The sequence below is a fragment of the Paenibacillus sp. lzh-N1 genome, assembly GCF_002872435.1.
Lineage (GTDB): Bacteria > Bacillota > Bacilli > Paenibacillales > Paenibacillaceae > Paenibacillus > Paenibacillus polymyxa_C.
Window position 1 is genome coordinate 1,538,186 of sequence record NZ_CP025696.1, and the last position, 57,671, is coordinate 1,595,856.

General features: G+C 45.6%; 58 protein-coding genes, 1 tRNA gene and 1 riboswitch (2 of these 60 running past the window's edge). Of the genes, 21 read left to right on the forward strand and 38 right to left on the reverse strand.

The genetic code is table 11. The annotated features are described in order from the left end of the window. The 7 genes from C0638_RS07020 to rpoE form a co-directional block, all read right to left on the reverse strand. Positions 1 to 113, reverse strand: partial view of a radical SAM family protein gene (locus C0638_RS07020; RefSeq protein ID WP_058712404.1) — the 5' portion only. Its footprint begins 1,159 nt before the window's first position; the window shows 113 of its 1,272 coding nt (coding positions 1-113); its start codon is at positions 111 to 113; its stop codon lies beyond the left edge, outside the window. A 94-nt stretch (positions 114 to 207) separates the two neighbouring features. Beyond that, positions 208 to 1,545 carry a transcription termination factor Rho gene (gene rho / locus C0638_RS07025; RefSeq protein WP_013368779.1) on the reverse strand — a complete coding sequence of 446 codons (1,338 nt, stop codon included), beginning with the start codon at positions 1,543 to 1,545 and terminating at the stop codon, positions 208 to 210. A 263-nt stretch (positions 1,546 to 1,808) separates the two neighbouring features. Next, on the reverse strand, positions 1,809 to 3,062 hold the full coding sequence (locus tag C0638_RS07030) for a UDP-N-acetylglucosamine 1-carboxyvinyltransferase (RefSeq protein WP_058712405.1): 1,254 nt from the start codon (positions 3,060 to 3,062) through the stop codon (positions 1,809 to 1,811). A 227-nt stretch (positions 3,063 to 3,289) separates the two neighbouring features. Then, a complete protein-coding gene (fba, locus tag C0638_RS07035; RefSeq protein WP_013368776.1) occupies positions 3,290 to 4,144 on the reverse strand; it encodes a class II fructose-1,6-bisphosphate aldolase in 855 nt (284 codons plus the stop codon). A gap of 248 nt (positions 4,145 to 4,392) precedes the next feature. Continuing rightward, the gene (locus C0638_RS07040; RefSeq protein ID WP_014599366.1) at positions 4,393 to 4,761 is read right to left on the reverse strand and encodes a response regulator; all 369 of its coding nucleotides are present in this window, start codon (positions 4,759 to 4,761) and stop codon (positions 4,393 to 4,395) included. Between the two features lie 213 nt (positions 4,762 to 4,974). After that, the gene (locus tag C0638_RS07045; RefSeq protein WP_013368772.1) at positions 4,975 to 6,576 is read right to left on the reverse strand and encodes a CTP synthase; all 1,602 of its coding nucleotides are present in this window, start codon (positions 6,574 to 6,576) and stop codon (positions 4,975 to 4,977) included. A 401-nt stretch (positions 6,577 to 6,977) separates the two neighbouring features. Beyond that, the gene (gene rpoE, locus C0638_RS07050) at positions 6,978 to 7,529 is read right to left on the reverse strand and encodes a DNA-directed RNA polymerase subunit delta (RefSeq protein ID WP_013368770.1); all 552 of its coding nucleotides are present in this window, start codon (positions 7,527 to 7,529) and stop codon (positions 6,978 to 6,980) included. Between the two features lie 405 nt (positions 7,530 to 7,934). Here rpoE and C0638_RS07055 point away from each other — a divergent pair, with 405 nt between their 5' ends. Further along, positions 7,935 to 9,095 (forward strand): S8 family peptidase, encoded by a 1,161-nt coding sequence (locus C0638_RS07055; RefSeq protein WP_058711740.1) that lies wholly within the window; start codon positions 7,935 to 7,937, stop codon positions 9,093 to 9,095. 17 nt (positions 9,096 to 9,112) lie between these two features. Here C0638_RS07055 and C0638_RS07060 read toward each other — a convergent pair whose 3' ends face one another. The 4 genes from C0638_RS07060 to C0638_RS07075 are packed head-to-tail and all read right to left on the reverse strand — an operon-like array spanning position 9,113 to position 14,261. Beyond that, entirely contained in the window at positions 9,113 to 10,498 is a 1,386-nt protein-coding gene (locus tag C0638_RS07060) for an MBL fold metallo-hydrolase (RefSeq protein WP_058711741.1), read from the reverse strand. After that, entirely contained in the window at positions 10,495 to 12,165 is a 1,671-nt protein-coding gene (locus tag C0638_RS07065) for an ABC transporter permease (protein ID WP_058711742.1), read from the reverse strand. Before C0638_RS07065 ends, C0638_RS07060 begins: the two co-directional genes overlap by 4 nt. Positions 12,166 to 12,169: 4 nt before the next feature. Then, positions 12,170 to 13,243 carry an ABC transporter substrate-binding protein gene (locus tag C0638_RS07070; RefSeq protein ID WP_058711743.1) on the reverse strand — a complete coding sequence of 358 codons (1,074 nt, stop codon included), beginning with the start codon at positions 13,241 to 13,243 and terminating at the stop codon, positions 12,170 to 12,172. Positions 13,244 to 13,262: 19 nt separating this feature from the next. Next, positions 13,263 to 14,261 (reverse strand): ABC transporter ATP-binding protein, encoded by a 999-nt coding sequence (locus C0638_RS07075; protein WP_058711744.1) that lies wholly within the window; start codon positions 14,259 to 14,261, stop codon positions 13,263 to 13,265. Between the two features lie 201 nt (positions 14,262 to 14,462). Between C0638_RS07075 and C0638_RS07080 the strand changes: the two genes are divergently transcribed. Together C0638_RS07080 and C0638_RS07085 are read left to right on the forward strand one after the other, a co-directional pair. Then, positions 14,463 to 15,341 carry a LysR family transcriptional regulator gene (locus tag C0638_RS07080; protein WP_058711745.1) on the forward strand — a complete coding sequence of 293 codons (879 nt, stop codon included), beginning with the start codon at positions 14,463 to 14,465 and terminating at the stop codon, positions 15,339 to 15,341. Between the two features lie 141 nt (positions 15,342 to 15,482). Further along, entirely contained in the window at positions 15,483 to 16,343 is an 861-nt protein-coding gene (locus C0638_RS07085) for a hypothetical protein (protein WP_058711746.1), read from the forward strand. 149 nt (positions 16,344 to 16,492) lie between these two features. Here C0638_RS07085 and argS read toward each other — a convergent pair whose 3' ends face one another. The 3 genes from argS to C0638_RS07100 all read right to left on the reverse strand — a co-directional run bounded on the left by argS (position 16,493) and on the right by C0638_RS07100 (position 19,594). After that, positions 16,493 to 18,172 (reverse strand): arginine--tRNA ligase, encoded by a 1,680-nt coding sequence (argS, locus tag C0638_RS07090; RefSeq protein ID WP_058711747.1) that lies wholly within the window; start codon positions 18,170 to 18,172, stop codon positions 16,493 to 16,495. Beyond that, the gene (locus C0638_RS07095; protein ID WP_013368761.1) at positions 18,169 to 18,609 is read right to left on the reverse strand and encodes a YwiB family protein; all 441 of its coding nucleotides are present in this window, start codon (positions 18,607 to 18,609) and stop codon (positions 18,169 to 18,171) included. Before C0638_RS07095 ends, argS begins: the two co-directional genes overlap by 4 nt. Before the next feature lie 94 nt (positions 18,610 to 18,703). Beyond that, positions 18,704 to 19,594 (reverse strand): LysR family transcriptional regulator, encoded by an 891-nt coding sequence (locus C0638_RS07100; RefSeq protein WP_058711748.1) that lies wholly within the window; start codon positions 19,592 to 19,594, stop codon positions 18,704 to 18,706. A gap of 150 nt (positions 19,595 to 19,744) precedes the next feature. Between C0638_RS07100 and C0638_RS07105 the strand changes: the two genes are divergently transcribed. The 4 genes from C0638_RS07105 (at position 19,745) to C0638_RS07120 (ending at position 24,352) form a co-directional block, all read left to right on the forward strand. Beyond that, positions 19,745 to 21,496 (forward strand): ABC transporter ATP-binding protein, encoded by a 1,752-nt coding sequence (locus C0638_RS07105; RefSeq protein WP_058711749.1) that lies wholly within the window; start codon positions 19,745 to 19,747, stop codon positions 21,494 to 21,496. Continuing rightward, a complete protein-coding gene (locus tag C0638_RS07110; protein ID WP_058711750.1) occupies positions 21,493 to 23,232 on the forward strand; it encodes an ABC transporter ATP-binding protein in 1,740 nt (579 codons plus the stop codon). The genes C0638_RS07105 and C0638_RS07110 overlap by 4 nt, the downstream gene beginning before the upstream one ends. Positions 23,233 to 23,443: 211 nt before the next feature. Then, a complete protein-coding gene (locus C0638_RS07115) occupies positions 23,444 to 23,758 on the forward strand; it encodes a MazG nucleotide pyrophosphohydrolase domain-containing protein (protein ID WP_058711751.1) in 315 nt (104 codons plus the stop codon). 12 nt (positions 23,759 to 23,770) lie between these two features. Further along, entirely contained in the window at positions 23,771 to 24,352 is a 582-nt protein-coding gene (locus C0638_RS07120; RefSeq protein WP_049825436.1) for an LOG family protein, read from the forward strand. Positions 24,353 to 24,553: 201 nt separating this feature from the next. Here the strand turns inward: C0638_RS07120 and C0638_RS07125 are convergent, their stop codons facing one another. Both C0638_RS07125 and speE read right to left on the reverse strand, forming a co-directional pair. Continuing rightward, positions 24,554 to 25,840 carry an MFS transporter gene (locus tag C0638_RS07125; protein WP_058711752.1) on the reverse strand — a complete coding sequence of 429 codons (1,287 nt, stop codon included), beginning with the start codon at positions 25,838 to 25,840 and terminating at the stop codon, positions 24,554 to 24,556. A 264-nt stretch (positions 25,841 to 26,104) separates the two neighbouring features. Then, positions 26,105 to 26,932 (reverse strand): polyamine aminopropyltransferase, encoded by an 828-nt coding sequence (gene speE, locus C0638_RS07130; protein ID WP_017427232.1) that lies wholly within the window; start codon positions 26,930 to 26,932, stop codon positions 26,105 to 26,107. Positions 26,933 to 27,214: 282 nt separating this feature from the next. Here speE and C0638_RS07135 point away from each other — a divergent pair, with 282 nt between their 5' ends. Beyond that, on the forward strand, positions 27,215 to 29,272 hold the full coding sequence (locus tag C0638_RS07135; protein WP_058711753.1) for a transglycosylase domain-containing protein: 2,058 nt from the start codon (positions 27,215 to 27,217) through the stop codon (positions 29,270 to 29,272). 147 nt (positions 29,273 to 29,419) lie between these two features. Here C0638_RS07135 and C0638_RS25310 read toward each other — a convergent pair whose 3' ends face one another. Further along, the gene (locus C0638_RS25310) at positions 29,420 to 29,884 is read right to left on the reverse strand and encodes a hypothetical protein (RefSeq protein WP_040102424.1); all 465 of its coding nucleotides are present in this window, start codon (positions 29,882 to 29,884) and stop codon (positions 29,420 to 29,422) included. A 135-nt stretch (positions 29,885 to 30,019) separates the two neighbouring features. After that, positions 30,020 to 31,069, reverse strand: coding sequence for a hypothetical protein (locus C0638_RS07150; protein ID WP_040102425.1), 1,050 nt, complete (start codon positions 31,067 to 31,069; stop codon positions 30,020 to 30,022). A gap of 124 nt (positions 31,070 to 31,193) precedes the next feature. Between C0638_RS07150 and C0638_RS07155 the strand changes: the two genes are divergently transcribed. Both C0638_RS07155 and C0638_RS07160 read left to right on the forward strand, forming a co-directional pair. After that, the gene (locus C0638_RS07155; protein WP_013368750.1) at positions 31,194 to 31,586 is read left to right on the forward strand and encodes a VOC family protein; all 393 of its coding nucleotides are present in this window, start codon (positions 31,194 to 31,196) and stop codon (positions 31,584 to 31,586) included. A gap of 86 nt (positions 31,587 to 31,672) precedes the next feature. After that, positions 31,673 to 32,485: a pentapeptide repeat-containing protein gene (locus tag C0638_RS07160; protein WP_058711754.1), complete on the forward strand. Its 813-nt coding sequence runs from the start codon at positions 31,673 to 31,675 to the stop codon at positions 32,483 to 32,485. Positions 32,486 to 32,588: 103 nt separating this feature from the next. On the opposite strand, the gene C0638_RS07165 is transcribed toward C0638_RS07160, so the two are convergent. From C0638_RS07165 to C0638_RS07175, 3 genes are all read right to left on the reverse strand, one after another. After that, positions 32,589 to 32,987 carry a hypothetical protein gene (locus C0638_RS07165; RefSeq protein WP_228392879.1) on the reverse strand — a complete coding sequence of 133 codons (399 nt, stop codon included), beginning with the start codon at positions 32,985 to 32,987 and terminating at the stop codon, positions 32,589 to 32,591. Between the two features lie 246 nt (positions 32,988 to 33,233). Further along, positions 33,234 to 33,587 carry a YunG family protein gene (locus C0638_RS07170; RefSeq protein ID WP_013368747.1) on the reverse strand — a complete coding sequence of 118 codons (354 nt, stop codon included), beginning with the start codon at positions 33,585 to 33,587 and terminating at the stop codon, positions 33,234 to 33,236. A gap of 48 nt (positions 33,588 to 33,635) precedes the next feature. Then, complete coding sequence (locus tag C0638_RS07175) at positions 33,636 to 34,190, reverse strand: histidine phosphatase family protein (protein WP_058711756.1); 555 nt, start codon at positions 34,188 to 34,190, stop codon at positions 33,636 to 33,638. A 141-nt stretch (positions 34,191 to 34,331) separates the two neighbouring features. On the opposite strand from C0638_RS07175, the gene C0638_RS07180 reads away from it, so the two are divergent. Next, positions 34,332 to 35,081, forward strand: a complete 750-nt coding sequence (locus C0638_RS07180) for an MBL fold metallo-hydrolase (RefSeq protein WP_058711757.1) — start codon at positions 34,332 to 34,334, stop codon at positions 35,079 to 35,081. 99 nt (positions 35,082 to 35,180) lie between these two features. On the opposite strand, the gene C0638_RS07185 is transcribed toward C0638_RS07180, so the two are convergent. Then, entirely contained in the window at positions 35,181 to 35,687 is a 507-nt protein-coding gene (locus tag C0638_RS07185) for a PTS sugar transporter subunit IIA (protein WP_013368744.1), read from the reverse strand. A gap of 342 nt (positions 35,688 to 36,029) precedes the next feature. Here C0638_RS07185 and C0638_RS25595 point away from each other — a divergent pair, with 342 nt between their 5' ends. After that, the gene (locus tag C0638_RS25595) at positions 36,030 to 36,080 is read left to right on the forward strand and encodes a putative holin-like toxin (RefSeq protein WP_233902323.1); all 51 of its coding nucleotides are present in this window, start codon (positions 36,030 to 36,032) and stop codon (positions 36,078 to 36,080) included. A 189-nt stretch (positions 36,081 to 36,269) separates the two neighbouring features. Here the strand turns inward: C0638_RS25595 and C0638_RS07190 are convergent, their stop codons facing one another. Next, positions 36,270 to 36,482, reverse strand: a complete 213-nt coding sequence (locus C0638_RS07190; protein WP_058711758.1) for a helix-turn-helix domain-containing protein — start codon at positions 36,480 to 36,482, stop codon at positions 36,270 to 36,272. Between the two features lie 147 nt (positions 36,483 to 36,629). Here C0638_RS07190 and C0638_RS07195 point away from each other — a divergent pair, with 147 nt between their 5' ends. Next, positions 36,630 to 36,917, forward strand: a complete 288-nt coding sequence (locus C0638_RS07195) for a hypothetical protein (RefSeq protein ID WP_058711759.1) — start codon at positions 36,630 to 36,632, stop codon at positions 36,915 to 36,917. A gap of 215 nt (positions 36,918 to 37,132) precedes the next feature. Here the strand turns inward: C0638_RS07195 and C0638_RS07200 are convergent, their stop codons facing one another. Together C0638_RS07200 and C0638_RS07205 are read right to left on the reverse strand one after the other, a co-directional pair. Then, positions 37,133 to 38,488, reverse strand: a complete 1,356-nt coding sequence (locus C0638_RS07200) for an ApeA N-terminal domain 1-containing protein (protein WP_102163407.1) — start codon at positions 38,486 to 38,488, stop codon at positions 37,133 to 37,135. 121 nt (positions 38,489 to 38,609) lie between these two features. Beyond that, entirely contained in the window at positions 38,610 to 39,116 is a 507-nt protein-coding gene (locus tag C0638_RS07205; RefSeq protein ID WP_025677186.1) for a YwhD family protein, read from the reverse strand. A gap of 124 nt (positions 39,117 to 39,240) precedes the next feature. Between C0638_RS07205 and C0638_RS07210 the strand changes: the two genes are divergently transcribed. From C0638_RS07210 to C0638_RS07225, 4 genes are all read left to right on the forward strand, one after another. After that, a complete protein-coding gene (locus C0638_RS07210; RefSeq protein WP_058711800.1) occupies positions 39,241 to 41,253 on the forward strand; it encodes a M1 family metallopeptidase in 2,013 nt (670 codons plus the stop codon). Between the two features lie 11 nt (positions 41,254 to 41,264). Next, positions 41,265 to 42,092, forward strand: coding sequence for a hypothetical protein (locus tag C0638_RS07215; RefSeq protein WP_058711799.1), 828 nt, complete (start codon positions 41,265 to 41,267; stop codon positions 42,090 to 42,092). Between the two features lie 276 nt (positions 42,093 to 42,368). Beyond that, positions 42,369 to 42,506, forward strand: a riboswitch (cyclic di-AMP (ydaO/yuaA leader). Between the two features lie 5 nt (positions 42,507 to 42,511). Further along, entirely contained in the window at positions 42,512 to 43,012 is a 501-nt protein-coding gene (locus tag C0638_RS07220; RefSeq protein WP_013368740.1) for a C40 family peptidase, read from the forward strand. Between the two features lie 303 nt (positions 43,013 to 43,315). After that, a complete protein-coding gene (locus tag C0638_RS07225) occupies positions 43,316 to 43,822 on the forward strand; it encodes a GNAT family N-acetyltransferase (RefSeq protein ID WP_025677180.1) in 507 nt (168 codons plus the stop codon). 78 nt (positions 43,823 to 43,900) lie between these two features. Here C0638_RS07225 and C0638_RS07230 read toward each other — a convergent pair whose 3' ends face one another. Further along, positions 43,901 to 44,200 carry a 4a-hydroxytetrahydrobiopterin dehydratase gene (locus C0638_RS07230; RefSeq protein ID WP_007428083.1) on the reverse strand — a complete coding sequence of 100 codons (300 nt, stop codon included), beginning with the start codon at positions 44,198 to 44,200 and terminating at the stop codon, positions 43,901 to 43,903. Between the two features lie 117 nt (positions 44,201 to 44,317). After that, entirely contained in the window at positions 44,318 to 44,611 is a 294-nt protein-coding gene (locus tag C0638_RS07235) for a hypothetical protein (RefSeq protein ID WP_014599355.1), read from the reverse strand. A gap of 187 nt (positions 44,612 to 44,798) precedes the next feature. Here C0638_RS07235 and motA point away from each other — a divergent pair, with 187 nt between their 5' ends. Together motA and motB are read left to right on the forward strand one after the other, a co-directional pair. Beyond that, positions 44,799 to 45,593: a flagellar motor stator protein MotA gene (gene motA, locus C0638_RS07240; protein WP_013368736.1), complete on the forward strand. Its 795-nt coding sequence runs from the start codon at positions 44,799 to 44,801 to the stop codon at positions 45,591 to 45,593. Continuing rightward, on the forward strand, positions 45,586 to 46,413 hold the full coding sequence (gene motB, locus C0638_RS07245) for a flagellar motor protein MotB (RefSeq protein WP_013368735.1): 828 nt from the start codon (positions 45,586 to 45,588) through the stop codon (positions 46,411 to 46,413). Before motA ends, motB begins: the two co-directional genes overlap by 8 nt. Before the next feature lie 136 nt (positions 46,414 to 46,549). Here the strand turns inward: motB and rluF are convergent, their stop codons facing one another. Further along, entirely contained in the window at positions 46,550 to 47,251 is a 702-nt protein-coding gene (gene rluF, locus C0638_RS07250; RefSeq protein WP_014599354.1) for a 23S rRNA pseudouridine(2604) synthase RluF, read from the reverse strand. 50 nt (positions 47,252 to 47,301) lie between these two features. After that, positions 47,302 to 49,578 (reverse strand): PAS domain S-box protein, encoded by a 2,277-nt coding sequence (locus tag C0638_RS07255; protein ID WP_025677178.1) that lies wholly within the window; start codon positions 49,576 to 49,578, stop codon positions 47,302 to 47,304. A gap of 328 nt (positions 49,579 to 49,906) precedes the next feature. Between C0638_RS07255 and tadA the strand changes: the two genes are divergently transcribed. Further along, complete coding sequence (tadA, locus tag C0638_RS07260; RefSeq protein WP_058712454.1) at positions 49,907 to 50,404, forward strand: tRNA adenosine(34) deaminase TadA; 498 nt, start codon at positions 49,907 to 49,909, stop codon at positions 50,402 to 50,404. Between the two features lie 60 nt (positions 50,405 to 50,464). Then, complete coding sequence (locus tag C0638_RS07265; RefSeq protein ID WP_025677175.1) at positions 50,465 to 51,022, forward strand: GNAT family N-acetyltransferase; 558 nt, start codon at positions 50,465 to 50,467, stop codon at positions 51,020 to 51,022. 124 nt (positions 51,023 to 51,146) lie between these two features. Here the strand turns inward: C0638_RS07265 and C0638_RS07270 are convergent, their stop codons facing one another. The 9 genes from C0638_RS07270 to C0638_RS07305 all read right to left on the reverse strand — a co-directional run. Next, complete coding sequence (locus C0638_RS07270; RefSeq protein ID WP_058712453.1) at positions 51,147 to 52,223, reverse strand: hypothetical protein; 1,077 nt, start codon at positions 52,221 to 52,223, stop codon at positions 51,147 to 51,149. 195 nt (positions 52,224 to 52,418) lie between these two features. After that, on the reverse strand, positions 52,419 to 52,574 hold the full coding sequence (locus C0638_RS07275; RefSeq protein WP_058712452.1) for a small acid-soluble spore protein P: 156 nt from the start codon (positions 52,572 to 52,574) through the stop codon (positions 52,419 to 52,421). A 72-nt stretch (positions 52,575 to 52,646) separates the two neighbouring features. Further along, positions 52,647 to 52,817, reverse strand: a complete 171-nt coding sequence (locus C0638_RS25315) for a hypothetical protein (protein ID WP_013368727.1) — start codon at positions 52,815 to 52,817, stop codon at positions 52,647 to 52,649. Between the two features lie 27 nt (positions 52,818 to 52,844). Then, positions 52,845 to 53,186 carry a hypothetical protein gene (locus C0638_RS07280; protein ID WP_013368726.1) on the reverse strand — a complete coding sequence of 114 codons (342 nt, stop codon included), beginning with the start codon at positions 53,184 to 53,186 and terminating at the stop codon, positions 52,845 to 52,847. Between the two features lie 145 nt (positions 53,187 to 53,331). Beyond that, positions 53,332 to 53,420 (reverse strand) — tRNA-Ser (locus C0638_RS07285). A 93-nt stretch (positions 53,421 to 53,513) separates the two neighbouring features. Next, entirely contained in the window at positions 53,514 to 54,794 is a 1,281-nt protein-coding gene (gene serS, locus C0638_RS07290; protein ID WP_058712451.1) for a serine--tRNA ligase, read from the reverse strand. Positions 54,795 to 54,830: 36 nt separating this feature from the next. Beyond that, positions 54,831 to 55,397 carry a pyridoxal 5'-phosphate synthase glutaminase subunit PdxT gene (gene pdxT, locus C0638_RS07295; protein WP_013368724.1) on the reverse strand — a complete coding sequence of 189 codons (567 nt, stop codon included), beginning with the start codon at positions 55,395 to 55,397 and terminating at the stop codon, positions 54,831 to 54,833. Between the two features lie 16 nt (positions 55,398 to 55,413). Continuing rightward, positions 55,414 to 56,295, reverse strand: a complete 882-nt coding sequence (pdxS, locus tag C0638_RS07300; protein ID WP_013368723.1) for a pyridoxal 5'-phosphate synthase lyase subunit PdxS — start codon at positions 56,293 to 56,295, stop codon at positions 55,414 to 55,416. A gap of 131 nt (positions 56,296 to 56,426) precedes the next feature. Next, positions 56,427 to 57,671, reverse strand: partial view of a D-alanyl-D-alanine carboxypeptidase family protein gene (locus tag C0638_RS07305; protein WP_040102436.1) — the 3' portion only. It continues 144 nt past the right edge of the window; the window shows 1,245 of its 1,389 coding nt (coding positions 145-1,389); its start codon lies off the right edge, out of view — the gene reads right to left on this strand; it ends in the stop codon at positions 56,427 to 56,429.

A 57,671-nucleotide genomic window follows, 5' to 3' on the forward strand; every position in this document is an offset into this window, starting at 1 on the left:
GGAATAAGCTCATCCTCCATGATTTCAACAATCATGTCTGCACTACGGGCAAGCCCATACAAAGAAGCATGATCATATACATTGCCTTTTTCGTCGGCATACACCAAATACATTATGGAGCTCCTTTCGTTCCATTAAGCGCACCATTAACCAAAAGAATGGTAATGGCTGTCTACTTACAGAACAGATAAAATACATGAATTGGGTTTAATTGGTTGTGGCGGGAACCGACGCTGTGGTAGAACGCGTAGTTCTTCGTTGTTGACCACCAGAGCTACCTTGCGAACCGCTGGAAGAAGGTGCTGTCAAATCAAACGAAGCTAAAAACTCAGCGTTAGTTTTGCTGTTACGCAGCTTTTTGAGGAAGCCTTCCACAAAGTCATGGCTTTCCGTCATATTTTTACGAATAGCCCAGATCGTATCTAATTCTTCTTTTTTCAACAGTACTTCCTCACGACGTGTACCGGAACGACGAATATCAATCGCAGGAAAGATACGACGTTCTGCCAGTTTGCGGTCCAAATGCAGCTCCATGTTACCTGTGCCTTTGAACTCTTCATAAATGATATCGTCCATACGAGATCCTGTATCAATCAGCGCTGTGGCAAGAATCGTCAAGCTACCGCCTTCCTCCACATTCCGAGCTGCACCAAAAAAGCGTTTTGGACGGTGAAATGCTGCCGGATCAATACCCCCACTCAAAGTACGACCAGAAGGAGGGATAACGAGATTGTACGCACGAGCCAACCGTGTAATACTATCCAACAGGATGACAACATCCTTTTTATGTTCTACGAGACGCAGTGCACGCTCCAACACCAGTTCTGCCACTTTGATGTGATTTTCAGGAAGTTCATCAAATGTAGAGGCCACAACTTCACCTTTGACAGAACGCTGCATGTCCGTCACTTCTTCAGGGCGTTCATCAATCAACAAGACAAATAGCTCAATCTCGGGATTGTTGGTAGAAATGCTATTGGCAATTTCTTTGAGGAGAAGCGTCTTCCCAGCTTTGGGAGGTGCCACAATAAGTCCGCGCTGTCCAAGTCCGACAGGGGCCAGTACATCCATAATTCTCGTAGACAAATGGTTGGGGGAAGTTTCAAGGACTAATTTGGTTTGCGGATACAGTGGAGTCAGTGCAGGAAAATGTAGCCGCTCAGCAGCTTGCTCAGGACTTCTTCCATTGACGGCGTTAACTTGAAGCAATCCAAAATACCGTTCATTTTCTTTTGGCGTTCGGCACTTACCGGAAACAAGATCGCCTGTTCTCAAGTCAAACTTGCGGATTTGTGAAGCAGAGATGTAAATATCTTCGGTACTCGGGAGATAATTGATCGGCCTCAGAAAGCCGTAACCTTCAGGAAGTATTTCCAGAACACCCTGCATAAACATTAATCCACTCTTCTCAGCTTGTGCGCGCAGGATGGCGAAAATTAATTCTTTCTTCTTGAGCGTTCCGTAGTACGGGATCTGGTATTGCTTGGCCAGCTTGTACAGGTCGGTCAGCTTCATTTCTTCCAGATCGGAAATTTGCAGATCCATATAATAACCACCTATTCAATTATTAAGTCCATTCATACATTTAAATGATAGACAATGATATCATAAACACCATCAACATAATTTTAACCAAAACAAATAAAGTTATGCAGCCAACTGCCTGAATTATACCGAATTATTCCGGTTTTTTGATAAAAGATTGTTAGGTATGAACCAAATCTTATATCAAGCAGCGGCTGCATAGGTGTTACCCGTTTTATCGCTTTGGTTACGACGAGTTCATACAAAGGACAGACATGGTTTAATTACTCAGTCTGCCGCCATACATCTGCGCCCAGAAGGCGCAGGTTGGAGACGAGGTGATCATAACCACGGTCAATATACTCGACACCTGCCACCTCGGTTACCCCTTCGCTTACTGTAAGTCCAGCAATGACAAGGGCCGCTCCAGCGCGCAGATCTGCAGCCTTCACTTTAGCCGCATTCAGTTGACCACCCTCAATAATGGCAGACCGACCCTCTACGCGAATTTTAGCCCCCATTCGCACCAGTTCAGGGACGTGCTTAAAACGATTGCTGTACACAAAATCGCTCAACACACTGACACCCTGAGCCTGGGTTAGCAAGCTGGTCATGGGAGATTGTAAATCCGTGGGGAAGCCGGGGTATACCAAGGCTTTAACGTCGACATGCCCATAGGAAGGTGCACCCAGTACGCGAATACTTTCATCATATTCCTCGATGCCGATGCCCATTTCCTGCATTTTGGCAGTGAGAGCCTCCATATGTTTGGGGATTACATTGTCAATCAATACATTTCCACGAGTTGCCGCAGCAGCAATCATATATGTGCCTGCTTGTATACGGTCAGGTATGATGGAATGACGGCAGCCATGCAGCTCCGACACACCTTCAATACGAATCGTCTCCGTTCCAGCGCCTTTAATAATCGCCCCCATGGAGTTTAACAGAGTTGCTACATCTATAATCTCAGGCTCTTTAGCCGCATTTTCGATAGTTGTGGCGCCTTTGGCACGTGCGGCCGCCAGCATAATATTAATGGTTGCTCCTACACTGCTGACATCCAAATAAATCTTGGTGCCGCGCAGTTCTTTGGCGTGCAAATGAATAGCGCCGTGCTCGTTCGTAACCGTGGCACCCAGCGCCTCAAAACCTTTGATATGCTGATCAATGGGCCGGGGTTCAAAATTACATCCTCCTGGCAAACCGATGATCGCTTCCTTGAATCTGCCCAGCATGGCCCCCATCATATAATAAGAGGCTCGTAATTTCTTAACAGGTCCATTCGGCATAGGAATGGATTTAATGGAGGAAGAGTCTATCTTCATCTGGCTACCTTCCCAGGCAACCTTTGCGCCAAGCTCCTCCAATATCTCGGAATACACCGCCACATCACTGAGCAGCGGCAAATTATCCAAAATGACTTCCGACTCTGCCAGAATGGCTGCGGGAATCAAGGCGATGGCACTGTTTTTGGCACCGCTGATGGAAACTATACCCTGAAGCGGCCGTCCACCGGTGATCATCAATTTTTCCATAAGCTTGAGGGTCCCCCTACGTGTTTTGCAGTCGGTCAAACAATGAACTGAAACCATAAACTTTCAACTTTTTAAGTGGTTAAAATGGAAAGACACCGGCTAAGCGGTGTGCTTTCCATACCAAACTATTCAACTGTACAGATTTAAATGTTTTGTGCAGCATAAATACAGCTACAATGAAAAAAATGCATTCAGTCTATGCAGTCGCATGACTAGTTGGAACATTATTACGCTTTGTTGTTGGAACCGAACTCACGGATTTTACCGATAACGGTTTGTTTGATCGCTTCACGACCTGGTTGGATGAATGTACGTGGATCGTAAGCATCTGGTTTTGCAGCAAGCACTTCACGAACCACTTTCGCAAATGCGATTTGGTTTTCAGTGTTTACGTTGATTTTGGAAGTACCCAGGGAAATGGATTTTTGGATGTCATGTGTAGGGATACCTGTTCCGCCATGAAGAACGAGTGGCAGTTTCACAGCATTACGAATTTCTTCCATTTCTTTAAAGCCCAGGTTTGGCTCACCTTTGTATGGTCCATGAACAGAACCCAGTGCAGGAGCCAGTGTGTCGATGCCTGTTTCTTTAACGATACGTACACAATCGTCCAGCTTAGCGTACATTACGTCACCTACAACATCATCTTCTTGACCGCCAACCATTCCAACTTCAGCTTCAACGGAAACGCCTTTGGAATGTGCATATTCAACAACTTTCTTCGTTGTTTCAATATTTTTCTCGATTGGGCTGTGGGAATCGTCAATCATAACGGATGTGAAACCAGCGTCGATCGCTTCTTTACATTTGTCAAAGCTAGAACCGTGGTCCAAGTGAATTGCAACTGGAACCGTAATTTTCATGTCATGAATAAGACCTTCTACCATTTTAACAACAGTGTAGAATCCGCCCATGTGACGTGCTGCGCCTTCAGAAACACCCAAGATTACTGGGGATTTTTCTTCTTCAGCAGCGCCCAAGATAGCTTGAGTCCACTCTAGGTTATTAATATTGAATTGACCTACTGCATACTTTCCTTCGAGTGCTTTGTTCAACATGTCTTTCATAGATACCAATGGCATGGTTACAGTCCTCCTAAAGGTGTTTGGGTTTGTCTATATTTTTAGCCGACATCACATACGGGCTTATTATACCACAACCCATGTTAAATACTAAACAAGCTTTTGCATATCAACACATACAAAAATCACGCCCAGGACGCCGTTTTTCCATAGAATTGTATAAGGAGAGGATTTACTTTCAGTATTTCCCATAATCACAAACAAAAAACCCTGTTTTGTTAACAGAGTTCTCAACCAAAATGACTTACCTAGTCACCTCTGAGTTGTTTGTTCACGGCGATCCGCATTTCATCAATATCAAAGGGCTTGGTAAAATGCATAAGTGCACCTAGCTCCGTCGCCTCTTTAATCATGTCCAGTTCTCCATACGCTGTCATCATAATAACCTTGATATCGGGATTCATGCTTTTTAGGTGCTTCAGAATTTCGAGTCCGTCCATACCTGGAATTTTCATATCGAGCAGAACCAGATCAGGTGGTTCCTTCTCAACAATCTCAAGAGCAATTTTCCCGTTCGCTGCCTGAAAGGTCTCATAACCCTCACTTCCGAACACTTCCATCAGTAAAATCCGTATTCCATTTTGGTCATCGACGATTAATACTTTTTTCTTTTCCAATGTTTTAACCTCCTAAGATCTTAAAACGAGGATCATGCAGCTATTGCCATAACAGCGTCCGATGACGTACAATATCCGTCCCATACCTAAAACTATATTCGCTCCTGCAAAAAGAAAATCCTTCTCATATACATAATTGTGGAATATTCTTTCATAATCAGGAAGCATGGGATAAAAAAAGACCTCCCAAAGGAGGTCTTTCAAGCTGAAGCATTAACCTTGAAGTTGCAATGCCGCCTTTACAAATTCACGGAACAAAGGCTGTGGACGATTCGGACGGGAAGTAAATTCTGGATGGAATTGTACCGCCAGGAACCATGGATGCTCAGGAAGCTCCACAATTTCCACCAAACGTCCATCCGGTGAAGTACCAGAAATACGAAGGCCTGCTTTTTCAATAACTTCACGATATTCGTTATTGAATTCGTACCGATGACGATGTCTCTCGTATACCAGCTCGTCGTTGTAGCAAGCCGATGCCAGGGAACCTTCCACCAGTTTACATGGATACAAGCCAAGACGCATGGTACCGCCCAAATCTTCGATGTCTTTTTGGTCAGGAAGCAAGTCAATGACAGGATAATCGGTAGCCGGGTTAATTTCCGAGCTGTTGGCTCCTTCGAGACCGGCCAGGGAACGAGCAACCTCTATAACAGATACCTGCATACCCAGGCAAATACCGAAAAACGGAATTTTTTGCTCCCGTGCATAACGAATGGTGCTGATTTTACCTTCAATTCCGCGATCGCCGAAGCCACCCGGTACGAGAATACCGCCAATGCCGCCCAGCATGTCAGCTACGTTCTCGTCCGTTACTTCTTCAGCGTTCACCCAACGGATTTTCACGTCCGCATTTGCATCAAATCCAGCGTGGGAAAGTGACTCAACAACACTTAAGTACGCATCATGTAACGCAACATATTTACCAACAATAGCAATTTCAACCGTTTTGTCCAACTTGCTGATTCGATCAACTAACCCTTCCCATTCGGTCATATCTGGTGCAGGTGTTGTCAGCTTCAGGTGGTTAACTACGATTTCGTCCAAACCTTCTTCACGCAGGTTCAACGGAACCTCGTAGAGAGTCGAAGCATCGCGGCATTCTACCACTGCATTCGCATCAATATCGCAGAACAATGCAATTTTAGCCTTCATGTCGGAGGACAATTCATGCTCTGTACGGCAAACAATAACATTCGGTTGAATGCCGATACTGCGCAGTTCTTTTACACTGTGCTGAGTTGGTTTGGTTTTAACCTCACCAGCAGCTTTAATATAAGGAATGAGCGTTACGTGAATGTACATCACATTCTCGCGCCCAACTTCACTTTTGAGCTGACGAATGGCTTCCAAAAATGGCAAGCTTTCAATATCGCCTACAGTACCGCCGATTTCCGTAATAATGACATCCGAACCCGCTTCACGGCCTGCACGGTACACGCGCTCCTTGATTTCGTTCGTAATATGAGGGATAACCTGTACTGTACCACCCAAATATTCTCCGCGACGCTCTTTGCTGATCACGCTGGAATATACCTTGCCTGTTGTGACATTGCTGTTCTTGGACAGATTAATATCAATAAAGCGCTCATAGTGTCCCAAGTCAAGATCCGTTTCCGCACCATCATCCGTTACAAACACTTCACCGTGCTGGTAAGGGCTCATAGTACCCGGATCGACATTCAGGTAAGGATCAAATTTTTGAATCGTTACCTTCAGTCCCCTGTTCTTCAAAAGCCTCCCCAGTGAAGCTGCCGTAATCCCTTTGCCCAAGGAAGACACAACCCCGCCTGTCACAAAAATATACTTCGTCACTGTTCAAAACCCTCCTAGATAAGATGCAAAAATTCAGGCGACATTATGATGTTATCGTAACCCGTTTGCACGGATTATCATCCATGAAGAAGGCAGCGGTTATATTTTCCAATCCGCCGCCCTTAGCCCTCTTTCATGAGTGAAAACACCCCTATAAAAAACAAAAAAGCACTCCCGTAGTACGGGGCACTTTTATACAAAAAGCAAACATATAAGTGAATCAATCATAAGCCCAAGCAATAGTTTACCCCGTGTCCAATCCGCTGTCAAGGAAGTTATCTGTGTTAATTTGTCCATTGAACCAGATTGGAATAAATCTATCTGAAAGCTATAAATCAGCAGGGGTTTCAAGAAAACGGTCATGAAAAAGGGGAGAGCGTATCTCCCCTTTCAACCTGTTCCTAACGAAGTGAATCGTCGTCGTCTTCGATCGACTCATCATCATTTTCATCATCTGTATCTTCCTCATCACTGAGGTCTTCATCGTCAATAACTACGTCATCGTCACTATCATCGTCATCTTCTCCGTCGAACAGCTCGTCTTCGCCATCCTCGTCTTCGCTATCTGCATCGAAGTCGTCATCGGAGTTGTATGTTTCTTCTTCCTCATGATAGTCATCTTCATCGTCATCGTCTTCATCGTTAATAATACGAGGACGCTTGGCGCCTGTCAGGGCATCTTCGGATTTATCTACCGGATACCAACGTTTCAAGCCCCACAAATTCGTACCGACACAGGCAAAACGCCCGTCAATGTTGATTTCAGTATATAGCTGAGCAATAACGTCATTAATTTCCTCGTCGGACAAGCCGCGCAATTTGGCGACTTCATTCATCAGGTCACGGTAATAATATGGAGTATTGGCTGCTTTCAATACCATAAATGCCAAATCCACCATTGGAGTCTCGTGGACTTTCTCCGGGTCAATCTTCAAGTTGAGTGGTGTACTCACCTAGGGACACTTCCTCTCACACGTAATTCACAAGAACATGTTTCAGAGCATACACGATACATGCAATACTAACATATCCATTATCAAAACTAAGTAAAACCTATTTGGAAGCAAATTGCAAGTTAAACATGGGTATCATCATAATTTCCAAGAATATCCCTCTGCACAAGACGGCACACGTAAAAAGACGGGGTTCCCCCCGCCTCCGACTGTACCCGCTCCGGGAGAGGCCTCCCAAAGTTGTTGCACAAGAGCTTATGCCCTCCATGTATCGTATGTGTCCACAGCTACTTTGACACGACAAGCAGGCCTATTTCCATAAAAAAGGGGCAAGTTTCCCATGCCGTAGCTGACGCTTGCTCATACAATACCTCAGCATGGCTCATCGGAGGGGGACCGTCTCAAATGGACTATCCGGATTTTTTGCAGCGTTTGCATGAGGGTATTTCGGAGCCGTCCGGCAGTGGACGGAACAAACAGATTATCACGTTCGATAAGCCTCACCAATACCGGGAATGTCTGTCCTATCTCAGGAAGCTGAAACCTGAGCTTGTGGGATTACGGCAAGTACAACCGGCTAGGCTAATCCGTGCTCTCATCGCTCCGCTTTCAGGGGGAGACAGGCTGGGCAAATATCACAACGGTGTTACCGTTGAAGAAGATACCCGCATAAAGGTTCACGCAGAAACGGCTTATATGCCGAAAGCAGAGAAAAACCTTTCCATGCCATGGGGAGTTAAACAGGTACGTGCATACAAGGCTTGGCCTTCCTCGACAGGGAATCGGGTCAGAATCGGTGTGATCGACACAGGAGCGGATTTTCATCATCCTGATCTTCGCCATTCCCTCGCCAGAGGTATCAATTTGTTGAACCGGACCATGCTACCCTATGACGACAATGGCCACGGTACTCATATTGCTGGAACCATCGCGGCATCTAATTATGATGAAGGTATGGTTGGCGTAGCACCACGGGCTTTAATTCATCCTGTAAAAGCATTTGATCATAATGGAGCCGCCTATGTCTCTGACATCATTCTCGGTATCGACTGGTGCGTATTAAATCGTGTCGATATTATTAATATGAGCTTTGGCATGAAGTCGCGCAGCAAGGCACTACTTGATATGGTGAATAAAGCATATCATAACGGCATTGTAATCGTAGCTTCCTCGGGAAATGAGGGCAAGCGTCGAAGTATTGACTATCCAGCCCGCTATTCCCAGACGATTTCAGTCGGAGCTACCGACAAATACAGACGTATCGCTCCTTTCAGCAATCGGGGGCAATTCGTAGACGTGTATGCACCTGGTGAGAAGATCAGATCCTCCTGGATTCATGGAAAGCATCATGAAATGAGCGGCACCTCTATGGCTACTTCCCATGTGACCGGGAGCATCGCACTTCTCCTTTCACTGAAACCGGAGCTGGAGCCTGGAGAAATTAAAGCACTGCTTAAACGCACCGCCACACCGCTACGCCTTCGTAAAAGCGCCGGACGCAGTTCCATCTCCACCAAGCTTGGAGAAGTGGATGCCTTCCGATTGATGCAGGAGGGCACAAAGTGAACCACGATCTGATGATACTAAACCTCTATCGTTGAACCTGGCTCCACAGAATGAACTTCTCTGGCAGGACCTCCATGTGCATTATTTTCTTCTCTTATCAACACATCTCGTACAAGGTCGGTCTGCGGTTTTGGTGCATGAACGAGTACAGCCTGTTTGCTAGGCAGATCCTTCAACATTTGCCTCACATCCGATAATCCCTGATGCACCTTGTAAGTCAAATGCCGAGCTATACAGATGTCATTGGAGTCCGCACGTTCTAACAGATGCTTTCCAAAAGAACCATTGGAAGCATGACCGGTCAATATCACACTGTTCCTAATGTTTTCTCCGCTGTCCATATCATTCAGCATATGGCAGTTATCCGACAGATATTGATAATACCAACGTGCCTGCGGGGAATCCATCATGCCGTCCCTTGTTACAATAATAGTGGCCGTGTTCCGTTCTAGCAGACTTATTCGTTCCGCAGCATCACGAGGCACGGACACCCTGTCACTGTTTAACACATGTTTTATTCGCGTGGAAGCTCCCGGCCGTAGCCACTCTCTCCAGCGATTTAACTGTTTCAATCCGTGCCACAGGTCAGGCTCTACAATTATTGCTTGTTCAGGGAATTGCTCACTGGCCCATACGATCAACTCCTGTCCTCTGCCAAAGGCAGGCACTGGCAACAACACATGACCGCCAGACCATAATATCTGCTCCATCTCGACCCTCAGCCGCTCCAGCTTAACAGGCTGCGGGTCTATATCCATGCCATAGGCATTGTCCATGATAGATATGTCCACTAGATAGGACTGTGGCTTGCATTCAGGAAGGTCATCTATCCCCTCCCCCATACACAAGTCCGGTGCATCGGCAGCAAGCAGCTCAGACTCACGGCTATAGTCTCCAGAAAAGAACAACCGCTTCCCTTCCATTTCTATGATATACCACACTGCACCAGCCAAATGTCCACTGCGTCCCCACATCATTCTCACACCCGGACAAGCTTCACACCACACTCCTGAAGGCGCTTCATCTTCTAGATAGCGATAGGTAATGGATTGGATATCCTGTTCACTGTAAGGCAATTCACCACCTCTCGATTCAACATAAGTCTGCCAGGAGCGAAAATAGGAGCCCAGCTGCTCAGCGGTGGCCTTGGTCGTCCAGACCTCTCCCCGGTATCCGTACTTGTACAGTAAGGGGAGCGCCATGGAATGATCCTCATGTGCATGAGACAGCAAAACAGTAGTTAGCTCCTTCACCTTCTGTGGCGGAAAAATCGGATATTGCCCGATTCCTTCCTTTTTTACGCCACAATCCAGCATGATACGATGCTGCTTTCCTTCAAAAACATAACAGGAGCGGCCATGTTCGCCCGCTCCGCCCCAAATCCTAAGCTTGGTCATCATCATTTCCACTTTCTTCGCGAGTTTAAGCTTTCCATTAAGATTAGTAGCAGTGTGGTCAACCCAACCGATATAACAGCCATCGCCATGCCAAGCGACACCTGTCCCTGCTCAAACTGGGCAAATATATAGGTTGCAGACGTCTGGACGGACGGCGGTAAAATCAGCAATGATCCTACCAGCTCCCGTGAAGCAATGGTAAAGGTCATCATCCAACCAGCGAGCATCCCCGGTACAATTAGCGGCAATACAATCCGGCGGAATATGTAAGACGGTCGCCCGCCAAATACTTGTCCCGCCTGAAAAAGAGTATGATCCACCTGTGTAAAAGCGCTTTTGACATACTGAACTGTATAAGGGACAAACAAAATAACATACGTCAGAATGACCATGCCGTATGTGTTATACAACGGAATCGGCATCCACGGCGAGTTCCACCACAAAATCAGACCCACCACCATAACAATTCCCGGCACTGTATTCGGAAGCAAGCTGAATGCATCAACTGTCCGTTGAATTTTCGTGCGTGAGCCACCGATAACCAGCGCAAACCAGGTCCCCAGCACCACAGCAATCGTCGATGCACCCAAAGAGAGAAATACACTGTTCAGTAGCGCTTCCATGCTTTCTGAGCCCCACGACAGCAGTTCCTTGTAATAGTCGAGTGTAAGATTGTTCCATGCCAGTCCGATTCCCCGCAGCTTCATGGAGGAGGCCGCGATAATTGAAAAATAAGGGATACCAATAGCTGCGATGAGCAGCAATAGGATGAATGCGACACTCAGTACTGTAGTCCAGCTGGATACACGAAGACGAGAAGGTCGCGAACCTTTACCCCCTACCAGCCTGTATGTGAACTTTCGATTGATCACCGATTGCACATACCACATAAGCAGGCAGGCCGTTAACAACACCGAAGCCATTGATGTTGCTTTGCCAAAATCAATGGGCCAGCTGGAAATATATTTGTGAATTTCAGAAGTCATGACCTCATACCCGATACGGCGCCCAAAGGTAGCGGGTGTGCCAAACTCAGCAATCGTTTTAACGAAAATGAGCAGTGCACCCATTCCGTATGCCGATAACAGCAAAGGTAAAATGATTCGACGGAACCTGTACAGAAATCCCCCGCCCATGACCGCACCTGCCTCTTCCAGGCTGCCGCCAATCCTTACCAGCGCCCCGCGCAGCAGCAGGTACAGGAATGGAAACAGATGCAGGCTCATGATCATCACCATGCCACCAAGGCTGAAGAAGGAAGCCGTTAAGAAATGCAGGTCCGGGAACAACTGTTCCAGATACCCGTTTTTTTGCATAAACAGAATCCATCCCATGGACCCGATATAGGGCGGAGTCATAAACGGAATCAGCAGCACGACATCCAACCAGCGCCAGTGTGCAAGTCGGGTGTTGGACATGATCCAGGCTAGCGGAAGTGCAAGGGCAGTCGTTCCTGCAATTACGCAGATGCCTAGCCAAATTGAGCTGAATAGCACTCCTGCAAATTGAGAAGCAGCTAACGTTCGAAAAGGCGCTGCCCATTGAAATTTTCCTTCAACATACACACTTTGGATGAAGATTTGCAGCAATGGCAGCAAAATTAGGAAAAGAAGCGCGATCAGAGCAAGTGTCAGGGACCATCCCCTGATGTGTTTAACAGACAAACCTCCCATCGGCTTATTTGAACATTTGCGTGAACTTTTCCGTCACGTCTGATCCGTGCTCACCCATCCATTCCCAATTGGTTTTCAACAACGGGATCTCGTCCAGGTTGGCACGCTTGTCAGCTTTGATATCCGTGCGTCCAGGGAGTAGGGAAGCATCTGCTACTAGTTTTTGTGCCTCGTCCGACAACAGATAGTCAATGAACGCTTTGGCATTTTGTTCATGCTGTGTGGACTTGAGGATTGCGGCAGGACGCGGACTAATAACCGTTCCCTCTGTCGGATAAACGATGTCAATCGGCTCACCTTTGGCTTTAGCCTTGTAGGTCATGTAATCGACCGCAGCGACGACTACACCTTTAGCCCCCGTAATCACTGGATCTAGCGCTTCCTGATTGGCACCGGCCATGGCCACACCGTTTGCCTTGTACTGCTCAAACAACGTCCAGCCTCCATCGCCCTTGGCGCTCAGATAGCCTGTCATAAAATCCAACGCTGAGCCGGACAGCGATGGGTCGGGGATGTTAACCTGATCCTTGTACTCAGGCTTCGCTAAATCGGCCCATGAAGTAGGTCGTGTCTTCACTAACTTTGTGTTATATGCAATACCTAGAGCAGAAGCACTGGTGCTAAAATAGTTGCCCTCCTTATCGGACCAGTCTGGGTTTAGCTTGTCCGCATTTTTGGCATCTGGATAGGGGAGCGTGAGTCCTTCCTTTTTCAAGCCTTGCACAGACGGAAGTGATGCTAGCACAACCACGTCCGCTACCGGATTCGTTTTCTCCGCTTCCATGCGGGCTAAAATCTTACCTGTCGTTCCCTGGAATAACTCTACCTTAACTCCACTCTGCGCCTCATACCCCGCTACCAGCTTTTTCGCCAGTCCATCCGGGCCTGCGCTGTAAACAACCAGCTTCTGATCGGTGGACGCCGCTGCTCCCGCTGGTTTTGCTGTTCCATCTGCTTGTGCCCCATCCTTGGATGTCGTAGCGGTTCCGCAGCCTGCCACAGCCAGTCCAAAAGTCAATGTTAAAGCAAGCATAGCCCCTTTTTTCCATCCTGTACGAAAAACACGCCTATTCATCATCTTATATAACCCCTTTTCCCTATGTTTCAAGTTGGTGGATGTATTGCGGTGATACCCAAATATGCATTTGTTCGCCTATGGGCAAGCGGGTGGAGTGATACGCAGTCCATTGCTCACCGTTTTCGGCTAATAGACGGATTTCATAGCGATCGCCCACATAGCTGACATGCAGGATCTCTACTGTAAAAGTGTGCTGATCCGCTTGCTCCTGTTCCCAACGGACATGTTCAGGCCGAAAAAGTGTCCGTTCCAACTCGATCCAGTTGGATTTACCGATAAACCTTGCCACCTCTGAATGAGCTGGGCGACTATAGATCACCTCTGGTGTTCCGGTCTGCAAAATATGTCCACTTTTCATAACCACCACTTCATCAGACATGGACATGGCCTCGATCTGATCATGGGTGACGTATAGGGCGGTTAGCCCCAAATCGCGCACAAGCGATATCATCTCAATGCGCATCTCCTCCCGTAGTACGGCATCCAGTGCACTAAGCGGCTCGTCGAACAAAACCAGTCGAGGCCGGATAGCAACTGCTCTTGCAAAAGCAACCCGCTGCTGCTGACCACCGGATAGTTGATGAGGGTAACGATCCTCCAGCCCTGACAACCTTACCTTATCGAGCGCCTCCAGCACCACTGCCCGCAGTTCCTTGCCTTGAGCGCTAACAGCCCTTTTCCCCCGTTTGCTCGCTCGCAAGCCGAAGGCCACATTTTCAAACACCGTCATATGCGGCCACAGCGCGAAATCTTGAAAGACCATACCAAAGTGGCGGAGATGTGTGGGAACATCCTTTTTGCGTTCAGCTGAAAAGAGAATTTCCTCTCCCATCGTGATTGTGCCGATATCCGGTGTCTCCAGACCAGCAATCAAGCGCAAGAGCGTCGTCTTCCCACAGCCGGACGGTCCGAGCAATGTGGTGAATTTACCCTGTCGTACGACCAGATTCGTCTCATGCAACGCGGTGGTTTGTCCGAAGGTTTTACTTACTCCGCGAATATATAGATCCTGATTCATCGCATTACCTGCCTGTTCTTATGACTGACCCCAGTGTAAAACTTGAATTCGCAACCTGTGTTATTGGAAAGTTAAAACAAAATTAATTATTTCAATGAATTGTGTTAACACTCATAGATTTAATCTATATAGAGGCGATTGATGCTGCTGCCCAAAGAATAAGCATGATTGTTCGATCAAACTGAAAGCGAGGCATTCTAAGTGAACTTAAGTCTTCTAAAGTTACATATTGTAGAGCTGCTGAACAAGCACCATAAAATTACCACCGTAGCCGAGCTTCTCGGCCTAAAGCAACCTACTGTTACTTTTCATATGAAAAATCTGGAGCGTGAATTCGGAGTAAAGCTGTTTGACACACGTATGGGCAAAATCATCCTGACGGATGCCGGAAATGCCCTACTGCACTATGCCACCAAGATTAATGCACTTGCGGCTGAGGCCGAGCGGGTTGTCCGTGAGTTCGATACACTCCAACGAGGCAGCATACGTATTGGCGCAAGCTATGTACCTGCTACCTATCTGCTTCCTGCCGTGCTGCATCGGTTTGCCCGCGAGCATCCGGGCATTCACATCGCCTTATCCGTGAAAACAGCGCCCGTGATCAAGGACATGCTTGCTCGCCACGAAATTGACCTTGGCATTATTTCGGCAGAGCCGTTTCAATCCCCCACGCTGCTCTCAGAATCCTTGGGGGAAGATGAACTGGTGCTCATCTGCTCACCCACTCATCCGCTCGCTAGCGAAACCGATTTGACATCCGAGCGTATCGCTTCTTCCTCTTTTGTATTGCATGGAAAGGATTCCAGCACACGCCACGCGACTGACAAATGGCTAGAGCGCGGGAGGCGCCGGCTTCCATCCTATCTGGAATTGGATTCACTGGAGGCCATCAAGCAGGCGGTTATGCTGGGAGAACACATCTCCTTTGTCTCTCGTATTGCTGTTCAATCAGAGGTTGAACGGGGTTTACTGGTTGTAAGGCCTATTCCGGGACAGCCTGTTGAAAGGCACATTTATATGGTCAGCAACAGAGATCGTCATCGCTCTGCGCTGATCCACAGATTCACTGAATATTTATGATGGAACTAAGATTAAATCTTAGCTGTCATATAAAAATTATGGCATTTTTTAACCGGAGTACCCTCTTGTCTTGACATACGACTGACAAAATACCCGTAAAGTGAAGCGTGTAACCTATTCGGACGAACAGGAGAGGATAAAATGAAAACAAGCCTGCGTATCACTAAATTCATGTCAGTAGTAACTCTGAGTGCAGTACTGCTCGCAACAGGATGGAAAGGTGCAGAGCCCGTACAAGCGGCTGCCAATGCCACGCCAAGCTATGAGGTTAAGCTGCTGCTGGATACAGCTCAGGTCCTCAATGCGGATGGCTCTTTAAAAAGCGGCATCGTAAATGAGTTCGGAATTAGCGAAGATGCGCAACGATTAAGCGTCGAGTTTTTTGATACAGACTCCTTGCAATTGAATGACGAGGGCTGGAACGTTAGATTTCGCAAAAAAGAGGATAAAAAAAACTATGAGTTAACCTACAAAAAGCGCTATGCGATCACAAACGGGAATATTGATGCAGCACTCATTCAAGCGAATAAAGAAGGTTTCAGTGCCTCTGATGATAATTATGAGGCTGAGGTGGATTGGGGATACAGCAAGCAGACATTAAGCTTTTCCAATGACAAGAAAACAAACGCCTCCAAAGGATTAGCTCTGCCTTCCCCGGATCAGGCGTTAAAACAATTGCAGGACAATCTTCCGGGCAAGCTGCAAAACTGGAAAAGCAGCAACTGGGGCAAACATACCTTGGCAAACTCCAGAGTACGCGGTCCTGTACAGGTCAGCAAATATGAGGGCAGCTTTCAGGGCCTGGATACTGATGTTGAAATATGGCCTATTCGTAGCGCAAACGGATCGGGTACCGACAATATCATCGAAATCTCCTTCAAAACTTCGGATTACAATACTGCCACAAGCAACCGCGCTAAGCTGATTAACCTGCTACAATCCAAAGGATGGCTGATTCCCGCCGATTCTCTGAAAACGAATCTGGTACTGGAACGCTATTAAGCCACTCGAACCTAAAAAGTACTCAAACCTAAAAAGTACTCAAACCTAAAAAAAGGAACCGAACGGGCCTCCCTGTAGAGGGCAGCACGAACGGTTCCTTTTTACTATTATACATATGACTACAGGGTCATTATGTTGCAGTTTTTTACTTACATACGTTCCGGTGCAGACACACCCACCAGCTTCAGTACATTGGCAATGGTCGTGCGGACCGCGCCAAACAAGGCCAAGCGAGCTTGCGTTTGAGCGGCATCCTCCGTGATGACACGCTCTGCCTTATAGTAGCTGTGGAACATGGATGCCAGCTCGTAGACATAGCGAATCATGCGATGCGGCGCAAAGTTTGCAGCTGCCACTGATACTTCCTCTGGCAACTCGCCAATTTTGCGTAACAGATCGTATTCATGCTCAGCCGTCAGCTTCGACAAGTCAACTTCTGCCAATGGCAGTACAGCAATACCCTGCTCTTCGGCTTGACGATATACGCTGCATGCACGTGCGTGTGCATATTGCACGTAGAATACCGGATTCTCATTGGAAGTGGAAATCGCCAAATCCATATCAAAATCCAGATGTGAGTCCATACTACGCATGGTGAAGAAGTAACGGATCGCGTCTACGCCCACTTCTTCCATCAGATCCTCCATCGTTACGGCCTTGCCAGTACGCTTGGACATTTTTACTTTTTCCCCGTTTTGGAACAAGCTGACCATTTGGGCAATCAGTACTTTAAGCTTATCCGGGTCATTGCCCAGTGCTTCCATTGCCGCTTTCATCCGTGGAATATAGCCGTGGTGATCCGCTCCCCAGATGTTGATGATCGTGTCATACCCACGAGCATATTTGTCGCGGTGATAGGCGATATCCGGAGTCAGGTACGTATAAGTGCCGTCATTTTTGATCAATACACGGTCTTTATCGTCGCCATACTTGGTCGTGTTCAGCCAAGTAGCTCCGTCCTTATCATAAATTTCCTCACGGTCACGTAGCTCATTCAGCGCTTTAAGCACTTCACCGTTATCATACAGTGATGTTTCACTAAACCAGGAATCAAAAGGTACACGGAACCGCTCCAGATCACGCTTGATCTTATTCAGTTCCTTTTCCAAACCGTATTCACGGAAATAAGCGGCACGATCTCCCGGTTCCATGGACAACAGAGAATCGCCCTTCTCAGCAATCAGTTCCTTCGCAAACCCGATGATGTCCTCACCATGGTATCCGTCCTCCGGCATCTCTGCAGGCTGTCCCAGCTCCTGCAAATAACGCGCTTCAATGGAACGGCTCATATTGTAAATCTGGTTCCCCGCATCATTAATGTAATATTCACGAGTGACTTGATATCCTGCAAAATCAAGCACGTTACAGAGCGCATCCCCTACGGCTGCACCACGTGCATGACCCAAGTGAAGACTCCCCGTCGGATTGGCACTGACAAATTCGATCTGTACCTTTTTGCCTGCACCTACCTGTACACGTCCGTAATCTGCTCCTTGCTCCTGTACTTGTCCAATCACTGCATAGAGGTAGCTCTTGTTCAGGCGAAAGTTAATAAAGCCCGGTCCGGCGATTTCTGCACTTTCAATAGAAGCGGAAGCTAAGTCCATATTTGCGATCAAATCTTCAGCGATTTGACGCGGATTCTTCTTCGCAATGCGAGTGAGCTGCATTGCTACGTTGGTAGCTAAGTCACCATGTGACTTGTCCTTAGGCACCTCCAGCGTAATCGTCGGCAGCTCTTCACGGCTCACGATTCCGGCAGCCAGCACCGCTGCCTCGATTGCTGAGGTCACCTTTTGATTAATAAGTTCCAGTGGATTGCTTGTCATGATTGTTGCTCCTCCTGTATATGCAAACTAATGGCAAAATGCCCCGAGAAATCCTCAAATACGTACAGATCATAGGTCCAGCTCACATGTCCGGTGAATCCATCCATCCGAATATCGAGCTTCTGCGTATGCGCAGACATGTTCAGGTTTAAATAAGGCGAGCGGTAAAATCCAGGCAACCTGCGTCCCAGCGCGAACGACTGCTCCGATTGTACCTCACCGTGACGAATCAGCTTTAGCTCATCTGGTCCGATCTTGACTGTGTTCCGTGTCGTACCGCCCTCAGGACTCTCTTGCGGCTCTTCGTACCTTATATATAGATGCTTCCCGCGAACGATTGCTTCTCCAGGAAGCTCCTGTACCACATCTTCTCCGTCATGATGACTATGAAGACGGATTCGAACCTTTGCATTGTGTGGCATGTGTTCAAACTCCATTCTATCGCTATCCTACTGTACTACTATATCCAGTTCCCGATTGCAATTCAAATGAGTTTTTACAAAAAGATGCTTTCACACTTAAAAAATTCAACTACTGTAGGTCAGCAGCACTGGATGCCTGGCTAAAACTTTCAATGAACCGGGAAGCCAATGAAGACATGTATTTATCCTTCAACCAGACAGCCGCCACACGAGTGTGCAATTCTTCATAACTAATTTCCTTAACGATTAAATGATTATTGCTGCCTAAAGATAAAGCGGAGCGCGAAATCATGCCAATACCCAGCCCTTCGTTGGCCCAATGAAGCGTAGTGCGGGCATCGTCATTTTTGCAAAAGATATTGGGCTCAAAACCATGCTTCATACAGGTATCGTGAATCAATTGCTCAAAACGGCGATATATAATGAGTGGTCTGTTCTTCAACTCAGCCAATGAAATGGTCTTCTGTTCGGGATTCCAATCATATTCTTCCGTCATCACTGCTATCATCGGCTCAGTGGACGCATATCTACACCCTAAACCGGCGGTATTAAAAGGGGTTCTGACGATACCGACCTCTACAATTCCTTTGTTCAAAAGATCGAGAATCCTGAAGGTATTTCCCTCATGTATTTCAAATTTTACACCCGCATAGGTTTTATGAAATTCGGAAAGCCTGTCTTTCATCAGGGTCGCTCCAGAGGAAGAAACCGTCCCAATGGTGAGCGTCCCCTTCATCCCCATGGCAAAATCGTTTATTTCCCTTGTCGTAGCATCCGTCAGCTCCAAAATCTGCTTGGCCCTGTTCCGTAAAATGATTCCGGCCTCTGTCAATTGAATGCTTCGTGAGCCTCGATGCACAAGCTTTACACCAAGCTCTTCCTCCAGCTGCATAAGCTGTTGACTTAAGGGAGGCTGTGCGATTTGCAGTTTTTTGGCTGCCGCTGTAATCTGTCCAGCATCTGCAATCGCTAAAAAATACTTGAGATGTCTCAATTCCATCATGAACCTCCGGTTCTGATATATGTAAAACCTATATCTCTAATATATATTAAATATTATTCATATGGTTGGGGATATGCCATAATCATATTCAGATATGCAATTATAATAGGAAACTTTATACAATATTTAGGTTAGGTGATGGTTTATTTGCTGAAATTTGCTGTTTTTTTGAAACCTTATAAAAAGGAAACGATTCTTGGGCCTCTGTTTAAACTAATTGAGGCCATTCTGGAATTGTTGCTGCCTACTATGGTGGCTTTAATGATTAATCATGGCGTCGGTAAGGGAGACACCCATTATGTTTGGCAAATGGGTCTTTTGATGTTGCTCATGACTATACTGGGCTTTGGCAGTTCTCTAGTGTGTCAGTTTTACGCAGCCCGTGCTTCCCAAGGATTCGGAACCACACTGCGCAATACTATGTTTAAGCATATTTCATCGTTTTCTTATGCAGATCTTGATAAATTTGGTACGCCCTCTCTCATCAACCGAATTACGAATGATGTCAATCAGCTGCAAACGGCTGTAGCGATGTTGATTCGTCTGGTTATTCGTGCTCCTTTTATTTGTATCGGAGCGATCATCATGTCCATGATTCTGGACTTCCGCCTTGCTTTGGTGCTGTTGGCGGCTACACCCGTTCTGGCTTTGATCCTGTATGTGGTCATTACGAAGGCTTCTCCGCTGTACCGGCTATACCAGAAAAAGCTCGATAAAATCGCTCTGGTGCTAAGCGAGAATCTCACAGGTGTACGGGTTATACGGGCATTTGCCAAAAGAGGAGCTGAACGAGTAAAGTTCAATACCGCCTCAGATGACTTGACCCAAACCGCTATTCGTGTCGGCCGGATTTCTGCTCTACTTAGCCCAGCCACCTTACTGGTGGTCAACGGAGCTATTATCGCCATTCTGTGGATCGGCGGTATCCATATCCAATATGGATCTCTTACACAAGGAGAGATTATTGCATTTATTAATTACATTACGCAGATTTTACTGGCCCTGATTGTGGTGACGAATCTCATTATTCTGTTCACCAAGGCGGCCACTTCAGCAGCGAGAATTCAGGAGGTTCTGGACACCGAAGCTTCGATTTCCGACACTGCCAATCCTGTATCATTAGACCAGGAAAGAACGAGTAAGACCGGCTCTGTACCGGCCATCTCCTTTGATCATGTCTCCTTTGGCTACAATAAGACAGGACAACTGGCACTTAGCGATGTAGTTGTAGACATTTATCCCGGTGAAACGGTTGGAATCATAGGAGGAACAGGCTCGGGAAAATCTACCTTCGTGAATCTGATTCCCCGCTTCTATGATGCAGTAGAAGGTTGTGTACAGGTCGATGGCATCGACCTACGGCATTATAAGCTGGAGCAATTGCGGCAGAAAATCGGGATTGTTCCACAGAAAGCACTGCTGTTCACTGGGACGATAGCGGATAATATCCGTTGGGGACATGAACATGCCACCGATGAGGAGGTCGCCCAGGCTGCAGCCATCGCGCAAGCGGATGAATTTATTTCCAACTTGCCGGAAAAATTCAATGCCCCGATCACCCGAGGAGGACTTAATCTATCAGGCGGCCAGAAGCAGCGACTTACCATTGCCAGAGCTATTGTAGGCAATCCGGAAATTCTGATTTTGGACGATTCCTCAAGCGCACTTGATTTTGCAACGGACGCCGCCCTCCGGAAATCGCTACGGGAAAATAGCACTCGCATGACTGTCTTGCTGGTCTCGCAACGAGTAAGCAGTGTACAGCATGCCGATAAAATCATTGTATTTGATGAAGGCCGGATTGTCGGAATTGGCACACATGATCAGTTGATGAGCAGCTCGGAGGTATATCAGGAAATTAATCGCTCTCAGCTCTCAACGCAGGAGGTGGACCAATGAGTGGCAAGGAAACCTGGAGAAGATTGTTAACCTATGTCGGTCAATATAAAACAACAACATTTTGGGTCATCATCAGTGCTATTCTTAGCGTGCTTGCCAGTCTGATCGGACCCTATATGATTGGCCGGGCTATCGACCATATGGTAAATCAGGGAGCGGTAGACTTTAGAGGTATTGCACAGATTCTATATGGACTAGGCGTTGTATATGTTGTAGGCAGTCTATTTAGCTGGTTGCTCACATATTTGACGAACCGCATTGCTTTTCAGACTGTAAATGATATGCGGCGGGAGTTATTCGATCATTTTAATATCCTTCCGTTAAGCTTTCATGACAATCATCCGCAAGGAGATAGCATTAGCCGTTTTGTGAACGATATGGATGCCGTGTCCGATGGATTGTTGCAGGGCTTCTCCACCTTGATCACCGGGTTGATTACCATTATTGGTTCGATTGTACTTATGTTGTATATCAGCCCAGTGATGACGTTGGTGGTATTGGTGTCTGCCCCAATCACATATGTCGTTGCACGGTTCATTACTACAAAATCGCAACGCATGTTCCGTGAACAGGCCAAAATTTTGGGAAGCTTGAACGGTTATGTGGAGGAAATGATCGGCGGACAGCGGGTAGTTACTGCCTTTCACTATGAAAACCGCTCGCTTGAGGAATTTTCCGCCAGAAACGAACAATTATATCAAGCCGGAGTGAAATCGCAGTTTTATGGATCTTTGTCCAACCCTTCCACTCGATTGGTCAACAACATGACTTTCTCCGTCACCGCTATGATTGGCTGTATTTCGATCATTTTGGGCGGGATTTCGGTAGGCGGTTTATCGAGTTTTCTCATTTACACCAATTTGTTCGCCAAGCCCTTTAATGAAATTACAGGTGTGCTGACTCAGTTTCAGGCCGCTACAGCTTCTGCTCAGCGTATATTTGCTATTTTGGATTCACCTCCGGAGCAACCGGAAAAGTCGAGCGCCGTGCAGCCGGAGCGCAGTAAAGATACAATTCTGTTTGATCATGTGAAATTTTCCTATAATCCGGAACGAACACTCATTACGAACTTTAGTTTGGAGGTCAAGCCAGGCACTCGCGTAGCTATTGTCGGACAGACCGGAGCAGGCAAAACAACACTCGTTAACCTGCTCATGCGCTTTTACGATGTGGACAGCGGTTCGATCTCCATCGACGGGGTGAACATCAACGATATGAGCCGGGACAGCCTACGTACTAACTTTGGTATGGTGCTTCAAGATACATGGCTGTTCAGCGGAACGATCCGGGACAATATTGCTTACGGAAAGCCAGAGGCTACGGACGAGGAAGTCATTGCGGCTGCGACAGCTGCCAATGCGCATAGCTTTATCAAGCGCCTGCCTCATGGTTACGATACGGTCATCAGCGGATCGGGCGATAGCCTGTCGCAAGGGCAAAGGCAGCTGCTCACTATCGCAAGGGTGATCCTCGTCGATCCACCTATGCTCATTCTGGATGAAGCAACCAGCAGTATAGACACCCTTACAGAAGCCCGGATCCAAAAGGCTTTTATGAAAATGATCGACGGACGCACCAGCTTTGTCATCGCCCACAGGCTATCAACCATCCGCGAAGCAGATCTAATTCTATACATGAAAAACGGCGATGTCGTCGAAAGCGGTACTCATGAAGGACTGCTCGCAAGCGGTGGCCATTATGCCTCGCTCTATAACAGCCAGTTCACTACGGCTTAAAAAGGCTGAGTAGATACGGTCACATCAATAAGCTCAACGTCTTTAAAAAAGCCAATTGCTTTTTAAGCAATTGGCTTTTTTATTTTTCTTTGATAAATCCCACCTTATATTATATAATAAAAACACGAACAAATGTTTCTATTCCATCTAAACCTTATGGTTTTGTGAGTGGCCAACATTTATGCATGGAGTTGCAGTTGGGAGGCTGAATATGGACATTAATGAATTTCAAAAGTGGGTAAAGCAATATTATCAGGATAGAAACTGGTCAGACTTGGATATCTTTGTCCGAATCGGTTTCCTGGCAGAGGAAACGGGGGAGGTTGCGAGAGCTATTCGCGCCTTGGAAATTGGCAGAGACCGGCCGGATGAGATCGACGATTCATTCGAGGAGAACAAGGAACATTTAACCGAAGAACTTGGAGACGTACTGGGTAATCTCATCGTGATCGCCAACAAGTATGACATCACCTTGGAGGATATATTTCAAACACACCAGCAAAAACTTGCAAAAAGATATACATAAGGAGAATCTCATATGAAAAGTATCGCTGTTTTTTGCGGTTCCAGTAATGGAGCGTCTGAGGTTTATCGAGAGCATGCTGTTGCTCTGGGCAAGGCACTTGCCGAACAGGAAATAAGCCTGGTTTATGGAGGAGCAAATGTGGGTCTAATGGGTGCAGTGGCTGACGCAGCACTTCATGCAGGAGGTCGCGTCATTGGTGTGCTCCCTTACTTTTTGCAAAGCCGTGAAATTGCACATAATGGCCTGAGCGAATTAATCATTGTTGATTCCATGCACGAACGCAAATCTAAAATGGCAGAGATTGCGGACGGTTTCATTGCTTTACCAGGTGGTCCAGGTACGATGGAGGAATATTTTGAAATTTTCACATGGGCGCAATTAGGCTTGCATGAAAAGCCATGTGGGCTTTTAAATATTAACCATTATTACGATCCTCTTATTTCCTTGTTTGATCGTATGGCCGCGGAACAATTTATGCAGGAAAAATATCGTTCGATGGTAATTACGGATACGACTCCACAAGGAATCCTACATAAATTCACTAATTATACTCCTCCTTCCGTCAAAACATATCTTACGAGCAAACGGGTCTGACATTAGGAATGGCGCATCCCGATCAGCAGACGTATTATATAATTTTAAAAGGAACACCACCGTCAACGTATTCCAGTGGTGTTCCTGTAAATTGAACGAAAATGGCAGACTTTCTCCCCAATCGTCACAGTCGATTTTAAACCCGCACTTAATTATGTAGTCATCCAATGAATGAAATCATGCCTAACGAGAACGCCAATCTTAAATCCCTGCTCCCGTTGCGGTCGGATGATCAATAGGTTCGTCTTCCTGAAAATCACGTCGATACCACCAGCCGATCAGAACAGCAATGGTAGTCATTGCCGCAGCCAGCAAATACACCTGCACCATACCAAATCGGTCAGCATACCAGCCCATGAATAATAAAGCCAGGCCGAAAGCAAGATTTGTAAGCACATCAATTCCCGCCATCACTTTGGGCAGCTGGGCTGGCGGTGCACTGGTTTGCAGCAAGGTGCGGCGAATAATGCCTGCCATTTGAACAGGTAAGCCTGACACAGCAAAAAGAACAAGCGCAGCCACGGGAATGGTATTCAGCGCAAATACAATGGTAATCAGTACATACACCAGCAACGCCCCGAGCATGTACAAAAAGCTGTTCTTTTGCAATCGCTTGACCAAGCCAACGACAATTAATCCACCCAAAATCGTGCCGGAGAAAAAGGACGCATTCATGAAGCCCCACCAGCTCGCATCCCGATGCAGCACTTGACTGACGTACGCCAAAATAAATACGCCGAGCCAGGAGACTCCCCCAATACTGTCCACGCTGTCGACAATCATTAGAGAACGAATACGACGGTTATGCCAAATGATTTTCCATCCTTCCCCAAGCTCTTTCCAATGGGAGCCTTTTTCCTTTGCGGGTTCTACTGCATCTGTTAAGGACTCTGGAGATTCGGGGTTTGATTCCTTTTGATCCAGCGGATCACGAATGAAGGACGTGACAGTTACAGCCACGAGATAACAACAGGAGGCAATTGCAAGCGTATTCAGGGAGCCCAGCCAAGCGACAATCATTCCGCTCAACGCCCAGCCTGCACACTTGACCACCTGATCACTGACCGCTACCATGCCGTTAGCCCGCATAAGTCCTTCACCAGTGGCCAAACGGGGTACAAGCGCATTACGCGCAGGATTGGTCCATCCATCCAAAAAAGACATACCAAATACCATCACAAAAATAAACAGAAACGACCTCTGCTCAGGTACGATCCACAAATAAAGCAGCAGCAACGTAAAAATGATAAACTGCCCAAACTGGGAAAATAGCAGAACCTGCGTCAGCCGAAATCGACCGAGCACGATCGGTGCAACAAGCCCACTAATCACTTGAGCTGACAAACGGAACAACGGGATTAAAATAGTCGTCATTAAGGAATTACTTGAACTGAATACCAACACCACCACACTCAACATGTAGATGATATCTGCTGCGTTGGAAATCGTCTGAGACCCCCACAGGTAATAAAAAGAGCGTCTGATCAAAAAAGTTCCCCCCTCTTTGGTATATCGCCAATTTATGTATTTCCATAACCAAACCTCCCCTGTCGATTACAAATCTGTTAAATGTCCGGTTTTTTGTATGTTCTACATATACCCTTAAATTTCCTTCTTTTATCTTAAAAGGAAATTCAGTGTCCACTATATTTTCATGCCTACTACAATCTGATTTAACACAAAAAAAGCGTCTATAGCGCTCTTTTCGCTCTATACTGGCGATAAAGATCACTAAGACGCTTCTTAAAATGTTTACTTTGTTAAATCTTCCACAAATTTAGGTAATACAAATGCCGCTTTGTGCAGACGCGGACTGTAATATCGGGTGTCCATTTCTGGAATTTGGTTCTCGTCCACTTCGAGCGGATCATACTTCTTGCTGCCCAATGTGAATGTCCAAAGACCGCTTGGATAGGTTGGAATGTTTGCACCGTACACACGCACAATCGGGAAAATCTCTTTTACATCTTTGTTGACCTTCTGAATCAGGTCAGCCTTGAACCAAGGATTATCCGTCTGCGCCACGAAAATGCCGTCTTCCTTCAGCGCCTCAAAAATACCTTGGTAAAACCCACGTTCGAACAGCGGTGCTGCCGGACCAACCGGCTCCGTCGAATCGACCATAATCACATCGTATTCATTTTTGTGTTCGATAATATGCATATAGCCGTCATTCACCAGTACTTCCACATTGGGCTCGTCCAACTTCCCGGCAATTTCAGGTAAATATTTTTTAGAATATTCAATGACTTTACCGTCAATCTCCACCAATACAGCCTTTTCCACTTCAGGATGCTTGATGACCTCACGGATAACGCCGCCATCCCCGCCGCCCACAACCAAAACCTTTTTCGGATTCGGATGTGTATTCAAAGCCGGATGTGCTACCATTTCGTGATATACAAATTCATCCTTAACCGTTGTCATCACCATGCCGTCCAGAACAAGCATATTGCCGAATTCCTCCGTCTCGATCATTGCCAGATCCTGAAAATCTGTTTTCTCAGAGACGTAGGTTTGTTTGATTTTTGCTGTAATGCCGAAAGAGGGAGTCTGCTTCTCCGTAAACCACAAATCCATCATTCCAACCTTCTTTCTGATCAAAGTATGTGTCCGGCAATCCGGTAGCATAAACATGGACTTTCCTTATAACTGCAACACGCAAACGCCGAGTTTGCTATATTTATTGTACCAAACACACTTGAATTTCACACTTTTTGCATTATAAGCGATACCCGAATGGACTGTAAAAGCATTTTTAGGGCTTAATCTTGTTTAAAATAGATACGTATATGCATCTGATGAATAGACACTTTCGGATTGACTATACTGAGAACATCAACTATGGAAGGAGGTGGCATGATGACCGATACTACCGGGCGATCCTCCAAGCGTAAACCGCTTTGGCTTCGATGCTTTCAAGGCCTGATGTCTCTCACGATTCTGACGGTCATCGCCGCCTGCATTCTGCTCGCCTATTTGTACACAACCAGCCTTCCGCTCGCCGATACAGACCGGAATTCACGTCTGCTCGATAGTCAGGGGCAAGTCATTGCTACCTTCTCTGCCGGAGGAAAGGAATCTATTCCTGTCCAGCTTGATCACATTTCGCCCGATTTAATAGCAGCTACACTGGCTGTGGAAGACCGGAAGTTTTACGATCATTTTGGCTTTGATTTCAAAGGTCTGGGCCGGGCAGTAATCGTTAATTTGACCCGATGGGATATGTCGCAAGGGGCCAGCACACTGACTCAGCAGCTTGCGCGCAATCTGTACTTATCTCACGAGAAAACGTGGACGCGCAAGGCCAAGGAAGCCATCTATACTGCACAGCTTGAAATGAAGTATTCCAAGGATGAGCTGCTGCAAATGTATTTAAATGAAATTTACTATGGTCATGGCGCCTATGGCATTGAGGCGGCCTCGCAGATGTATTTCGGTAAATCCGCAAAGGATCTGGACTTGGCCGAAAGCGCCCTATTGGCAGGTATTCCGAAAGGTCCGACCTACTATTCACCATATAATCATATGAAAAACGCAAAGGATCGGCAGAAAATTGTACTGGACTCCATGGCACTCATCGGTAAAATTACACCGGCTGAAGCCAGCAAGGCCTATGAGGAAATACTGGCCCTGCGGCCCGAGAGCCAGCGTCGGACAGTGGAAGCTGCTCCCTGGTTTCGCGATTATGTTCGCCAGCTAGCGACTCATCAATTTGGGATTAGCGAAGCGGTGCTTGAGCATGGCGGGCTGAGCATTTATACGACGCTGGACATGCACATGCAGCAGGTAGCCGAGGCGGCTGTCAATGAGGGCATGAAGAACAGCAACGGACTGGAAACTGCACTAATCTCCATGGACCCGCGCAATGGACATGTCAAGGCCATGGTCGGCGGAACGAACTATGTCGGGAATCAATACAACCATGCACTGGCCACAACCCGGCAGCCAGGCTCGTCTTTCAAGCCGATTATGTATCTCAGCGCGCTGGATTCCGGCCAATTGACGAGTACGTCCAAATTCGAAAGCCGACCGACGTTGTTCCACTACGACAACAACCGCAAAACTTATAAGCCCAAAAATTTTGGAGATAAATATTTGGGTGAAATAGATCTGCGGCGCGCCATTGCGGCATCTGATAATATTTATGCCGTCAGCACCATTCTGCAGGTAGGAGCGGATAAGGTCATGGACCTCGCCAGCAAAATGGGCATTACGAGCGAGCTCAAGCCCGTGCCTTCGCTGGCGTTGGGCGTGTCGCCCGTCAGCCCGTTTGAGATGGCCTCGGCCTTCTCGGTCATCAGCAGTGGCGGGCAAAAGGTAGCTCCGGTGGCGGTGCTGCGCATCACCGATGCGGCCGGACGATCACTGTACGAAGCGCCGCAAGCCGCACCCGTGCAGGTGGTAAAGCCCGCCTCTGCCTATGTCCTCACACGCCTCATGGAAGGCGTGTTCGAAGAAGGCGGCACCGGCAACCGAGTCGCGAAGTTGATCAAGCGCCCGGTTGCCGGCAAAAGCGGCACGACCAATACGGACGCGTGGATGGTCGGCTTCACCCCGGAGCTATCCACCGCTGTTTGGGTCGGATATGACAAGGGCAAGGCCATCAGCACGCAGGATGCCCGACGGGCAGCACCAATTTTCGCACAATATACGGAAAAAGCGCTGGAGAATGTGCCGCCCAAAATATTCCCGATCCCTGACGGCGTAGTCAGCGCCTATATTGATCCGGCTAGCGGCAAGCTGGCTGCGCCGGACAGTCCCGACAAGCGGCTGGAGGTATTCGTTAGCGGTACCGAGCCGAAAGAGACCCTATCGGGGCAGAATAACCCACAGGCATCGACACCTACTGACCAAGCGGAACGACAGGCCGAAAAAAAATCCTGGTGGGGCAATTTTAAGCGATGGTGGATGGAGTAATAGCAAAAAAAGACTGGAAAACGCCATGATGCGCTCTCCCAGTCTTTTTTATCTTTACTTCAATTATCTTATTCGCCCATTTTAGCTCTTTGCCAGTGCCATCAGCCATTACACAGTTAAGCCCCGTTCTTTCCTAAAGCTGCGCTATTACCAAAAACAGCTAAATGACTCAATACGGTTGGTGTCTACACCATAGTAAAACCAAAAGCGGCCACTCCACCGAAAACCTGCTACGGATGTTCTGCCTACAAAGACAGGGTACATCCAGAAGCGCTCTCCGTTCGTCAGCCATACAAACGTGTTGCGGTACAAACAACCGAAAATGGCTCCAGGGTCAACCGCATAGGCCGAAACTAGCGGTTTCGGTGGCGTAAATTGCGGTGGTGGGGAAGTTGGTGCTTGAGCTTGCTGCCCACCTTGCGGACCGAACGGCCCTTGCGGCGGCGGGGAGAACGGCTGTGGCGAAAAGGGGCCTGGGCCTGGTGGCGGACCTACCGGAGACGGGAACGAATCCTGCATATCAGGAAATTGTGGAATTGAAGGACCTGACGGTGTGAATGGACCCGGAGTACCCGGTTGCGTTCCGAAAGGAACTTGTGGCAGTAAAGACATGTGTTTCACTCCTTGTGTTCTAGGCTGATGTATCCTATGCGGGACATCAGCCCGTGGACTGGGCGAATCCCCATATCGCCGCCAAACTCCGTCATTTCGTCCTTTTATACCAAAATTTCTTATATCCCGCCCCGATTAACTCTCCGTCTGGACATGCTCCAGCTCAATTTCATGCACCATTTTAATCTCGACTCGTTTCCTGAGCTCATCATACTGTTTCAGCAGCCGGTGCTTATACCCTAAATTGTCGTTCATCCAGCCTATAATAGAGTCATCCTTATGCTCCGTGGACCAGCTAAACAAATCGCTATAGATTTGAGCAAATGATTCCTCGTTACGGCGAGCGAACCGGATCGGTTGAACTCTATAGCTGAGCTTCAGTTCCAACATTTCATACAACACTTCCAAACGGTACTCCAGGTCCTGTACACCTGCTTTGGATGCATCGTAGCTTTTTATATCCTGAATAAGCTCTCTAAAGGTCAACCCTACATGCTGCATAGCAATATAAGACCACACACAACTTCCCGTAGCTGTTCCATGAGCCTCCCAAAGCGGATTCCACAAAATAGACCGAATTGTATCCTTCTGCTCTTCTCCAAACAAAGCAATTCCAGCAATAATTCCTGCATTACAGTCTACGGAAGCATGTCGCTCTCCCCAATGCACCAATCGTGGAATCATATCTTCAGTAGTACATTTAAAGCTCAGTAGGGGTAAGAATTCATCAAACAGATGCTGATCCACTGCTTGTTCCAATTCAGTCGCCAGTCGTTCACGAAACGATTCGCATGGAAGATGTACGAGCCCCAAACAAGCATCCACAGATGCTGCCCCATATGGCCCATTCACCCATGCGACGAGATCATCCGCAGCTTCCACATAACCCAAATAACCTAACACATGCAGCACACCATCAGGTATATGTTCCGAGGATGTCTGATTACGAACATAACGCTCGTACATATCCTGCGCCAAAGCAACATCTCCGCATCTCATGATCGGCTGAAGAAGCAGCCCCCTAATATAATGATGAGGATCTTCTACAAAAAGCCTATATAACTCCCAGGCATCCTTCACGGTTCCATATTGGGCGACTACATCCGTATAGGCAGAAATGATGCTGGCATCCACTTTATTGCCTGAGCCCAACATATCAATAATCCTTGCTGTCGCGTCTATCATCCTGTTTTCCCCTTTCTCAGTTATGCCTATCTTTCTTTATGAAGTACTTCTCTAATCGTGAATATTTCTATTATAAAAGTGAAAAAATGTTATCATCTATAATCCACTCAAGGGAGCTGATCTGATGCAGGATTCTAGTTCAAAAATCACAACGTTTTTCATGTTTCCCGGTCAAGCAGAGGAAGCCATGCAATATTATACCTCTGTATTTAAGCCGTCTGGTATCATGAGTATTTTTCATCAGGAAGATGGGACCGTGTTACATGCCGTATTCAACCTCAAAGGGCAAACCTTTATGGCCATAGACTATAACCATCAGGACAAACACCCTTTTACCCCAGCCCTATCGCTATTCGTCACTTGTGATTCGGAAGAAGAAATCCATCGTGTGTTTGGTCAGCTATCTCAGGAAGGCCGAGTTTTAATGCCCCTTGAAGCCTCGCCCGTAAGCCAACAATTTGGCTGGGTCGAAGACAAGTACGGTGTTTCATGGCAATTAAATTTGGCAAAAGAGTAACCGACTATTTTACTTAGCAATACACTCCTTCATCTTTTTTTGGTACTATTACATGTAGTAGGTGCTAATAAAAGGATGTGTGTTTATTGTATACCGCCGATTGTGAAAAATGTTTTGGTTTATGCTGTGTCGCCTTGCCTTATGCCAAATCTGCTGATTTTGCCTTTAACAAGGATGGAGGAACTCCCTGTCAACACCTAAATGCGGATTATCGCTGCGACATTCATAAGAACCTAAGAAATAACGGCTTGCGAGGCTGTACAGTATATGATTGCTTTGGGGCAGGTCAAAAAATATCCCAAGTTGTATACAACGGAAAAAGCTGGCGAGACAACCCGGCAATAGCTGATGAAATGTTCAATCTATTTCCTATCATGCAACAGCTTCATGAAATGCTGTATTACCTAAACGAAGCCCTTAGCTTAAAAGAAACTCACTCCATTTATACCGAGTTACATAAAGCGATGGAAAAAACCGAGCAGCTTACGGATCAAGCTCCAAAATCTCTTATAGATCTTCATGTACCCACCCATAGGGCGTTAGTCAATGATTTACTTGTACAAACAAGTGAGTTAGTGCGAGAAAAATTCAAGAAAAACATGGAGAACCATAAACTCAGTAAAAAAATCAAGAATAGAGACCTTATCGGGACCAATTTAAGAGGCGTTAATCTGAGAGGTGCCAACCTGAGAGGCGTTCTACTGATTGCTGCTGACCTACGTGAGGCTGATTTGAGCATGACTGACCTTATCGGTGCAGATTTTAGAGATGCTGACTTAAGTGGGGCTAATCTGGAAGGAAGTATTTTTCTTACACAAGCGCAGTTAAACTCGGCTAAAGGCAATAGCAAAACCAAACTGCCCCCTTCTCTAAGCTTTCCCAGCCATTGGCTAAATTAGATTTTATCCTAAAGCAACATTGCTTACCTATATGAAAAAAGAAGTAGACCGCCCTCGACAAGGTACCGATCTACTTCTGAATTTTACTGTTTACTCCGTCATTCTACTCATCCGTCGCATGCTGCTCTGTAGTGCTTTCCTGATAAAAACAGACTTGTGCCTTGCATCCATAACGAATAGTAGATCCAGTATCCTCATAATAACCCACATCTTCGAAATCTGCGGGCTTTGTGGCCTCAATTAGATTCAACAAGTCCTGCGCGACTTCTTCTATAGAATCTTTCTCGGTGTCCCCTCCTATAGCCGGACCGCCTGGTCCTTCGTATGCAGTCAATATCCAGCTTTGTCCAGTCGAATTTGTTGCCTTAATTATGTACCCATATGCCTCTTCGAAATTCTGCGATGTCCTTTGAGGCTGTCCGAATAAAGTAATTAGCGCTCCTCTAAACTGAGCAACAGTCTCCTCTTCTAGCGATGTAGCATGAAGAATATTGGATGTCATCAATGCAGCCTTTGGATCATTAACTTTTTTATAACTATATTTCGATACATACTTCTCGCCTGAGTACTTTTTACTTTGTGGGGTTGATTCCTGTTGATCCAATATTATTGGGTTTTGTCTAGAAGTATTCAGTAGCAATCCACACACAATCGCAAGAAGGATCACCGCAACTGCTAAATATTTATTAATTGCACTCCCTCCTTACTCCCTAAAAACTATTTGGCTATGGATACATCTTAAATACACTTATACCTTTTCGTTAAGAGATTCTTCTAGTCTCCGGCTTAAGGCTGCATACTGCTCTGCATTGGTGTCTGAAAATGCTTCTTCCCGGTTAGAGTGTACATGCTGATACTGTGGAAGGCTTAAAAATTGCGACTTTGTAAAATCTATAATGTCCTCACCGATTCGGTTGTAATAATGCCAGCCGCTATCCAGCCAGGTCTTCAAAATATCACCACCAAGCCTGTCCTGAACGACAAGCGCTGTGACTCCACATTGTCCGGCTGCAGGATTATTAGCTGTCCATTTAGAGCTAGACTCCAAAGACCAAGCCTGAAACAATGCCTTTTCTAATTCTACAAAACGATTTGTATTCAATACACGTCTCCCCTTTTGAAACCATTCTGTACTTATAGTGAACGCGCCTTACTTATTTCCACCCATATTCCACACTCTGTGAATCTTGGCTTCTGCTTCATTCAGTTCTAGCAAATACACGTCGGGATTGGATAGTTTTTTCCACTCCTCAAAACCAAACTGCGGATCGTAATGTCGAATGAGAAGAGAGAGTAAAGCTCCATGAGTTACAATGATAACCGTTTTTTCCGCCCGCTCTATAAGCTCCTGAACAAGCTGGATTCCTCGATCTGCTGCTTCACGGGATGATTCTCCTCCTTCCAGCTTCAAGTCCTCGTCCAGATATGTCTGTTCCAGCACGTCCAGCCAATGATCCAGATGATCACGGCATAGTACACGTTCCTGAAGACGTAGATCAGTATATACCTGCAAATGTCTACGCTCAGCCAAGGGCTGAATGGTTCGCACGGCCCGTTTCCATGGACTGGACACAATATATTCCACACCTACATTCTCCATAAAATCAGCCAACTGCTCAGCTTGTCGTTTACCTTCATCGGTGAGTCGGGCATCTGGTTCCTGTCCAGTTGCTTGGGCATGTCTAACAAAATAAATTTTCTTCACGTCATCGCTCCTAACCGTCACACAAATGTAGTATTCTATATATTTACAAATAATTATTTTTATGTTATGATATAGGTTTACATATTTGGATTACGTGATAAGATTCCTTTGTATTACATCAACTCTTATGGGAGGGATTCGATGCAATTAGACAAAGGAATACACATGCTCCAGGTTTCTGCTAATATCATGGGAAGTATAGAGAGCATTCACCCCACCTTAATGTGGGACGAAGACAACATGATTTTAGTTGATACAGCTTACCCAGGGCAACTCTCACTTTTAAATGAAGCTATTCTAGATACCGGATTAGCAATCCATAAACTTACCTCCATATTAATAACACACCAGGATCTTGACCATATTGGCAGTTTAGCAGATATAATCCGGGCTTCTTCCTCCCTAGTTCAAGTATTAGCCAGTTCTATCGAAAAGCCTTATATACAGGGAGAAAAACAGCTTATTAAGCTAACCCCAGAAGCAATAGATCAAGCTGTAAGCTCCATGCCTGAATCCGTTCCGGTAGAGTGGAGATATGCATTCCGGCGTACACTTGAAAATCCCCCAAAGGCTATTGTAAACTCCACCATCGTTGCCGGAGAGGAATTGCCCTTCTGTGGGGGGATCTTAGTTATAGATACTGCTGGTCATACACCAGGACACCTAAGTTTCTATCATAAATCCAGTCAAACCCTGATTGCAGGAGATGCTCTACGTGTAGTAAGCGGCAAATTACTGGCTCCAGACCGGCAATACTGCTGTGATTTCAATATCGCCAAAGAATCTCTTAAAAACCTGCTGCCATATGATATTAAAAAAGTGATTTGTTTTCATGGAGGGCTATACGAAGGCAATTGTAATCAGCGGATATCTGAAATATGTGAATCCTAGCTTTTGTTCACATGTTCATACCAGTCCCTTGACCAGTCAGTGAATCATCTAAAGAAAAGACTAACCAGGAATTCCTGGTTAGTCTTTTCTGAATGAAAGCTAGGCTTTTAAATGAACCCTTAATACAGGTACATCTGAAGTAGCAGATGAGCTTTCTAATATCTCCACATGACTGATCATCTCTTGCCCGTCTGGAACGATTACTGGAGTAATTACAGGTAATCCACCCTGTTGAATCGCGTCCAGGTCAAACTCCATCAATAATTGTCCAGCTTTAATGCTATCTCCTACTTTGACATGAGGGTTAAACCCCTGCCCTTTGAGAGAGACGGTATTAATCCCGACATGTATCAAAACTTGTACGCCAGATTCATGTTCAATAATCAGAGCGTGTTTGCTTTTCTCCATGACATGGGCAACTTTTCCCGCGAAAGGAGCGGTGACCCTACCCTCAGATGGATGAATAGCGATGCCATCCCCCATAGCTTTTGTAGAGAACGCAGGATCTGGAACCTCTTCTAGAGAAACCACTTTTCCTTTAATTGGCGCTACCATGTCGAATTCTTCAATACGGGGAGCCGCCTTCTTTTTCAACCATTTAAACATAACGATGCCACCTTATTTAGAGATTACATTCATAAACAGCGATAGGAAAAAAACTATATCCTTTTAGGAACCGGTTCCACGAATTCATTAAATAAAAACCGGAGTGAAACCGATTTCTATTTGAATTATAGTGAATGCCTTTCCATGATGTCAAGGCGATGATGTTCATCTTAGTCGGGTCATTTATTATCGTAATTACGCATTTAAGTATTTTCACTCTTAAAAGCGATTGTTTTATGGTATACTTTGCTAGTACAACATACGGCTAAAAGGGCGGTCGGCTAGTCTCCCCGAAGGGAGGTGATGCCCATGTAGGTTAAAGACGCGATTTCCTTGATGATCATGTTTGGCATGTTCATTCTGGCATTGCTTACCTACGTGAAAAAGAAATAGACCGCTCTGACTAAGGAATACGGTCTATATTCGACCTTATCTTACCCGGCCGACTGCTCTTTATGCAGTTGTTGTATGCTGGGGTCGTGTTGACGCACGACTCCTTTACTATTCTTACCTCAGTATAGCTCATTTTATAACGTAAATACAGCTTTTATCTTCAAATATTTTACTGATTGCTCTGTCATTTTATTTGTCCGGTACATATTCTATGAGGTCTGAAAGCTTACAATTGAAGGTATCACAAAGCTTAAATAATGTTTCCAATTTGGTTGTTTCTATATTTGTCTCGCGATATAATTTATTGATTGAATTTCTGCTAAGTCCCGATAAACTCATCAGCTCCGTGATATCATCTATTCGGTGTTCAGCCATAAGCGCCCGAATGTTACACTTCAGCAAATTATTTTCCCTCCTATATCTGATATGTTTAATTTATGCTCCATAAGTATACTCATTAACTTTTTAAGGTTAAAAAACAACTTTATATTAACTCTGTAAGGTCTTATAATAACTCTATAAAGTTAATGAAAAGGAGTTATGTACATTATGATGTATTCCTTAGATGTTATAATTGAACCCCTTATTCGCACACGATTAGAAGTATTATACTCCAATCTTCTAAAAACAAAATCAGACTACATAGACTTATCTACTTCATGTGATCAATATTTCAAACAAATTCGTGATTCCGTTCCAGACAATCTTCAGCATGTTATATTTCTTTATGAAGATACACAGATTTCACTACAAGCCATTCTTGAGAATAGCATATACTTACAAGGTTTTAAAGATGCTCTTCACCTTTTTGATGAGGTAAAAAATAATCTGGATTAAAAACCTTCTCGAAGTTTCTGTTTTACTTTTCACTCTCAGGAAATTCACAGAAAAAAATAGACCGTCCTCGCCGAGATAACGATCTATCCTCAAATATTACAAAGAGTAATTTCTAAATTCAATTAGGTATATGTCAGCCAATATTTAAGCGATATTAAATATTGGCTGCTAGTTTCACAGGGGTTTTCAAAAAGTATTCTTACGTTTGTTTTCGATTAGAACTTAAGCTCCTGTTTTATAATATCTAAACCATGTTTCTGATCCACATGTTCTTCAATAAATACTTGGTTGAAGCCTAATTCTTTAAGAATTAAAGCCCTTAACATCAAAATGAATAATCTCCCGAAATAAAACATTTCATGAATATCTAAGCTCTTATCTTTTTTACTTACATCAAAGTGTGTATAGTAGTTCCTTGTCTCCGTTATTTTAAATGAGAAGCTAGAAATTTTTTTTGAATTTAGCCCCAAAAGGAAATTAATTTCTTTAAATAAGAGTTTTAACCTTGTAGCTAAAGTAGGTTCATTGCTATATCTTAGTTTCTCTCTAAGCCAGTCCTTATTTTCAACCTCACAAATATCCTCCAAAATTTGTTCAATTTTTGTATTATAGTTAGTCTGATCTTCTACCCAATTCGGCCTAATCCTCCTTGAAAACGTCTCTAATGATTGCACTAGCTTTAAAAAGGAAATTGGAGTAAATACCTCTTTCTTATGAGATTCTACAAAATAGTCTATAACAGGTTCTAACAATTCATATTTATTAGTCCATGTATCGAGGAAACTTTGAAGGTCACTTTCAATATCTACATATCTAAATATGAAATCATGACTTTTTAAATCTTCATTAAGAACTTCATTATTCTCACTTATATAGATAAGTTCTATCTTTTTATCTTCTTCTGTAGATACTATTATTTTTGCTGGACTAATGTATCTAGTGGCACAAATAGATAGTAGGTTCGAGAAATTATCAATTAACTCGTGCATGTATAAATAACTGATTCCTTGCCCTATTCTACTAAACTTAATCCAAGCAGTTTGTTGAATAGAAAAATTATTATAACTATTTCCCCGCGACTCTGCATTATATTCAAAAGATATTTCTACATCTTTGAAATTAGCTTTTATAGATTTCGGTAGAGAATACTCTATTATCATACTTTTTTCGTCATCATTATAAGACACAGCGTATGAAGAAGGAGATAACCATTGCTCAAGGTTTTGATAGGAAATCTTTACACTTGTGAATGCAATATTTTCTTTTGTATTGAAGTGAGTACCTATAAATAAAAGCTCTGGGGAATATTTTTCAGTAAATGTCCCAGGTATGTTAAATTTATGCCCCACACGTATACAATCTATTAAGCTCACTCTCTTCCCATTTGTAGTGAACCCTTGAATCACTTCGACGCTGTTATCTACCTTTGAAGAAAACCCTTCCGTCTTTTTAAGTTGACCCATAATAATTAATTCTATCTTCTTTTGATCATATTTTAATGTTCCATATAATTTGCTATCAGGATTATCCGGTAGCCACCACTCACCCATGAGTTCAATCTGATCAGACATTTAGATTCCCTCCTTACATTTTCTAAAGTTATGTAACCTTTAATTTGAATGCTTATCGCACGAAAGGCAACCACTCACCAAATCAAGAAGTTGCCTTAAGTTTAATCGTCCTTTTTTCTACTTACCCTTCTAGCGCCTGCTTCAATTCCTCTGGCGAAGCGTCCCACCATTCCTGATTATGCGAAATCAGCAGGCTTTTGAGCGTTGCTTTATCTTCGCTGCCGAGATCATCCAGCATGAAACGGCGCTTGAGTGCATAATCCATACGGTTAACATGATCGGCAAGAATTTTCCAGCCACGTTTGGCTTCGTCGTCAATCAGCATCTCGCAGGCTGTCGCGCCACCGTACATACGTCCTTCAGGCGTACGGTCCACAGCTACCCATACCAGCCATACCTGGCGTCCGTTCGGTACGTCTTCTTTATTCGTAGAGAACTTGATTCCACGTTCTACTTTACTTTTGGCATGCATGGCACCGATATCAATTTTCGCCTCTCCTCGGTCAATGATGACCGGGGACATGCTGTTCAGGTCGATTGAGCCTGCGCCGAAGCCCTTATGTTTACTCTTGCCACTGACAATATTCAGTGCAATCTGCTTTTTGCCGTCCGGCTGATTTTCACTCATGCGTCACTAGGCCTCCAATTTCCGTCTTCACACTCATTCTACACTATAAATATTTTAACTAATAATCTCCCGAAAGCAAACATATACATGCTGTAGATGCTTGTCAACGGGAGGTATCCATTGTATGACCCCAGCACGCTCCAAAATCGTTTTATTGTCTACACTAGCCCTCGGACTCCTCGCAGGGACGTTATGGTTTGCCTGGCAACCCCAATCGCAATCCGCCCCTCAGTCTGCAGGCAAACCACTATACGGCTCCGAGTCTGAGTCTGCGCTTGCGCCAGATATGGGCAAGCCTCTAGGGGCCAACATCATGCCCGACCTGCCTAAGAACCCTCCACAGCCCGCTTCGGAAATTCTCAGCAAACGGGTGGTGGAGTATCACATTGATGTATCTCTGGAAAAAGGACGGGTTTTGCGAGGCACTGAGACTCTGACCTGGAAACATCCGGGCAAAAAAACTGTGAATGATCTGTATCTTCATCTATACCCGAATGCCTTCTCTTCCATGGAAACCACCTTTATGAAAGAATCCGGGGGAAAGCTGCGCGGAGACACCATGCCCAAGGACGGCTTTGGCTCCATGACGCTGACCGAACTAAAAACAGAAGATGGTTTATCTCTCATGCACCGTACTCAATATGTACAACCAGATGACGGTAACGCAAGTGACCGTTCGCTCATGAAGGTACGTCTGCCCAAGCCAGTACGAGGTGGCGAAGAAATCACACTATATATGAAGTTTGAAGTCAAACTGCCTGGCATTTTTGCTCGTATGGGTGCGACAGATGATTTTGTAATGGCTGGACAGTGGTTTCCAAAGCTCAGCGTCTATGAGACTGCAGGACAACGTGGACGCGCCGACGAGGGCTGGAACCTTCATCAGTATCATGGCAACTCCGAGTTCTATGCCGATTTTGGAATTTACAGTATACGGATTCGGGTGCCTGAAACACACATCGTAGCAGCGACCGGGTTTCCCACCCGTGGTGCAGTACGACAGAACGGCCAGAAAATATATCAATTTTATGCCGATGATGTACACGATTTTGCCTGGTCCGCTTCACCCAACTTTGTAGCCGTAGAAGAACCCTTTTCTTCTACTGAAGTTCCTGGTGTCAAAATCAAGCTCTATCTAGACCCGTCCCATAAGGAACTCAAAGGACGTTATATGAGCGCAGCCAAGGCCGCCCTTTCGTACTACAGCAAATGGTACGGGCCTTATCCATATTCCACTCTATCTATCGTCGTTCCACCCAAAACAGGCAGTGGAGCCGGCGGCATGGAATATCCGACACTCATCACGGCCGCAGCTGCGGACCAACTGAATCCCGGCTATAATCTGGAACGGACGCTGGTTCATGAGATTGGGCATCAATATTTCTACGGAATGGTAGCCAATAATGAATTTGAGGAGCCCTGGCTGGATGAAGGCTTCACCTCCTATGCAGAAGAACGGCTCATGGAGCAAGAATATGGGCTTATCCCCAACTTGCCATTACAATCCGGACAGGTAGCTTCTCCACAGCCCCTAAACCGCGAATCCTGGAAGTACGGATCGTCGGCTGAGTATGCACAAAATGCCTACTCACGAGGCAAGCTGGTACTACGAGGTATTGAACGTCAGGTGGGTACGAAAAAAATGGACCGGATTATGCGAACCTATGTCCAGACCTACCGATTCAAGCATCCGACCTCACAGGATTTTCAGCGTGTCGTGGAGAGAGTGACTGGACGCTCATGGAGCCACTATTTTGAACAATATGTATATGACGGCCAGATGGCGGACTTTTCTGTCGATCGCATCACGAACCGCAAGTTGGAGAATGGATATGAAGCAGTCGTGACGCTTAGCAAAAAAGGAGCAGATTATCCCAAGATCCCTGTTCAATTTACCTTCAAGGATGGCACCACAATATTTAAGGCATGGGACGGTACGGGCAAAAGTACATCTTTCCGACTCAAAAGCACCTCTCCCGTGTCCTATGTGACCGTTGATCCTCTATACACTATTGCACTGGAGAACAAGCATATTAATAATAGCCTGAAGGCTGAATTGGACGAAAAGCAACAAACTCGTTGGAGTGTGAGTGTAACCAAGCTGTTGGAGACACTGCTTGGAAGTCTGTCATGGTGAGGTGTCTATAGATGCGGACTGTTTTAAAAGAAGGCTGGGCGCTAGTGCGCATACGCTTTTATATCGTTATCATTTTATTTCTGTATCGTCTGCTGTGGGGAGTATTTCTCTATCGGCTGGTACAGTCGGCCGTTGTCCCGCTGCTGCTGCGTTATCCTGATCAGAGCCAAAACGAGCTGGGAAAGACCTTGTTTTGGATGGAGGGGCAGATCGCCTTGATGGACAGCCGGGAAGTACATGTGTATTTATGGATACTATTAGGGGCGACCGTATTGCGCGTCCTAATCACTCCCTTCATTAGAGCTGGCATATATCAAAGCCTGTATACCGATGCGTCTGAACCGCAAAGCCTGTCCTTCTTCAAGGGGATGAAACGTCACGGTATGTCATCTCTGTTGTATTACATCATCGAGTTGGGTTTGCTGCTGCTTCCCGCCTTCTGGGTGGTACCGAGACTCTATCCTATTGTAGCAGGAACGCTGCAATCTTCCTCTTACCTGTTGCATTTGTTGCCCTATGCCATTGGGTGGGTGGCTTACGGTTGGTTCATTCGGCAGTGCATCCTGTATATGCAACTGGGCTCGGTCAGTGGTCACGCCATACTATCGTCCCTGCTCGCCTTCTTTCGCCAGCTTCTTCCGGCTGTAAGCGTATCTCTCTTGCTTGGTGCTTGTGTGCTGCTGGTCTTCGGTCTATTTGGCACCGTAGCGATGATTTGGACTGGTATGTTGGCGCTAATTCTCCAGCAATCGTATCATTTTGTTACCAGTCTGGTCAGGCTGTGGCATATCAGTTCGCAGTATCGTCTATGGCACATCGATATCTCCAGCAGAGGCTAATCCCTCTCTTTATGCTTTCTCCTGCATTTTTAGCTGTCGAAAAAACTTTTTTCTTTCCCGTGCAAACGGCACATAACTGAATACTGTTAACAGAATCTGTTCCTAGGGCGTTAGGAACAGATTTTTTTTGTAACTTTTTGCGATGAAACATTTGCCAAAGCCTGCTGTCTTTGTTACAATAATCGCAGTGAACTGATAGTAACAACTTTGTAATCTTTATTGTAACCTTTATCTTAAAAACATCGTTGTCGTGAATACTGCTCTCCAAGGTGCACATCTTAAGTTAAGCCTAATTCCTGGCACCTAGGAAGCGGGGGAACCAGTTTGGGTGAATTGATCTCGCAACAGAGTGGTCATAGGGGAACCTTCTACCGAATCCTTAAGCTAACCTCGCAGGCATTGGAAGGGGTATATTTTTTTTGAAGAAGAAGCTAACGATCGCAGCCATGGGTCTCGCCATTGCCTTTACATCTTTTACATTCGGTGGCAGCAGTGCATTTGCAGACTCTAAGATGGACCAGGTCATCCAAGATGCCAAAGGAACGAACTATAGAAGCGGAGGTACTACACTCGAGGGATTCGATTGCTCCGGCTTCACAATGTATGTATTCAACAAACTGGGAATTAAACTGCCGCATCAATCTGGATCACAATTCAAAATGGGAGCTTCTGTATCCCGCGATGAAATGAGACCAGGCGACCTGGTGTTCTTCAACACCACAGGAAGAGGCGTTTCCCATGTAGGTATCTTCGTAGGTGAAGGGAAATTCGCCCACTCCTCGACTTCACGTGGTGTAGTAGTTAGCTCACTGAACGAAAATTATTACGCTAACCGTTATGTCGGTGCAAAAAGAATTATGAGCACAGACGCTTACCATTCTGTAGCTTCAGATATTCCTGATGACGACAACGTAGAATAACTACCGCACAGCAAGCTAACTCTAGCCGCAATTTGATTCTGGCCGGAATCGAATTGCGGTTTTTTATGTCCACTACATCAGTAATTATTATCATTACTGACGAACTGACACCTCAAAAGGTTTCAGTTTTAGCGAACATCGTCGGTTTTACCGCCACCGCTGGGGGAGCATATGAGCAGTAAATCCTTCTTATTGAATGTATACCCGACTTAGGTACGAAATAAACACGCTTGCCATTCTCCTACAACTTGTCTACAATCTGTGGTTAATGATTGAAGTACCTGCATAAGGAGGAATGAAAAAGTGCCGGCCTCAATATCCAACTACCGGATTGTACCGATGGACGAGCATCAAGCGGCTGAAATCTGTGAGTGGCGCTATGATCCCCCCTACAACATATACGGCTGGCTTCCCTGGGAACAAATGAAGGCACTTGAAGTCGAATTTGGAAGTCCCACGCTTCGCCAAGAGCAATATGTTGCCGTACTGGACGAAGAGAATGAGCTGACGGGATTTGCTCAATATTTTCCTATGGTCGGTGTGACCCGGCTGGGTCTTGGAATGCATCCCGAAAGATGCGGACATGGCACAGGCTCCGATTTTGTCCGGGCCATTGCGGAGGAAGCCAGACGACGTCATCCACAGAATGAAATTGACCTAGAGGTTCTCACCTGGAATCAGCGGGCTATACGAGCCTACAAGGCAGCTGGATTTGAGCTGACGGATACCTATGAACGTCAGACTCCAGATGGCAGAAAACCGTTCTATTGTATGGTATATCGTCCTGAACAACAGAACCGGGTTCTATAAATAAGAGCGCCTTCGCTATACAACCGCGATGTTGTATAGCGAAGGCGCTCTTAATATATACAACAGATCATTATAAAATCAATGACTGCTGCGCATTTTTTCAAAAGCTTCATTATATTGTTGGGCTTCCTTAATATCTACGGCCATAATACCGCCATCGTCCCAAGAGGTCAAACGCAGAGTCACGGTCTTGTAATCAATCGTAATAAATGGATGGTGATTGAATGCCTCAGATATAGCGGCAACTTCATCCACGAATGCAATTCCCTTCATAAAACTGGAAAAATTATATTTCCGAACGATCCAACGTCCTTCCTCCAGTTCCCAGCCCTCCAGTTTCTCCAGATGTGCTTCAATCTCTTCTTGTGTAAAAGGCATGTTACGAACTCCTCCCCGTTTATACGGAAGCCTTTTAGCCGCTTACATACGGCCAAAACTACGATATATTGGTGTACATATTACCACGGCCCCGTTGATAAATCCATAAGACGGCCTTCAAATCAAAGGGACCGACGTCAGCTCCTCATCTCCGATGAGTACATAGATCCGGTGCTGCTCCGGCTCATAAATCACAACGCCGCTGCCTACAGTGATTATGGGCTCCGTACCCAATGCATAAAATAGGTCTTCTGCCAAAGCTTCATTGACTTCCTGACGCCCCACCGGGTCCAGCCTGTCCCAATCTTCTGCTTCCATTTCAAAAAATTCATAGCTATCTGGGATGCGTCCCACAGCCTCTGTCAAATCGTTCAAAATTTGTTCATACTCGCGCCCATGCTTTACTCCCATGCTATTTCCTCCAATGGTTCAGCGATTCAATACATAATCACTTTATTATACCGGAAATTCGCCCTTAACAAAAAAGAGAGTTTTGTCGATAAATACTATAATCCGTCTCATAATGACGCGCTTGGGGCAAGGACGACCCATGCGGCATGAAAGGATTCAAAATCTATTCTCATGGATGAGGTGTATCATGCAAATTACAACCATTATTGGACTTGTGCTCGGGCTTTTGTCACTGGTCGTCGGGATGATCCTGAAGGGCGCGCCAGTCGTCAATCTGGTCAATAATCCCGCTGCTTACATGATTATTTTCGTCGGAACAGCAGCAAGTATATTCATGGCGTTTCCGATGGATGACATGAAACGGGTGCCAAAGCTGTTTAAAATTATTTTCACCCAGCAGAAATTGCTGGATCGCAAGGAGCTTATCGGTACATTTACCGAATGGGCATCCATTACCCGTCGTGAAGGTCTGCTCGCGCTGGAATCCAAGGTCGAAGAGATCGACGATCCCTTTATGCGCGGCGGTATGCGAATGATTATCGATGGTAATGATCAGGAGTTCGTACGCGATGTTCTGATGGAAGACATTAACGCTACCGAAGATAGACACCGCGCTGGCGCACTGATTTTCTCCCAAGCCGGTATGTACGCTCCAACACTCGGGGTACTTGGTGCGGTTGTAGGTCTGATCGCCGCTCTGGCCGACCTTAGTGACATGGAAAAACTGTCCCATGCCATTGCAGCCGCTTTTATTGCAACGTTGCTCGGTATTTTTACAGGCTATGTCCTATGGCATCCAATGTCCAACAAGCTGAAACGGCTATCCAAGAAAGAAGTGGAACTTAAGTTAATGATGGTCGAAGGTCTGCTTTCCATTCAATCTGGTATCTCGACGATTGCCATCAGCCAGAAGCTAGCAATCTTCCTAACTCCAACCGAACGGGCTTCGATGACCCAGAAGGATGGCGATTCCAGTGAGTAAAAAGAGACATGAACCGCATGAAGAGCATGCTGACGAAAGCTGGCTGTTGCCATATTCCGACTTAATGACCCTTCTGTTGGCTCTTTTCATTGTCTTATTCGGTATGAGCTCGCTCGATGCCAAAAAATTTGAAACTATGGCTCAATCCCTGAGTTCAGCTTTTAGTGGCGGTACTGGCGTGCTGGATCACTCAGCCGCGAATCCGTCGTCACAATCCATGGATATGGGCAAAAATAAAGAAGAGGTATCACAACCCTTAAAATCGAAAGCCACTTCCACCTCTGATCTGCAAAAGCAACTCGCCCAGCGGGAAGAAGAAGATTTAAAGAAGCTTAAAAAGCAAATGGATCAGTATATTCAAAATAACGGCCTGTCCACCCTACTGAACACCAAGCTGAACCAATCCCAGCTGATGATCACCATTAGTGATAATGCCCTGTTTTCATCCGGGCAGGCCGAAGTAAAGCCAGAAGCGAGAAAGCTGGCCAAATCCATTTCCAGCATGCTCCAACAGTTTCCTGGTTATGACGTTATCGTATCAGGTCATACGGACAATGTACCTATTTCCAATAGTCAGTTCCCGTCCAACTTTGATTTGAGTGCCAAGCGTTCGCTCAATTTCTTGCGTATTTTGTTGCTCAATCCGCAGCTCGATCCTACCAAGTTTGTATCCATCGGATATGGCGAGTATCGACCATTGGCAGGCAATCAAACTGGAGCAGGACGCGCCAAAAACCGTCGTGTCGAAATTTCCGTTCTTCGCAAATATCAGAACGGTACACAAGTTATTAGTCCTACCTCAAGCTCGAATGAAGGTTGATCATGAATATGTTATATGAACAAAGGCACCGCCGCATTTTTTATGCAGCTGGTGCCTTTTACTTTAGGGATTTCTGTTCTCTAGCCCTGTCATATACGAGGGACAAGCGCTGTAGGCTATAAGAAGGCCTTTGGCATTAGCTAAGTGTATAATCAAGCATCTGGCCCAGTTCCAGCTTTTCAGCCTCTGTTAAATCACGCCAGGCGCCTTTCTGAAGGGATCCTAAACGAATATTCATAATTCGTAGGCGCTGCAGTTTCTTAACTTCATAACCGAAGGCAGCACACATACGTCGGATCTGACGATTTTTCCCTTCTGTCAGGATAATACGGAATACATACTCAGATACACGTGTTACTTCACAGGGCAGCGTTCGATGACCGAGTATCTTTACACCGCTGGACATCCCCTGCACAAAGGATGGTGTGACTGGACGATCCACTGTTACGATATACTCTTTTTCATGCTTGCCTTCTGCCCGTAAGATCTTATTCACAATGTCCCCATCATTGGTTAATAAAATGAGACCTTCCGAATCCTTATCCAGGCGTCCAATTGGAAATATCCGCTGCGGGTGGCCCACAAAATCGACAATATTGCCTCTAATGTGGCTCTCTGTCGTGCTTGTAATGCCCACTGGCTTGTTCAATGCAATATAGACGTGATCGGACTTATCGCGCAGTGGCTTGCCGTTCACACGGACGTCATCGCCTTCCTCCGCTTGACTGCCCAGCACGGCCACTTCGCCGTTAATCGTCACGCGGCCGCTCTCTACCAGCTTGTCCGCCTCCCGGCGCGAGCAAAAGCCAGTTTCGCTGATAAATTTGTTAATGCGCAACCTGTGTACCCTCCATTTCTACGAACACACTTCCTTCTGCCCCCAGCTCATTACTCAGGCTTGGCGATAGGAAGCTGCACGAGGGCGGTTGTTCCCTCTCCCTCTGTGCTTTCAATATCCAGTGTGCCTTTATGGCTCTGTATAATACGCTGGCTGACCATAAGCCCTAGTCCTGTACCTGTTTCTTTGTTTGTGACAAAAGGTTCTCCCAGCTTGGATAGCATTTCTGCGGGAATACCTGTTCCCTGGTCCCGTATGAAGATTTTAACGCTTTCTCCCTCTAAGAACAAATGAATTGTGATGATGCCACCTTTACTCATAGCCTCCATGCTATTTTTAAGTAAATTAATGAATACCTGTTTTAACTGATTTTCTTCAGCATATACCAAGGCAGGCTCGTCCGTGACCTGAAGGTTGAATACAATACCCAACAGATGCGCCTGGCTATCCAGTAAAGAAATAACATCACTCACAATATAACGAACATCTTTTTTCTGAAAATGCACTGCCTGTGGCTTCGCGAGTATTAAAAACTCGCTAACGATCAAATTAATGCGATCCAGCTCAGACATCATAATATCGTTGTGTTTCATATTCAACACTTGATTTTGCTGCTGTAGTTGTAGGAAGCCACGTAGCGTGGTTAATGGATTACGAATCTCATGCGCTACTCCTGCCGCCAGTTGCCCTACGGTTGTCAGCTTCTCTGATCTACGCAGCAGTTCTTCCATCCGGTTGCGCCCCGTAATATCACGCGAAACACAGATAAAGCCTAAGATTTCGCCTTGTTCATCCAGAATAGGGGACGTACTCATACTAATCTCTACTGTACTTCCATCCTTACGCATTCGTAGGGTCTCACTTGATACGATGCTTTCTCCCTGAAGCAGGCTCTCCTTCTGAAATTCATACTCCTCTTGTTGCTGCGGAGGTACAAACTCCAGCTTACGGCCAACCAATTCCTTCTTAGTCCATCCGTACAAAGCTTCGAAGGCATGGTTAACCCGAATAACACGATCCTCCTGATCGGTTACATGAATCGCATCTGCCGTCTGATTAATAACCGATTCTAGATGCTCCTTTACAGAACGGTTTTCTTCATACATCTGTTCAAGTCTTCTCGTATACATCCCCAGATTGTAGGCCATCGCATTGATGCGCTCACCCAGCCGTGCAAGCTCATGGCCGCCCTTAATTTCTAGCCGTGTATCAAAATGGCCGTCAGCCATCTCGTTCACTTTTCCCAAAATCGACTGAATCGGACGGACAAATAGGCTGGCGAGCACATAGCTTCCAATGATCACAACCTCCAATAGAACAATGGAAATAGCAACTAAACTAATCAATTGCTTAGATATAACAGAAGCGATTGTATCATAATTCATGACAATACGAATGACATAGGCATCACGGTTTGTCGGATAAAAAGGTATGTAACTGACAAGCACTCGTTCGCCTTTAATATAGCAATCTTGTACGATACTCTCTCCCGAAAGGATCGCCCTTGACACGGCCAAACGATCCTCAGGCACTCTCGTTAGTTGATACGTGCCGAATTGGATCGGTTCGTTGTACATGTAATAGTGTTTTCGGTCGTTACCGTTCTTGTCCATCGTAGCGCCACCAAAGGTTGCAGGGTTGATTCCTGTTATCTCCAAAATGCGATAATCCACTTGCTGAGTCTGCTTCACAATCTCAGCTGGACTCAAGATAGGTATAAAATCCTGGACTGAAGTATCCTGGAAGGATACTCGAATTAAGTAGTTGCGTTTTTGGTCATAATAAAATCCCCATTTATTAATATGTGAGGAGGCTGAATCTGTGTAATCAAAAGAACTGGTCCAAAAATGATCCAGATTCTGACCATGCGCCATGGCCACCTGTCCATGCTCATATAATTGGTCAACTGCATTTTTCCAATACCCCATTAATGGATCGGATGACGTTAGCTCTTTAGGATTCGAAGATTTGACAACCTTATACCCCTGTCCATCTCGGATCATCAAAGAGATATTAATATCCCTGTGGAGTGTAGCTATCTGTTGTAGCTGTTCCTGCTGGATATTTCGGATGTCGGGATCAAGCTGATTGGCAGCCAACGTAGCAGAGAGCCACAGATTATATCCGAGCTGCTTGTCAACAGCCTCCCAACTATGTCGGGTTTGTTCAATAGCTCCTCCGATGATTTTAGCCGTCAGAACCATTTTGGTTTCACTGTCACTTCTTAGATTTTCGTGGGTCGTGTAGTAATTGAGTGCGATGTTTAACAATAAGATAAACAGGACCGACCCCGACAAAATGATCGTTATTCTGATTTTTATCGACACACTGATTTCTCACCTCTTGCCGTATGCTGGCGATTACTGGCAATTGCTAACTCAATGATACCGTAATAGTGCCTGGGATACCAGCATTTACATTTACCGGATATACATAAATACACATCCTGTGAACAATGTTGTCAATAGGCGAGCATTTACCTACAATGTATTAAGATAATCATCCACATATAGTCCACAAATACACAGATGTTATTATAAACTGTGGATAAACATGTGGACAAGTATGGTGTTATCCACAATTTTATTCACATCATGTTAACAACGGAATACTTGTTCGTTGGATAATTTCGCGTTTGAAAGGAGCATTTTCCCAGTGACCATTATGGATCACGCCTATTGGATGAGAGAAGCCATTCAGGAAGCGTACAAGGCAGAAGCGTTGGGTGAAGTCCCCATCGGAGCTGTCATTGTAAAAGATAATGAAATCATCGGTCGCGGCTACAATTTGCGCGAGATCGACACCGACCCAACTGCACACGCAGAGATGGTTGCCATCCGGCAGGCCAGTGAGCATTTGGGAGCTTGGCGCCTGCTGGATTGCAGGCTGTATGTCACTTTGGAGCCGTGTCCGATGTGCGCTGGAGCCATTGTGCAATCACGCGTCCCCCATCTCATATACGGCACCACAGATCCCAAGGCGGGCTGCGCAGGCACGCTAATGAATTTATTGCAGGAGCCTCGGTTCAATCATTGTACAGAAGTAACCAGTGGTGTACTTCAGGAGGAATGTGCCTCCATGCTAACAAACTTTTTTCGGCAGCTCCGGCAAAAAAGAGCGGCTGCCAAATTGTCTCCTCCTTCATCATCCTGAGGAGGAAAAGTCTAAAGCTCTTCATCTCACTGCTAATTCCTCATGAAAGGAGATCACCCCATGCCTATGAGCTTGTATAATACGCCTCAAGGTATCTTTTTACGTCCCCTAAGCTTGGAGGATGGAGAAGCTCTTCTTGCCCTTAGGCTTCGAAATAGGGACTCTCATGCGCCCTATGAACCGCTGTATGAGGATTCATTTTTCACTTTAGAGAAACAGCAGGATTACATCCGTGAGAGATTGCGCCAAGCGGAAGAAGATCGAGGATACTTGTTTGGTATCTTTCTCCTAAAACAAGAACGGCTGATAGGTTATATCTCTATTTCCAATCTGGTGCGTGGAGTTGGACAATTCGCCGATGTCGGCTATATGATGGATCAACATGAGCAGGGAAAAGGGCATATGACGGCTGCCTTAAAATTGATCATACAGTATGCCTTCCGTGCCTTATCTCTACATCGCCTCCAAGCAGGCACCCTTCTCCATAATGATCGCTCACAACGCGTATTACAGAAGTGTGGCTTTCAGCCAGAAGGTATTGCTCGCAAGCTGGTACAGATTCAGGGCGAATGGCAGGATCATCAGATGTTCGGAATTCTAGCTGAGGATCACGTGTGACGAATCTCAATAACCGCACAGAGGATAACTTATTCATAAACAAAAAAAACCGCCCGGCCTACGCCGAGCGGTTTTCTTACATCACATTCGAAGGAATGATGTTTGTAATCATGTTACCTCCTAATTAAGGAGATACAGTTTGCATTTTTTGTTGTAGCTGTTCAATAGTCAGAACTTGATCAGCTGTTGGAATACCCACTTTAAATGCTGCTTTTTCATTGATTTTGCTGTATTGCGAGTAGCCTGTTACAGACAATTTCACATTGTCTTTCGTAGAAGGATCATTCACTTCCACGTTCGCATTCAGATCTTGATACACAGGAACGTTATCCTTGTTCAGAGCAGTGTTAATGTCAAACTGTTTCACTGTCAAATAGTTCTTCAACTCATCCAGCTTTTTGCTGACTTCGCTGGTGTTGGATTGCAGTTCTTTCTTCGCTTTAGCCAGTTCTTCCTTCTTCACTTGAAGCATGCTAGCATATTCGTCTTTAGACATAATATCTAGGACCTTAGGAAGCGCCTTAGTAATAAATGTATTAGTCGCTTGCTTCACATTGTCGTTCGTGATTTTAAACTGAACCACTTGTTTAGCTTCAACGCCTTGTGGCAATTTAGCATCTTTAGGATCAATATCAAAGAAATACGTAGCTTGATCATACTCATTCATAATCGCAGCAATCACTTCGTTCGCAAATTTTTGCGATTTTTCCTGATCCATAGTTGCAGGGTTAAACTCTTGTCCTGATTGTTTAGCCAGTTCTTGTGGATCAATGAGTAGGAATTTACCTACAACATCCTGTGGAAGCGGGTAAAATGGAATATTAGGAATTTTAACGTACAATTTATCTTTAGTCATTACCATTGGAATCGTAAAGCTGGTAGAAAGATCCCCTTTCAAATGAATGCCCAGCGTCATTTCAGATTGGAAAGGCTCTTTTTGGTATACACCATCCATTGTAATATCAGCATTTTTCAGCATGCTAGTTACCATTGCACTTTGCTCAGCTGGAACAGAGGCAGAGGTAATTGTCAGTTCCTTAACGGTAAATTGACTTTTGGATTCATAGGAATTCAGCTTCATAGCATTTGCTGTACCGGTCGTAACAGCTTCCTTCGGTTCTAACTTCTTGCTACAACCTACCAGCGCTACCGTCATAAGCAACACCATAGTGAGGACCAAGACGGATAATTTTTTACTCATTGTGTAGATTCTCTCCTCTCAAATTAACCCCTTTTTTTATGCTATAAAAAAATACACACCTTCTATTTTAACTCATATTCACAAACGGCGAAACACTTATTGGAAAATTTTCTTACAATAAGCACAAAGACACCCTGGCTCTTTAACCAGGGTGTACTATACTTTGTAATATTTTTAGGAGAAAAGTCTGACTGCTTATGAACCTTGTCTGTTGTGGTGATCGACGTGATTCCGCTGTTTCACCTTCTTGGAACCTGATAGGGGCTCTTGTTGATGACTACGCTCACGCTTTTCATTACTTCCGCCAGAATTCTGGGCCTCGGGAACAGGAACAGCTCTAGGCTTGCCCATTTACGCATCCTCCATTCTAAGTCTAAATTATTGGTACATCAACAAATCCGTTTATTACCATTTAAAATAGGACTATAGATGGGTCAGATCTTCCGTTTTATCGTGATTCAGTGAATCCTGATGACGACGATCATTACGATCCTGCTGCACTTGCTGTGCCTGATGACTATTTACTGGACGTTGCTCCAAATCATCGACAATGTTGGACAGGTTTTTATCCAGTCCATTTTTGGCCTTTGTCATGTAGCCTACCTCCTCATTCCTTCATGACTACGAGTGTGTCAATGATTGTAATGTTTGAGCACATTGGTGAATGTGCCGAGTATAATCGGACACCAGCTGTTGAATGATATCTGTTCGTTCATCCACAGACCGCCCGTCACGCTCTACATCGACTAAGCTAACCTGTACTTCCCGGGAATCTACATACGTACACGCAAAATCAAAGGAGTACATTTGTCGGCCTTCTACCTCGATATGGATTCGTATAGCCCGGTTATCGGCTTCATCTGCCTGTACCTGTGTTTTATCCCCTGAATTCAAAAGAATCGGCAGTTGTTCCTGCCAGGCCTCTACCAGCTTTTGCTGATCTACTGTCATTTCTCGATTCATGCCAGCACCTCCACATCTGATAACGTGTGAAAAAAACAGGCTTTTTATACAACAAAAAAGCCATTCTTCACGATTCCTGATCATTAGCATATAGAACCTAATGTACCAGCTATCGTATTTGAATGGCTTGGTTTTATTTAGAATATGGCGGAGAGGATGGGATTCGAACCCATGTGAGCTTGCACTCTAACGGTTTTCAAGACCGCCCCGTTATGACCGCTTCGGTACCTCTCCAGGTGGTAAATGGATAAAGCTGCTTCCCTCTATCAAACAACTCAGGCGCAACAAAATTATTTTACCACAGAATTTTTAAGAATGCAAGGCTTACTATTTAGGAGTTATAACCTCAATGCCTCGCATATATGAACGCAGCACTTCGGGAATCACAATGCTTCCGTCCTCTTGCTGATAGTTCTCCAAAATAGCAGCTACAGTCCGCCCTACAGCCAATCCTGAACCGTTCAGCGTATGTACAAATTCAGGCTTTGCCTTCGCATCTGGACGAAACCGGATGTTTGCACGACGTGCTTGGAAGTCTTCTGTGTTGGAACAGGAAGAAATCTCACGGTACATGCCGCTCTCAGGCAACCACACTTCCAGATCGTACGTTTTGGCAGACGTAAACCCCATATCCCCTGTGCAAAGTGCCAGCACCCGATATGGAAGTCCGAGCAGCTGCAAAACACGCTCAGCGTTATTCGTCATTTTCTCTAATTCTTCATAAGAGGTATCCGGGTGAACCAGCTTGAGCATTTCCACCTTATTGAACTGATGCTGACGAATCAAGCCACGTGTATCACGTCCTGCAGATCCTGCCTCTGAGCGAAAGCAAGAGCTGTATGCCACATAATATTTAGGAAGCTGATCTGCATTCATAATCTCTTCACGGTGGTAGTTCGTTACCGGAACTTCGGCCGTAGGAATGAGATAATACTCAGTATCACGCAATTTAAACAAATCTTCTTCAAACTTTGGAAGCTGACCCGTTCCGTACAGACTGTCCCGATTTACAATGTATGGAGGTAGCATTTCTTCATAACCATGCTCACTGCTGTGCAGATCCATCATAAAGTTAATTAGCGCACGTTCCAAACGCGCTCCCAGTCCCTTATAGAACGTGAAACGAGAACCCGTCACCTTAGCTGCAGCCTCAAAATCAAGAATATCTAGATCCTGAGCCAACTCCCAATGTGCTTTGGGTGTAAAAGAAAACTCGCGCGGCTCTGACCAGCGACGAATTTCCACATTATCCTCTTCCGAAGCGCCTACAGGCACAGTCTCATTGGGGATATTAGGAATCGACATCACTAGTTCGTCGATCTGAACTTCCAGTTCACGCACTTGCTCATCCAATTCTTTAATACGATCGGAGACCTGGCGCATTTCAGCAATAAGATCATCCGCATTTTCCTTATTCTTCTTCAACTTGGCTACTTCACCAGATACGACATTCCGACGATTTTTGAGTCCTTCACTTTCCTGAAGCAACTCACGACGGCTTACATCCAGATCTGTAAAACCATTAATCAGATCCAGAGATTTACCTCTGTTCTGTAAAGCTTTCTCAACCCGACCAAGCTCATTACGCAAAATCTTTATATCTAACACAGGTGATCCCTCCTACACTACAAACCTGACTTTCCGCTATCCGCGGACCATATCCACAAAATACTGATGTAACCGGAAATCGTCTGTTAATTCCGGATGGAAGGATGAAGCCAGCAAATGACCCTGACGGGCTGCCACAATCTCGCCGTTATACTCAGACAGCACATCTACTCCCATTCCGACAGATTGTATTAAAGGCGCGCGTATAAACACCGCACGAACCGGCTCCTCAATCCCTTTAATGTTCAAGTCTGTTTCAAAGCTTTCTCGTTGGCGACCAAAAGCATTACGCGATACTGTAATATCCATTAGTCCCAAATGTGCTTCTTCCTGTCCTTGAATCGTTTTGGCCAATACAATCAATCCCGCGCAAGTGCCAAATACAGGCTTGCCTTGATTGGAAAATTGACGTATAGCCTCTATAAAATCATACTTGCGCATTAGCTTGCCGATAGTTGTGCTCTCACCACCGGGAATGATAAGACCGGACAGCTCATCGAGCTGTTCGATCTTCTTCACTGCTATACCTTCAGCACCTGCACGTTCAACGCTTCGTATATGCTCAGCCACAGCGCCTTGCAGCGACAATACTCCTATTTTCATGCCGGCCCCTTCTTTCTTACCAACCACGATCCTGCATGCGCTCATGCGATGCCAGTTTGGAAATTTCAATGCCTTTCATAGGAGTTCCCAAATTCTTGGACACTTCTGCAATCAGCTTGTAATCCGTGTAATGAGTGGTCGCTTCCACAATTGCCCGTGCAAATTTCTCAGGGCTGTCCGACTTGAAGATACCAGAGCCTACAAAGACACCATCAGCGCCTAAATGCATCATCAACGCAGCATCCGCAGGTGTTGCTACACCGCCTGCTGCAAAGTTGACCACTGGTAGCTTACCAAGCTCATGCACTTCCAACAGCAGTTCATAAGCAACTCCGAGGTTTTTCGCTTCTGCATACAGCTCGTCCTTCGACAGGTTTTGCACCTTGCGAATTTGACCATTAATAAACCGCATGTGACGAACAGCCTCAACAATATTTCCAGTTCCCGGCTCACCCTTTGTACGGATCATAGATGCGCCTTCACCGATACGACGCAATGCTTCCCCTAGATCCTTGGCTCCACAAACAAATGGAACAGTGAACTCCCGCTTATCGATATGGAACACCTCATCTGCAGGTGTCAATACTTCACTCTCATCGAGATAGTCAACACCGAGAGATTCGAGTACCTTTGCCTCAACAAAGTGACCAATACGAGCCTTAGCCATAACAGGAATAGAAACAACCTTCATAACCTCTTCCACAATCGTAGGGTCAGCCATACGAGCAACCCCACCAGCTGCACGGATATCCGAAGGCACTCGTTCAAGAGCCATTACGGCTGTAGCGCCTGCTGCCTCTGCAATTTTAGCCTGTTCAGCGTTCATGACATCCATGATTACGCCACCTTTTTGCATCTCTGCCATACCTCTTTTTACACGTGAAGTTCCCGTTTCCATGTCGTTGCCTCCTGTAAGGGTTACGTTTAGATTCTAACTTAAGATTTTACCGTACGAACGCCAAATACACAATCATTTCAAGTTACAAAATAAGTAATGCAGGACACGTTAGGTCGATTAGCATTTCATCTTTAGAAGAGATTCTTAATTCCCTGGAACAAATCGCCGAAGAAATCACCAATCGCCCGGAAAAGCATTCGGAACCAGCCGCCCTCTTCTACTGCCGTGGTTGTAACCAAATCAACAGTTTTCGTCTGGCCTTTATCCACGCCATCCGTTTTGTATGTGTACGTAATTGTACCGACTTTAGCTCCTTGTTTCAAAGGTGCCACGAGAGAGCTTGCTGGTGTTATGTTCGTTGTAAAGGTTACCTTAGGATTGCTTGCACCCTTAGGTACGATAAAACTTACTGCATCTTTTGTGACAATCGGCACTTCTGTTTCCGTACCTTTGGTTACAGGCACATTCTCAACGCCCTTAACCACCGTCTTTGGAGCAACAACCTGCTTCACTTCAAAGTTATCAAAGCCATAGTTCAGTACTTTAGCCGTCTCTGTAAAACGATGAGGCTCTGAATCTGCTCCCATAACTACACTAATGAGACGCATTCCATTACGCTCAGCCGTACCTGTAAAACAGTTTCCAGCATTGCTCGTATGGCCCGTTTTCATACCGTCCAAGCCAGGATAAGCAAATTTTCTAAAGTTAGTAATATTTTTGTTTGCTTCTAGCATCCAATTATAGTTAATAATTGGCGCTTTGTCAGTCGGTCGAAATTTGTACGATTGAATTGTGGTAAACCGTGTATAATCTGGATGATCCTTAATGATGTAACTGGCCAGAGTAGCTGCATCTCTCGCTGTCATCACAGTTTCCCGGTCTGTATCCGGTTGAAACCCTGTAGGCATATCCTTACGATCCAAGCCAGTCGAGTTGATAAAATACGTATTTTTCATACCCATTTTCTGAGCGGTTTCATTCATTAGTTTTACAAAATCCTGCTCGGTTCCAGATACTCGTTCAGCAAGAGCTACTGTGGCATCATTGGCAGAACCTACTGCCATGGCAATATAAAGCTCTTCTACCGTATGTTGATCCCCTTGAGCCAAAAAAATACGTGATCCGATACTCTTAGAAGCATTCTCGTTAACCGTAACCTTATCCGTCCACTTAAGTTTTCCTTGCTTAACCTGCTCCGCTACGAGGTACTCTGTCATCATTTTGGTCATACTGGCTGGCGGGAGCGGCTCATCTGGATTCATAGAGAGCAAAACCTGCCCAGTGGAAGGCTCAATCAAAATGGCCGAACGAAGTGCCAGACTAGGGGGGTTAATGGAACCTGTTCCCGTGATATTCGTTGCCTCTGTTGCCGCTCC

Coding starts and splice junctions, on each gene's coding strand:
- C0638_RS07165 (WP_228392879.1), bottom strand. CDS start 32,987: ATGACATCCAATATTCTTCATGCTACATCGCTAGAAGAGGAGACTGTT.
- C0638_RS07060 (WP_058711741.1), bottom strand. CDS start 10,498: ATGATGATGACCAAGCTTAGGATTTGGGGCGGAGCGGGCGAACATGGC.
- C0638_RS07110 (WP_058711750.1), top strand. CDS start 21,493: ATGAGTGGCAAGGAAACCTGGAGAAGATTGTTAACCTATGTCGGTCAA.
- C0638_RS07275 (WP_058712452.1), bottom strand. CDS start 52,574: ATGGGCAAGCCTAGAGCTGTTCCTGTTCCCGAGGCCCAGAATTCTGGC.
- C0638_RS07270 (WP_058712453.1), bottom strand. CDS start 52,223: ATGAGTAAAAAATTATCCGTCTTGGTCCTCACTATGGTGTTGCTTATG.
- C0638_RS07135 (WP_058711753.1), top strand. CDS start 27,215: ATGACCGATACTACCGGGCGATCCTCCAAGCGTAAACCGCTTTGGCTT.
- C0638_RS07150 (WP_040102425.1), bottom strand. CDS start 31,069: ATGATAGACGCGACAGCAAGGATTATTGATATGTTGGGCTCAGGCAAT.
- speE (WP_017427232.1), bottom strand. CDS start 26,932: ATGGATTTGTGGTTTACGGAGAAGCAGACTCCCTCTTTCGGCATTACA.
- rho (WP_013368779.1), bottom strand. CDS start 1,545: ATGGATCTGCAAATTTCCGATCTGGAAGAAATGAAGCTGACCGACCTG.
- C0638_RS07085 (WP_058711746.1), top strand. CDS start 15,483: ATGAAAACAAGCCTGCGTATCACTAAATTCATGTCAGTAGTAACTCTG.
- pdxS (WP_013368723.1), bottom strand. CDS start 56,295: ATGGAAACGGGAACTTCACGTGTAAAAAGAGGTATGGCAGAGATGCAA.
- C0638_RS07030 (WP_058712405.1), bottom strand. CDS start 3,062: ATGGAAAAATTGATGATCACCGGTGGACGGCCGCTTCAGGGTATAGTT.
- C0638_RS07180 (WP_058711757.1), top strand. CDS start 34,332: ATGCAATTAGACAAAGGAATACACATGCTCCAGGTTTCTGCTAATATC.
- C0638_RS07155 (WP_013368750.1), top strand. CDS start 31,194: ATGCAGGATTCTAGTTCAAAAATCACAACGTTTTTCATGTTTCCCGGT.
- C0638_RS07265 (WP_025677175.1), top strand. CDS start 50,465: ATGCCTATGAGCTTGTATAATACGCCTCAAGGTATCTTTTTACGTCCC.
- C0638_RS07095 (WP_013368761.1), bottom strand. CDS start 18,609: ATGGAGTTTGAACACATGCCACACAATGCAAAGGTTCGAATCCGTCTT.
- C0638_RS07235 (WP_014599355.1), bottom strand. CDS start 44,611: ATGGGAGTAAAGCATGGGCGCGAGTATGAACAAATTTTGAACGATTTG.
- motA (WP_013368736.1), top strand. CDS start 44,799: ATGCAAATTACAACCATTATTGGACTTGTGCTCGGGCTTTTGTCACTG.
- C0638_RS07075 (WP_058711744.1), bottom strand. CDS start 14,261: ATGAATCAGGATCTATATATTCGCGGAGTAAGTAAAACCTTCGGACAA.
- fba (WP_013368776.1), bottom strand. CDS start 4,144: ATGCCATTGGTATCTATGAAAGACATGTTGAACAAAGCACTCGAAGGA.
- C0638_RS07100 (WP_058711748.1), bottom strand. CDS start 19,594: ATGGAATTGAGACATCTCAAGTATTTTTTAGCGATTGCAGATGCTGGA.
- C0638_RS25315 (WP_013368727.1), bottom strand. CDS start 52,817: ATGACAAAGGCCAAAAATGGACTGGATAAAAACCTGTCCAACATTGTC.
- C0638_RS07195 (WP_058711759.1), top strand. CDS start 36,630: ATGATGTATTCCTTAGATGTTATAATTGAACCCCTTATTCGCACACGA.
- C0638_RS25310 (WP_040102424.1), bottom strand. CDS start 29,884: ATGTCTTTACTGCCACAAGTTCCTTTCGGAACGCAACCGGGTACTCCG.
- C0638_RS07215 (WP_058711799.1), top strand. CDS start 41,265: ATGCGGACTGTTTTAAAAGAAGGCTGGGCGCTAGTGCGCATACGCTTT.
- argS (WP_058711747.1), bottom strand. CDS start 18,172: ATGACAAGCAATCCACTGGAACTTATTAATCAAAAGGTGACCTCAGCA.
- C0638_RS07070 (WP_058711743.1), bottom strand. CDS start 13,243: ATGATGAATAGGCGTGTTTTTCGTACAGGATGGAAAAAAGGGGCTATG.
- C0638_RS07280 (WP_013368726.1), bottom strand. CDS start 53,186: ATGAATCGAGAAATGACAGTAGATCAGCAAAAGCTGGTAGAGGCCTGG.
- C0638_RS07185 (WP_013368744.1), bottom strand. CDS start 35,687: ATGTTTAAATGGTTGAAAAAGAAGGCGGCTCCCCGTATTGAAGAATTC.
- C0638_RS07210 (WP_058711800.1), top strand. CDS start 39,241: ATGACCCCAGCACGCTCCAAAATCGTTTTATTGTCTACACTAGCCCTC.
- C0638_RS07115 (WP_058711751.1), top strand. CDS start 23,444: ATGGACATTAATGAATTTCAAAAGTGGGTAAAGCAATATTATCAGGAT.
- C0638_RS07055 (WP_058711740.1), top strand. CDS start 7,935: ATGGACTATCCGGATTTTTTGCAGCGTTTGCATGAGGGTATTTCGGAG.
- C0638_RS07120 (WP_049825436.1), top strand. CDS start 23,771: ATGAAAAGTATCGCTGTTTTTTGCGGTTCCAGTAATGGAGCGTCTGAG.
- C0638_RS07205 (WP_025677186.1), bottom strand. CDS start 39,116: ATGAGTGAAAATCAGCCGGACGGCAAAAAGCAGATTGCACTGAATATT.
- C0638_RS07065 (WP_058711742.1), bottom strand. CDS start 12,165: ATGGGAGGTTTGTCTGTTAAACACATCAGGGGATGGTCCCTGACACTT.
- pdxT (WP_013368724.1), bottom strand. CDS start 55,397: ATGAAAATAGGAGTATTGTCGCTGCAAGGCGCTGTGGCTGAGCATATA.
- C0638_RS07200 (WP_102163407.1), bottom strand. CDS start 38,488: ATGTCTGATCAGATTGAACTCATGGGTGAGTGGTGGCTACCGGATAAT.
- C0638_RS07230 (WP_007428083.1), bottom strand. CDS start 44,200: ATGCCTTTTACACAAGAAGAGATTGAAGCACATCTGGAGAAACTGGAG.